Genomic DNA, 57,671 nt, shown 5'->3' with positions numbered 1-57,671 from the left:
TGACCTATGGATCGAGCAAGTGGCGGCCGTGGGTTCTCGATGAGGAAGCCAGCCGGCCATTAATCAAACAGGCCCTCGAAGCTGGAATTACGTTTTTCGATACGGCCGACATGTACTCGTTAGGCGCAAGCGAAGAAGTGCTGGGTCGCGCTCTGAAGGATTTCGGGCCGGGGCGTGATCGACTGGTGATCGCCACGAAGGTTTTTTATCCGGTCGGAGACGCCCCAAACCAGGGTGGACTTTCCCGCAAGCACATCATGCACGCCATTGATGACAGTTTGCGCCGGCTGGGAACGGATTACGTCGATCTTTATTATATCCATCGGTTCGACGAGGAGACGCCGATCGAAGAAACGCTCGAGGCATTGGACGACGTGGTGCGCGCCGGCAAAGCCCTTTATCTCGGGGCGTCCTCGATGGCCGCCTGGCAGTTCGCGAAAATGCTGCACGTGGCGGATACGCGGGGCTGGAGGCGTTTCGCGGTCATGCAGAATCATTACAATCTCATTTATCGCGAAGAAGAGCGCGAAATGATCCCGTTCTGTCTCAACGAAGGAATTGGATTGCTGCCCTGGAGTCCGCTCGCCCGCGGCCTTCTCGCGGGTCAGCGGAGACCGGCCACGGCTCGAGCCGCATCGGACACTCGTGGCAAAATGATTTACGGGGAACAAATCGCGGAAGTGGATGCCCGCGTTATCGAGCGTTTGGAATCGGTGGCGGCGAAGCGCGGTCTGGCGCCCGCCCCATTGGCGCTGGCCTGGTTGCTGCAAAAACCGGGAGTGGTCGCGCCCATCGTGGGGGTTTCGAAACCATATCAACTCGAAGAAGCTATTGCGGCTCTCGAGGTCCGGCTGAGCCAGGAAGAGATTAGTCAGCTGGAGGAGCTTTACGTTCCTCATCAGGTGGCGGGCATTCTCTAGTTTTTGCGCTCGCGAACGAGAGGTGGCGGGCGCGGATGGGGCTGTGCTGGCTGTTTTCCGGGGCATGATAGAAAAACCAACCGGGCCGCAATTGCGGTAAATACTTAGAAGAGGCATAGAAACCGCTATGTCCCTGCGGCAATGTCCTTCCACAGGCCACCCGGAATCGGCTTTGCCTGGGCGCCCATACGTGTGGCGCTGCTTTTTTGCGCCCTGATCTTTGCCCTTCCGGCCAAGGCCGGCACTACCTGGGATGGAGGCGGCGCGAACGCCAGTTGGGGCACGGCTAACAATTGGACCGGCAATGCCTTACCTGTTTTTGATGGAACCCAAACCATCACCATCGGGACGGGATTTGCCTCTGGCCTAACGATGACTTTGGATGGCACCCGCTACATCAATGACCTGGTGATTAATACCACGAGCGGTTTCACCCTCGCGGCGGGCACCGGCGGCACGCTTAATCTTCGCAGCGGTAACATCACTCGCAACGACATCGCCGGCACGGAAGCTACGCAGACCATTTCGGCCGGAATGATTTTGGGGGATCCGACTGGAGTGGCGGCTTACACAGGCATCTGGAACATAGCCGGCAGCAACAGCCTGAACATAACTGGCAACATCGCGGAAGCCGGGGGCAGCCGCAGTATTACAAAAACAGGGCTCGGCACGGTAATCTTGAGCGGAACGAACACTTTCTCCGGCGGCCTTACGCTTAATGCGGGGATCGTGTCGATTTCTTCCAACTCGAATCTCGGCGCGTCATCTGGTGGACTTATCTTCAATGGTGGCACCCTTCAGGTGACCCAAGACGTGATGGGAACGCGCAATATCACGATGACCGGCGCCGGAACCTTCGATGTGGCGATCGGCAAAACGATCGAGCAAAGCGGCTTGATCACTGGAAATGGCGCTCTCACACTGACCAGTTTCGGCACCCTCATTCTTTCCGGCTCGGGTTCGAACGGCACCGGTGCGACGAATGTTGGTGGCGTGCTTTCGATTCGGGGAACAGTGACCTTGGGCACCGGCAATTTCGCGTTCAACACCGGCATTTTGGAGTTGGGCAATGGCAATTTTACCCGTGCTCTTGGGACGGGTGCGAACCAGGTGAACATGACAAATAGTTCGGGGTTTGCGGCCTACGGAGCGGATCGGGTCGTAAACCTCGGCGGGAGCGGCGCCACGGTTACATGGGGCGCCGTAAATTTCCTGTCCGCTGCAAATGCGGTGTTTTACCTGGGCGACGCCACCGCCGATCACACCGTCGATTTTCAAAACGGGATCAATCTGAACGGGGGAACGAGGTCGTTCCAAACCCTGCGGGGCGTGGGGAGCGTGCCGGAGGCGAAGATCTCCGGGGTTATATCCGGCACTGGTGCTTCAAACTTTTCGCTGGACGGGGTAAGCACCTACGCGGCGGGCAGCCTTATCCTGAGCAACGGCAACAACTCCTACGCCGGCACCACCACGATTAATGCCGGCAATCTGCTTCTCACCGCGAACGCCACCGGCACAGCTGGCAACACCGTGCTCGGCAGCGGATCGTCCGACATTCTTCTCGGCAATACGTCCGGCGCGTTCGATGCCGGGTTATTCACGAACGCTGCCGTCACCATTTCGCGCAATATCCGGGCGCAATCGGGCAACACCGGCGTGATAACGCTCGGCGGCTATAGCGCCTCCGCCTCGACGTTCTCTGGCAACATTTTTCTTGGAACCAACAGCGGCGTCGGCAAGAGCATCACGCTCACCGCGGCGAGTGGCGGAACGACCACGTTCTCAGGCGTAATCCAGGATCCAACCGGTGTTTCCGGTGCCGGACTCCTCCGAAAGAGCGGTGTCGGGACGGTGGTTTTGAGCGGGGTGAATACTTACGCGGGGGGAACCAGTATCGACGCGGGGACGCTCTCCATTAGCCAGTCGGCGAACCTCGGAGCCAATAGCGGTGGGCTTACGCTCAATGCCGGAACGCTGGAAATTACCAGCGGCTTCTCGACGAATCGTGCTTTCACTTTGACCAATACGGCGAGCACCTTTCAGATCGACCCGTTCCAGACATTTACGATTACGAGCGCCATTACCGGAAACGGGACCCTCAACAAAACCGGCACCGGCACGATGGTCCTGGGTGGGAACAACAGTTTCACCGGGGGAACAAATGTCAGCGCGGGGATTCTCCAGCTGGCAGCGAGTGAACGTCTCCTGGACAGCGGCAACCTCACCGTGTCTGGCGGCACCTTCGATCTCCAGGCATTCAACGAGACCCTGAACATTATTACGCTGACGAGCGGATCCATTATTGGTTCGGGCACGCTCACCGGGGCCGATTACCAGTTCCAAAGCGGCACGGTCAGCGCGCGGTTGGGCGGCACCGCAGGAATTACGAAGACCACCTCGGGAACCGTGATTCTGAGCGGCGCGAACACGTTTACCGGAGCGACTACCATTAGCAGCGGCCTTTTGCAGCTGAACACCAACAATGCGCTCGGGACGGTTGCGGGCGGGACCACCGTCTCCAATGGCGCCGCCCTGAACCTCAACAACGTTAACTACTCGACGGCCGAAACGGTAACGCTCAATGGAACCGGCATCAGCAATGGCGGAGCGCTCACCAATACCGGCACCAGCACCTTTGCTGGCCTGCTCGACATCGCCACTAACGCGTCGATCAGTGCGGGGGGCGGCACGCTGAATCTCACGGGCGGTATTCTAAAAAATGGAACCACGCTGACGTTCCTTGGCGGCGGAACAGTCAATATCACGAACAACGGCATCACCGGCAGCTCGCCCAATTCCGATCTCGTGATCGACGGCACGACTGTGGTCCTCGGTGCGGTGAGCTCCTACAACGGGGCGACCACGGTGCAGAACAGCGGTACCCTGAAACTGGCCGGAAACAATCGGCTTCCGTCCGCGCCCCAAACGGCGTTAACCCTGAATACGAGCGGTGTGTTCGACATGGCCGGTTTCAGCGACGGTATCGCTTCCCTTTCCGGGGATTCGTCCGGAAAGGTAAAGAACAGCAGCGTTGGCGGAACAAGTCTCCTGACCGTCAATCCCGGCGTCGGCGTTACGAGCACTTTTGCGGGCACGATTTCAGGAACGAACGGCGGCACCCAGGGGGACGTCGCCTTGCGCAAGTCCGGGGCAGGCACGCTGATCCTGACCGGAGCAAACACATTCAGCGGAGCGACGACGGTGAACGCGGGCAGCCTGGTTGCCGCGGCGACGGTTGGAAGCGCTCTCGCCTCCACCGCCAGCATCACGATCAATAGCGGCGGCACCCTGTTCCTCGGGAAAAACGATCAGATCAACAACGCCGCCACCATGATTCTTGCGGGCGGAACCTTCGCCAAGGGCAACTTCAGCGAAGGAACTACGAGCAGTCTGGGCGTGGGAGCGTTGACCCTTGCCGCCTCCAATTCCCATCTCGACTTTGGAACCGGAACGGTTGGGGCGCTGACTTTCGCCAGCTTTACTCCCGGGGCGTACACCCTGACCATCGATAACTGGACGGGCACGGCCTTGACCCAGGGGAACAACTCGACCGATCGCCTTATCTTCGCGTCCGATCAAAGCGCCAATCTAAGCAGCTTTCTGTTCACAGGTTTCGGACCTGGAGGCATGGAGATCGATCTCGGCGGGGGGTATTATGAAGTGGTGCCAGCGCCTGAGCCGGCGACCTTTGTCTCCGGAGGGATGGTGTTCGCCCTGCTTTTCTTCCGCCATCGGAAGCAGATCCGGCGGCTTTTTCAGCGCGCCTAGGGGGCCGCTAACCGGGTTTTTTTGTGCGTCACACGGCACGGGAGTTGCATCATTTATCGAGAAAATCCGCTGTCGTACGTCCAAAGCCGGCGACCCCGGGTGATTGATTAATCCTTATGAAACCTTTCCTCGCTCTTCTTTCCAGCATTCTTCTTTGTTCCTGCGCCGACATGTATGTCACCAGAACGGAGGTTGCCGGCGGGTCCACCCGCACGGTCGCAGCGGACGCGAAAGACTCGAAGGGCATTTACATGACGACCAATAATTGCGGCGTCGGCGCCTACGAGCCCAAGGCAATTTATATTCGGCCCTTCTGCATTGATGGCGCCATTTTTACGGGAGATCAGACCAATTCGGATGGCGAAATGCCGATCCGCAAGGCGCTCACCCCGGTTGAATTTGCGGGCGACCTGAAGGAGCAACTCGAGAAGATGGCGCCGGCCCGAATCCTGAAGGACTACGAAACACCGCGGACTGGCTGGCTCGTTGAAGGGCAATTTGCGCTCGTGGATGGGGGAAGCGCCGCGGGACGCGCTCTTTTCTTCGGCCATCTTGGGGTTGGCCAATCGCACCTGGCGTTGCATGTCCGGGTTACCGATATAGACCGCGGCATCGTGGTTTATGAATTCGACATGGCGGGTGGCAGCGAACTCCAAGGCCGCGGCGGAACAGTACGCGCCAGCGGATTGGGATACGCCCGGTCGTTTGATCTCGTGAATGCGGCAGAGCGCATTTATCTGGTGCTTAGCCCCAATCCGTTCCGTTACGGCACGCGCCACGACATCGCCCTCCACTAAGCTGTAGGCGAAAGCGGATTTTGAATGCGCGGGATATTCTCGCGCTGATTCACCGGTTGCCAACCAACCAGCGGCGCTTAAGGTGCAGCGGTTTTTTGTTACCGTGATGAATTTCCGTCGTTTTTGGCTCGCTCTTTTCGCAATCGCGCTTTGTCTGCCGGCTGGACCCGCCCTTCGGGCGGCGAAGTGTTACGTCATCGTCGACGCCCAGACGGGACACGTGCTGGAGGAAAGGGAAGCAAGGGACAAACGCCAGATTGGCAGTCTCACCAAAGTCGCGACCGCCATGGTCGTCCTCGACTGGGCGGAGAAAAGAGGGGGCGACCTGAATCAGCTCGTGGCTATTCCGCCGGAGGCGTTTGCCGGCACCGGCGACAATCTTATCGGCTTTCAACCGGGCGATCGGATCACCCTGCGTGACCTTCTTTACGCTGCGCTTGTTCAATCGGACAACATCGCCGCCTATACCCTGGCCCATCAGGTTGGCATTGCGCTTCAGGCGATCGTGCCTTCGGCGGGAAACGGCTCTCCAGTCGCAATCTTTGTCGGCCAGATGAACTTCCTAGCGAAAACGCTTCGGATGGAGCGGACCCGTTTCGTAAATCCGCACGGCATCGACACCGGCGAGCGTTCGATGCCGTATTCCACTGCTTCGGATCTCGCGCGGCTTACCCGTTATGCCGTGAACAAGGCCTCTTTTCGTTTTTATGTTTCCCAAAAGGAACGGCAGATTTCCTTTAGTCGCGGCGCGGAAAAAAAAGGTTACATGCTCCGGAATACGAACGAACTGCTCGGAACGAACGGGGTTGATGGGGTGAAGACCGGCCGGACAGCGCGCGCTGGGGATTGCCTGATTCTTTCCGCGCAACGTGAATCCCAAATTCTGAAAGAAGAAAGTCGGACGGCGGTGATCCCGCGGCATTTGATTGTCGTCATGCTCGGCAGCAGCAATCGTTTTGACGAAGGAGCCCAACTCCTCACCCGCGGCTGGCAATTGCACGACCAATGGACCGCCGGTGGCCGGATGATCGACCCGAAGAAAACGCTCTAGTTTTTTGCGCCGTCGCAAATGAACAAGCCCCGTATCGGCGTTTTGACGAGCGGCGGCGATTGTCCTGGGTTGAATGCCGTCCTGCGAGGCGTTGTTCTCTCGGCCGAGAAACTGGGATGGGAAGTGATCGGATTTCTCGATGGCTTCGAGGGCCTGCTTCCACCGGGTAACTACAAACTTCTTCAGCGGCGTGACACGGCCGGCATCATGCCCCGCGGCGGAACAATCATCGGGACGACGAACCGTGGGCACTTTGTGGCAAAAATCGGAGCCGGTGAGCCGGCGGATGTTGCTGACCAGGTCATTGCCGATGCCCGCGAAGTTCTGAAATCACTGCGTGTCGATAGCCTGATCGTGGTGGGCGGAGATGGATCGATGGCGACCGCGCAGCAATTGCAGGCGGCCGGAATCAATTGCATCGGCGTTCCGAAAACCATCGACAACGATTTGGAGGCCACGGCCATGACCTTCGGTTTCGATTCCGCGGTGGACACCGTGATGGACGCGCTCGATCGCCTGCATACCACAGCGACAAGCCACAAACGCGTCATGGTCCTGGAAGTAATGGGACGCCATGCCGGCTGGATTGCTCTGCACGGCGGCATCGCCGGCGGGGCCCACATTATTTTGATTCCGGAGATTCCCTTTGCCTACGACAGAATCGCAGCCGCCCTCCAGGCTCGCGCCGATCGCGGGCAGCCTTCGGCCATTGTCGTCGTCGCGGAAGGCGCGCGCCCGCGCGATGGGCAGGTCGTGATGCGGCCAAACACAGAAGGCGAAGATCGTCTTGGCGGAGTCGGCAATGTAGTCGCGCGCGAGATCGCGGCGCATACCGGAAGAGAAACTCGTTGCACGGTCCTCGGGCACCTTCAGAGAGGCGGAGCGCCGACCACTCTGGACCGTATTCTCGGGACCCGCTTCGGCGTCAAAGCGGTAAAGCTCATTAACGAAAAGCAATTCGGCTCGATGGTCAGCTACCAAAACTACCAGGTCCGCCATGTGCCGATCGCTGACGCCGTGAATCGGCTGAAGCTCGTGCCGCCGGATGGCGAATTGGTCCAGACCGCGCGGGACGTCGATATTTCATTCGGGGATTAGATGAAAATCGTACTCGCGTATTCGGGTGGACTCGACACGTCCGTGATTCTTCGTTGGCTAAAGGAGAATTATGACGCCGAGATCATTGCGTTCTGCGCGGATATTGGACAAGAGGAAGAGCTCGCCGGCTTGGAAGGAAAGGCGCTGGCGACCGGGGCCGCGAGCTGCGTGATTGAAGATCTGCGCGAAGAATTTGCCCGGGATTTCATCTTCCCGATGATGCAGGCCGGGGCGATTTACGAGGGACAATATTTCCTCGGGACGAGCATTGCGCGTCCGTTGATCGCAAAGCGAATGGTCGAGCTCGCGCAGGCGAGGAAGGCAGATGCGATCGCCCATGGTGCCACGGGGAAGGGGAACGACCAGGTCCGCTTCGAATTGACCGCGGCTGCGCTTGGGCCGGAGCTGCGCGTTATTGCTCCCTGGCGAGAGGAGCGTTTTCGAAAGCAGTTTCCCGGGCGGGCTGAAATGATCTCTTACGCGGCGGCGCAGGGCATTCCCGTGGAAGCGAGCGCCTCGAAACCGTATTCGACCGATCGAAACCTCCTGCACATTAGTTTTGAGAGTGGAATGCTGGAAGACCCGTGGTTCGACGCCAGCTCGGCGGAAGCTCGTGGGATGTACAAGCTCAGCGTCGCGCCCGAAGACGCTCCCGACGAACCGGAATATATCGAGCTCGAATTCCGCGATGGAAATTGCTGCGCGGTGAACGGAGAGAAACTCTACCCTCTGGGCGTGATGAAGAGGTTGAATAAGATCGGCGGGAAACATGGGATTGGCCGGGTGGACATGGTGGAAAGCCGTTTCGTGGGAATGAAAAGCCGCGGGGTTTATGAGACCCCCGGGGGCGCCATTCTCCATTTCGCGCACCGGCAGATGGAATCGCTCACCATGGACCGCGAAGTGATGCAGTTGCGAGACAGCCTGATCCCGAGATATAGCGCGCTCGTTTACAATGGCTTCTGGTTCGCCCCGGAACGGGAAGCCCTCCAGTCGCTCGTGACCGAAACGCAGCGGGATGTCACTGGCAATGTCCGGCTGAAGCTTTACAAGGGCAACATTATCGCCGCCGGAAGGAAGAGCCCGAAGAGCCTTTACGATCCCGAAATCGCGACCATGGAGGGGGGCGGCGGGGACGCTTACAACCAGAGCGACGCGACCGGATTCATCCGGCTAAACGCGTTGCGCCTCAAAGTCCGAGCGGCGGTTTCCGAGAAACGAATTCCCTAGCCGCCGCCGGGTCGAGTTTGCGGCCTGGTCGCTCGGTGCATTTCGCCGGGCGAAGCAGCGACAGAAAACAGTTGGCGCTTTTGGAAGGCTTCGTAAGTTCTGGGCCGCCCAGACCGGGGCGTCTCTTCCTATGATTACCGTAATGCGCAAGCATCATAAGTGGCTCATGATCGTGATCGCGATCCTGGCCATTCCCTTCATCTTTTATTTCAACAAAACCAGTTGGGGCGTTCCACGCGTGAGCGATATCGGACGCATTTACGACCGGCCGGTGACTCAGGTGGAATTCCAGCGGAGCGCGCGTCTTCTGACCCTGGCCCAGATGCTGGGCCTGTCCCTTTGGCACGAGCTGACCGCGGGCGCGACGAACGAAGCCGATATGTATGTCAGCTTCACGTTCAATCGGCTGGTCCTCATTCACGAAGCGCAGAAACTGGGAATCCACCCCACCCAGGGAGAGATCGACAATTTCGTGCAAACGCTGCGGCCATTCCGCGGCGACACCGGGTTCGACATCAACAAATACACTGAGTTTACCCAGAAGAATCTGCCGTCCCTCGGGTTCAGAGAAGGGCAAATCGAGGAACTCATTTCCGACCAACTTTCGCTCAATCGCGTAAAAGAGCTGATTGGGACCGGTCTCCAGGTCGCTGACTCGGAAAGCATGGAATATTACCAGCAGACCCACGGCAAACTCCAGGTGGCTCTGGTTCGTTTTCGCGAAGACGATTTCCAGAAGGACGTCAAGATCTCGGATGAAGACATCGCGAAATACTTTGAGGCTCATAAGGCGGAATTTAAGAATGACGAAAAACGTCGCGTCGAATTCGTGGCCTTCACCTTCAACGAGGAGGAAAAGAAACTGACCGGAAAGGAGCGAGTGGATGCGCTTCAGAAGTTGGCGAACAAGGCAAACGACATGGTGCAGGGGTTGCTCGACAAGAGCGCCAAATTCTCCGACGTGGCCGCCAAGTTCAATGTGCCGGTAGCGAGCACGGGAGAATTTACGGCGGCGGCGCCCGATTTGCAGTTCGCCAAGGTCCCGGCGCTTACTCAATACACCTTTCAACTGACGGAGCAGGCGCCGTTCAGCGACGCGATTCAGGGCCCGGAAGGATTTTATATCATCCATTTGCTGGGGATTGTCCCGGGACGCCCGCTCACCCTGGATGAAGCCAAGCCGAAAATTACCGAAGCCCTGAAGAAGGAGAAGCTCCGTCAGCTCGTTGCGAACAAGGGTGCGGACACCGCCCGCGTGATTCGGGAAGCGCTGAAAGCGGGCACACCTCTGGATACGGCAATGAACCAGAGCGGCCTGCAAGTGGAACGAATTCCGCCCTTTTCGATTGTCGATAGCCCGACAGCGACACCCGCGCCGAGTCCGGTGCTGACGGCAGAGAAAGACAAACCGGCCAAAGTTGAGACGCCCGATCTGCCGGCCATTAAGAATGCGGTCAACGAATTGAACCCGGGTGACTCGACCGATTTTGTCCCGACAGAAAAAGGAGGCCTGGTGGCTGTGCTGGAAAAGCGCGAACCGGCCGAGCTGGGCGAGTATCCCAAGGTCAAGACGATGTTCGAGACAAGCTATCTCCAGAGCAAGCGCGCGGCCGTGTTTGACGAGTGGCTGCAGGAGCGGCGGCAGGCTGCCCAGCTCCAGCTCGCCACAAGTTAGACAGCGCGGGTCCCGGTGTCCGGATGTCGCAGCTCGACGAAATCTTCGACGACGCGAATGGCGATCTGGCAATCGGGGAGTTGGAGAGCGCCGTGGAAAAATACCGGCGTTGCGTCGAGCTGGACCCGGCCTTCTTCGATGGCTGGCACGCCCTCGGCATGGCGCTGATGAAGACCGGTCGATTTCCGGAAGCGATCGACGCCGGCAAGAAGGCGACCGAATTGCGCCCTAACGATCAGATTGCCTGGACCAGTCTATCGCTTTTCTACAATCGCAACGGCGACATCAAGGAAGCCGAAGCCGCCGGGACGAAAGCAAAGATCCTCTCGTGGGGCGGCAAGATCGCGAAGGAATAATTGTTCGTTAAGCGGACAGCTCTTTAAAAGCCGCCAGAAACCGTTCCATTTGCGGCCTGGTCCCGATCGTCACCCGCAGGTGATTCGGCAGAGGCGGAAAGAGCCGGCCGACGTGCACTTTCTTCTCTTTGAACGCGGCGATGAGCGGTTTCACTTCACGCCGCATATCGATCATCATGAAGTTCGCCTGCGACGGTATGTAGTTGAACTTCATCTTGTCCAGCTCGTCGCAAACATACTTCCGCACGTCGGTATTGTTCTTTAGTCCGTTCGTCACTTGTGCGGCGTCGTCCAGGCTCGCGCGAGCGGCGACGATCGCCATAATGCTGACGCTGTCCCACGACTGCTGCGCGCGCATCAGCTCAATCTTGTCCGGCTGGGCGACGCAATAGCCACAGCGCAATCCGGCCATCCCGTAGATCTTCGAAAACGTGCGCGCCACGATCAGGTTTGGGTAGTCCTTCACGAGCGGAATCACGCTCTCATAATCTGGGCTCTCGACGAAATGATGGTACGCTTCGTCCACGAGAACCATCGTTTCGCGCGGAACTTTCGCGAGGAAGGCGCGGAGATCGGCCTTCGGCGTGAGACTCGCGGTCGGATTGTTCGGGTTGCAGATGTAATGAAGGCCGACCCCGGGAGCCTCGAGCATCTTCGTTAAATCATGCGCGTAAGTGGCGTTCAACTTGACCTTCACAACTTCCGCGCCGCTCGCCTTGGCATGTCCAGCGCAGGCTTCAAACGTCGGGTCGCCCACTACCAGCTTCTTCGCGGAGCTTGTAAACGCTGCGACCGAAACCTTCAGGATTTCGCCTGAGCCAGCGCCCGGCAGGATCTGCTCTTTCGGAACCTGATTTAGTCTTGCCAGCGCTTCGACCAGATCTTCCTGTGTTTCGTCCGGATATTTCCAGGCCAGAGGAAAAGCGGCGGTCATTGCCTTGAGCGCGGCCGGCGAAGGACCGTACGGGTTTTCATTCGAACTGAGCCGGACGACGTCGGACGTTTTGGTTTGAGCGGCAGGAGTGGATTCCGAAAGTCCCAAGGCCGGCCGGAACGCCGCATAGGCAGCGCCAGCTCCCAGAAGTTTCGCAAATCCCCGACGCGAGAGCGCGGTAGGATTGTTCACGACATGTTTGTGCCTGACGCATGTCGCCGCGTCAAGGTGGATCGAGCCCTACGCCGCTCGACGGAGTTCGCGATCCACCTAGGTTTGCGATATGGGACAGTGGGTCGAATCGTATGTGCCGGCGCGGCTGGACCGAATGCCCTGGAGCCGCTGGCACTGGCTGATTGTCTTCGCGCTCGGCGCGACTTGGATTCTTGACGGGCTGGAGGTGACGCTGGCTGGCTCACTGGGCGGAATTCTGACTCATCGAGAGACGCTTGGCTTCACCGATGCGCAAGTTGGCGCCAGCGCGACATTCTATTTGGCTGGCGCGGTAATCGGGGCACTGCTTTTCGGATACGGAACAGATCGGCTCGGTCGGAAGAAATTGTTTTTCATCACTGTGGCGGTTTATCTCGCGGCTACGGCGCTTACGGCCTTTTCCTGGAGCTTCGCCAGTTACGCTTTCTTTCGGGCGCTCACAGGCGCAGGCATCGGCGGGGAATACGCTGCGATCAATTCAGCCATCGACGAACTGATTCCAGCACGCGTCCGCGGTCGCGTGGATTTGATGATCAACGGCTCCTACTGGGTCGGCGCAGCGATGGGGTCGGCCGCGACAGTGATCCTCCTCGATCCGCATCGGTTGCCGGTCTGGCTGGGTTGGCGTCTCGCTTTTGGAATCGGCGCGATCCTTGGGCTGGTCGTCGTCTTTTTCCGGCGTTGGATTCCGGAAAGCCCGCGCTGGCTTCTTATCCACGGGCGGGCGCAGGAGGCGGAGCGGATCGTTGAAACAGTCGAGCGCTCGATCGCGGAGGAGAGGGGGAATGGAGTAGTGGAGTATTGGAGTAATGGCAAGAGCAATGGCAACGCGAATTCCCCATCACTCCAGCACTCCATTACTCCAATCTCCATCCGCACGCGCACGCACACTCCGTTGCACGAGATTTGGCATACAATCGTGCACGAACATCGCCGCCGCTCTCTGCTCGGCTTCGTCCTTATGCTGACCCAGGCGTTCTTTTATAACGCGATCTTTTTCACTTACGGCCTGGTCCTGATGCGCTTCTACGATGTTCCGGCGCAAAACGTGGGCGGTTATCTGTTGCCGTTCGCTCTCGGAAACGTTCTCGGCCCGCTCGTGCTCGGACATCTTTTCGACACGATCGGCCGCAAGAAGATGATCGCCGCCACTTATGCGATCGCCGGCTTATTGCTCGCCGCGACAGGCTGGCTTTTCCACGCCGGGATGCTCACGGCGCAAACGCAGACTATCGCCTGGATGGTCATCTTTTTTGTCGCATCCGCGGCCGCGAGTTCAGCCTATCTAACCGTCAGCGAAATCTTTCCGCTCGAGATTCGGGCGCTGGCGATTGCGATCTTCTACGCGTTCGGAACCCTGGCCGGCGGAGTCGGAGCGCCGATCCTTTTCGGATGGATCATCGGCACCGGGTCCAGAGTCGCATTGTTCGCCGGCTATCTGGTCGGCGCAGGGCTCATGGTTATCGGAGCGCTCGTGGAAGCATGGCTCGGCGTCGACGCCGAACGCAAATCGCTTGAACACGTCGCGACGCCGTTGTCGTGCAAATTGTAGCTGGGATCCTCATTCCTGGCCGCTTTTGTTATTGCGGCAATTCGCCGCGCAACCGACTCTCGCGACGGTGAAACAAGACGTCATCGATCCGGCGCTGGCCGGGCAGCCCGCGGTCCCGGATCCCAAGGCCCCAATTCCGCGCCAAATCCGTTACATCATCGGCAACGAAGGCTGCGAGCGCTTTAGCTTTTACGGGATGCGCAACATCCTGACGATGTTTTTGGTGTCGTCGCTGCTGGTGTATTTGCCGGAGGCGGACCGGGAACACGCGGCGAAAGATGTCTTCCACACCTTCGTCATCGGAGTTTACTTTTTTCCGCTTCTCGGTGGCTGGCTGGCCGATCGTTTCTTTGGAAAGTACAACACGATCCTGTGGCTAAGCCTGGTCTACTGCGTCGGACAGGCATGTCTCGCCCTTTTTGTTTTCAATCGCACCGGCTTTTACGTCGGGCTGGGGTTGATCGCGCTTGGCTCGGGAGGGATCAAGCCGTGTGTGGCGGCATTTGTCGGCGACCAATTCGATCAAACAAACAAGCATCGAGCGAAAGTGGTCTTCGACGCGTTCTATTGGATCATCAACTTTGGTTCGTTGTTCGCATCCTTTTTGATGCCGCTTTTCCTGCGGTATCTCGGGCCGGCGTTCGCTTTCGGGATCCCGGGCGCGTTGATGTTTATCTCCGTCGTGGTCCTGTGGCTCGGAAGGAAGAGCTACGTCATGCTGGCTCCGGCTCCTTCTGACCCGAATTCGTTTCTTCGTGTCTCGAGCACCGCGATCGCTTCGGGAATGCGCGGAAAGGTTCTCGCGGGCCTTGGCGCTCTTGCCGCCATCATTTCGTTTCTTCTGATTCCGAGGCTCGGTTTCGTTATCGCGGCCTGCCTCGCCCTCGTCGCTATGATTGCCTTTGGCGGATTGGGCGTTTGGCTTCAGCTCAACGCCATTCGTGGCAAGCATCCTGACGAAGCGATTGAGGGCGTGCGGGCTGTCTTGCGTGTCCTGGTGCTGTTCGCCCTCGTCACGCCGTTCTGGTCGCTCTTCGATCAAAAAGCGTCGACCTGGGTGCTGCAGGCAAACGCGATGAGCAAACCGGCTTGGTTCCAATCTTCGCAAATGCAGGCGCTCAATCCAGCGCTGGTAATGCTGCTCATTCCCTTCAACAATCTTGTGCTTTATCCGGCCCTGCGCCGCCTCGGCTACGAAGTCACCGCGCTCCGGCGAATGACGGCTGGGATCGCGTTGTCCGGAGTGGCGTGGATCGTCGTCGGCTGCATGCAACTGGTGCTCGACCACGGCACGGTCTTCACGATCGCATGGCAGATTCTCCCCTACGCATTTCTCACCCTCGGCGAAGTGCTGGTTTCCGCGACCGGGCTCGAGTTCGCCTACAGCCAGGCACCGCTCTCAATGAAGAGCGCGATCATGGCGTTCTGGAATCTCTCGGTCACCATCGGGAATCTTTGGGTGCTGGTAGTGAACGCCGGCGTGCAAAACCAGGCCGTGATCGACTTCATCAAGTCGAGCGGTTTCGGGCTGACGGCGTTCCAGATGTTTTTCTTTGCCGTGTTCGCGTTCCTGGCGGCGCTGGCCTTTGGATTGGTCGCCCGGAGTTATCCGGTCGCCGACCACTATCGCAAGGCCTGACAGACGAGTTCCGCGGTGTAAACGGAACCGGCCGGAGTCAGTTCGCTCGAATTCAGAACGAATGATTCGACGTGGATCATGCCGGCATCGAAATCGCCGTGCGATTTTAGAAAGGGACGGATCGTCTGCGGAGAAACGTCGCGGCAACGAGCGAGGGTGACGTGCGGATGGAATGAGCGCAGGTCGGGCTCGAGACCGGTGGAGAGAAGAGCTTCCTGGACGCGTTTATGCAATTGGAACAAATGCGGGTGACCGGTCCCGACTCCAATCCAAACTATCTTCGGCCAGCCTTTCCCAGGGAAAGTTCCGAGGCCGATAAGTGGCAGGAAGAATGACTTCCACGAAATGGCCTGGAGTTTCTTCGACAGCGCTTCCTGGATTTCCCTCGATACGTCTCCGAGAAAGGCGAGAGTGAGATGCATCTGGCGCGGTTCGAGCCAGCGCACGCCGCGGAGAGACGGATCCAATTCTGCGAGCTGCTTGGTAATGGATTCGGGAAGCTCGATACTGACGAAGAGCCGCTTCGAGCTCATCGGTGTCTACACTCCGACCGCGATATCATCCGTCGTGTGATCTTGGGCAGGCTTCTTGAAAGAAAAGGCGAAGATTGCGCCGACAAGACAGAGAAATGCGCCGGCCAGGAACGGGGTGTAGCCGTAATGCCCGATCGGTTTGCGGAGATCAAAGGTCAACAGCCAGCCGCCGAGGAGCGGACCGAGCAACCGGGCCGTGCTGCCGGCGGACTGCATGACGCCGAGGGCACGCCCTTGCCAGCTCGGCTCGATCATTTGCGACGCGAGGCCGCTAAGGGGCGGACTGGCAAAACCGCTGCCAGCTGATAATCCCGCGCAGACCAGCAGCAAAAACGTCAGGTTCCCGCTCATCGGCAACAAGGCGAGCGAAAGCGTGGTTAGGATCATGCCAGCCCGCGCAAGCGCCACTTCGCCGAAGATCTTGATCAATCGGCCGATGAGACCTCCCTGCACAATCACGCTGACGATGCCGACAAAACCAAAAAGGTATCCATTCGCCTGGGCGTCGTAGTTGAAACGCTTTTCCGTAAACAAGGCGAAGAGCGTGGTCATGATCGAGAAACCGACGATCAGGAAAAAATAGGTGCCGATCACGATTGCGAACATGGCGCCGCGGCCGTGCCGGAAAACCTCCGCGATACTGGCTTCCTCATGCGGGCGAGCGCGATGTTCGCGGGGCAAACTTTCTGGCAGGATCAAATAAACGAGCGCGGCATTGACCACGGCGAGTCCGGCCGAGAAGAAAAACGGCGCGCTGTAGGAAATCCTGCTCATCAAACCCCCGATGAGGGGACCGAAGGTAAACCCGAGACCAAAGGCCGCACCGATCAGGCCCATGGCGCGCGAACGTTTTTCAGGAGCGGTAACGTCTGCGATGTAGGCCTGCGGGATCGAAATGTTTCCACCCGTGATGCCGGCGAGGATACGCGCGATGAAAAGCAACGTGAGCGAATGCGCCAACCCCATCAGGGCGAAGCCGAGCGCGGTGCCGACGATGCTGATGAACAGAACAGGCCGGCGACCAAAGCGATCCGAAAGCTTCCCCAGGATCGGGGTGAAAATGATCTGCATGCCGGAATAGATGCCGGTCAGCCAGCCGATCGTGACCGGCGAAGCGTTAAAATGCTCCGCGTAAAGCGGGAGGATCGGGATGACGATGCCGAAGCCGATCAGGTCGATGAAGACCGTGAGGAAGAGAACGAAGAGAGGTGAACGCGCCCGAGCCATGCGAACGTCTAATCTGGATGCGAAGCGCGGGGTGACAAGGAGAGTGAATGGTGAACGGGGGTAGGGAGGGCGCGCTGCGCCGTTCGCGGATTCAGCCAGCGATTTCCGGACGCCGCAGCGCGGCGTCCCTACCTACCCATGTTTCCTGTTGAAGCGCGAAACCTCACGTTGCGTCTCGCGATCGACGGCGCGCTTCTTCAAATCGGCGCGCTTATCGTGGGCGACCTTTCCCTGGGCGACGCCGATCTCGGACTTCAGCTTGCCGTTCTTCCAGTAGAGGCTGAGAACCACCAGAGCCCGGCCGGAAATCGCGCTGAGTCCATACAGTTTATCAATCTCCTGCCGGTGAAGGAGAAGTTTCCGCACCCGCTTGGCCGGCGGGATTTCGTGGCTGGCGCGTTCGTACGGCTGGATGTCGGCGTTGTAGAGGAACGCTTCGCCTTTCTCGATCCGGACGAACGCGTCGCTGATATTGGCCTTGCCGGCGCGGATCGATTTGACCTCGCTGCCTTTCAATTCAAGGCCGGCTTCGTAGCGCTCAAGGATGTGAAAATCGCGTAACGCCTTGCGATTGAGAATCGTCTCGGTCGCCATGGTCGGGCTTCCGGACGCGCCGGGAGTTTAGGCGGCGCCGTCGACGGCTGGCTTCTCGGGGGTGAGCTCGTAAGTAAGCTTGCCGGCGATGATTTCCCGGAGCGCAATATCGGTAAGGGAGGAGCGGGGAGTTGCTTCGACGAGCGGGCGATGGCCCAACCCGAGCTGACGCACGCGGCGGGAAACGACGTTGATCAACAATTGCTGATTCGGGATCACTTGAGCTGCTTCCTGCAGGAGTTGAGTGGTCATATTGCGCAAGGAACGGACGGTGCGGGTCGCTTCCGTCGGGAACTGAAGAACGGTCGGCGTGCTGCCGGAAATCACTGGTGGAATAAGGTTTGAGGCAAGCATCGTCGGGCAAAAGCGAATTGTGACTTTGCGGGCGACCCCAGTCGCTGTCAACCGATTAATTCCTGCTTTCCCAGGAACTTTTCGAGCGCCTACTTGTTGCCCTTCGGCACCGTCACGACCACGCTTTTCGTGGTTGTATTGCCGGAGGCGTCCCGAGCTTCGACCGAAATCGTGTAGATGCGTCCGTTGCCTCCGCCATTTCGGTCCGACATGAGATTGAGGGTGAGATTGCCGGTTATTTGATATTGGCCCTCGCCCGCCTCGTTGCTGGTCACGGAGATGATTCTGGATTGCGGATTCGGGTCGCAAATATCGGTGGCGCTCACTGAGATCGTGATGGGCACCATTTTGTGATTGGGCGGCGAGAGGACGCTCGGGCTCGCGGTGAGGCTGGTAATGACCGGTGGAGTCGTATCGCGGATAGTGACACTGGTGGACTGGCTGACCGGGGCCGATTGCCCATCGTTCACCACAACCATCACGGCCGTGGCGCCATCCGGATAGATGGCGGTATAGCTGGATTGCCCTCCGCTCGTAGGCTGGCCCGCCGGTATTTGATCTGTCTGTTTGATTTCATTATTGACGATCCACTGAATCACCAGGGGGTGGCCGCGGCTGTCGCTGACATGGACGGAAACGCTGGCGGGGGTCCCGTTCCAGGAGGTGCATTCCACCGTTTGGGGCGCGGTGAGAGAATCGATTGAGGGAAAATGCGGCGGCTCCGCCTCGTAAGCGCCAATATCGAGTCGGCCGTTATCGAGACGTGGGGCGCCGCGCTGGTCGCCCATCATCGGCGGGGCGAATGAGTTCGGATCGAATGCCGGATCTCCATGATCAATCGCCACGCTCCCCAGGAGGAGCGCCATGGTGGCAGTTGGCCCACCGTTGTTTTGCAGCGGACCGAGAAGAGGATCGACGTTAATCAGGTCGTTCCCAGTCGCTCCTGTATTGCCCCCGGTGTTGCCAATGAGGTTGTACCCGCGGCTGGCGAATGTGCCGAAAATGTCCGGACCGGCCGGTGCGGAATTGCGGGCGATGATGGTGTTTGCGGCGCTCAGGGAAGCGCCATCGCTGGCTTCGTTAAAAATGCCGCCTCCCAGCGAGGATGCTCCAGCCGAGTTTCCTGAGACCGTGGTGTTGTCTAAAACCAGCACACTATCGTTGTAGATGCCGGCCCCCTGGCTTTGAGCGCCGGAGATATTGTTTGCGATGGTGCTGTTTTGGATATTCAGCGTCCCGAAACTCCAGATTCCACCGCCCTGAGCTACAAATCCGCTCGTCGATCCAACCGAGTTGCCGGCGATGAGAGAGTCGCGAATGATGCCGTCGCCGATGAAGAGCGCGCCGCCTTCACCTCCGTCGCCGGTTGAGTTGCCGGAAAAAATGCATCCGGTCATGAGCGTGGGGGATTCGTTGTAAACAGCACCGGCGATCCCGTCGGTTGGGATACTGTTGTGAGTGAAATTGCAGCGCACGAGGTTCAGCTCGCCGTCCGCGAAAATGGCGCCGCCGTCATGAGCAGAGTTCTCGATGAACACACAGTCAGTCATCGTCACTGCGATCCTGCTGGGACCAAAAAATGCGCCGCCCAGGCCAAAGCCGGAAGCCGTGTTACGCAAGAATGTGCAATTGCTGAGCTCGAGGGCGGAGCCAGGAGAATTAATCGCTCCCCCCAGTCCGTTAGGCGCGGCGTTGTCGGTAAAGATGCATCCAATCGCCGTGGCCCGGGCTCGGGTGACCCGCAGGGCGCCTCCATCGCCGAGTCCGTTCTTTAGCGTGAGACCCGTGAGGGTGAGGGGAGATATTGCGGAAAAAATGCGAGTGCGGTTGCCGCCACTGATCGCAATTTGATCTGCGCCTGGCCCGTCGATCCTCAGCTCCCGGATCACGTTGAGCGGAGTCGCCAGCAAAATAACCTGACCGTTTAGAGACGGGTCGAACTGGATCACATCGCCGGCCGCCGCGGCGGCAATCATTGCTCGCAGGGAACCCGCGCCATTATCAGCCGTGCTCGTTACGGTAAGCGTGCTGGCGGACACCGAGACGCATGAAAGCGCACCTGCGAGAAGGCAGAGGAAAGCTCTCATGCGTCTATCTTGCTAACGAATGTCCTCCACGTAGCTGACGATGCGGTAGTCGACGGCGTCGCCTTCCGTATCCAGGGCGCGATCGTAATGCCAGCTGGTGTTCCCGTTTCCATAGAACGTCTTGCACACGATCGCGCCCGTGAGGTCTGGATTGCCGTTGAGCACCACGTCGGCGCTCGGTGCGTAAAAGGTGGCGGCGAAATCGCCCGGCGGTGCGATATGGATGAACTGGACGGTCGACGGATTGGTCGGGCTGATTGAGTAATACTGGAGGTTGGCGGCGAGTCCACTTTCGTTGTCGATGTCGCGGGCTTTGATGTCGACGTTCCCATCGATAAACAGTTTCACGTGGACGTTGTTCTTGACCGTTACGCGCGCGGTCAGGTCACCCGTGACATGGACAGCCACGTAGGTTTGCGCACTGCCAACGGGGTTGATGGTGAGTCTCCCGCTAAGACTGGAGAGGAGATAATAGGTTGGGGCCTGTGGCGTCCCAGCCGCAGGCGGTGTCACAGTCACATCCGTAGTAACAGTCGTGGGCGAGGACTGTGGCGGCGGCAAATCCGTCGGCATCTTGAATGGCGGAATCGTGAAGGGAACGTTGTTGTCAACCGTTCCCGTGATGTATTGGGTCGGCAAGATTGTCCCCCCATTTGTGGAGATATTTCCGTAGAGCATTCCGTTCACTGCATCAGGGGCGACCGCCCCTCCGATCGCGACCGAGCCGCTGCGGGAATCCTTGTAGCGCGGGCTCGCGGGATTGTTAGCGACGAAAACGTAGGGGCCATCCTTGGAATTGTAGCTGTCGATCTGTGCGGCCGAGCCCAGGCCATAATATGAACCAGTGGTTTTGATGGCCACTTCGAACGGCGTCACCGGAGCACTGATTTGTTCGATGCGACGGGTGATTTGCGGATTCGGCACCGGAGTAACCGTTGGGCCTACGCCATCGCCATCCTTTCCGTAGGCCGCAATGAAGTGATCGGTTCGGAAGTCGATTTTCCGGAGCAAACTATCGCCGCGCACCCCCGCGCCCATGCGATCGTCCATTCCGGTCCGCGGCAAGCCGTTCACCGGCGCAGTCCCCTTGGTGCGGGCCCGATACCACCTGTTCCCCGTGGCTGGATCGGAATAAAAGTTATCGACCACCGTACTGGTGGTGAGGTTGTTAGAGCCGAATGTTGTCACAGGGCTCGAGTATTTACTCCCGGATTTCGTCCAGCCGTTGAACGCATGGGCCGGATCCGCCACGGGTCCGTCTGGAAGTGCGTTGGGGAATCCGGTGGGGACTCCGACGGTGATGATCTTCCTGACCTCGGCATAAGCGATGTCACCCCCGGCTTCCGCTGCCATGAGCGAGTCCTTCCAGCTGCGCACCTGGCTCGACGAGACATTGAAACGAGTCGTGCAATTGCGGAGCACGTTGGCTCCAATGAGCGATAGGATCAGGATCGCGCCCAACGCGCAGATCAGGACGTTGCCTTCTTCCTCGAAGCGTTTTACGCGTTTCATATTTACTCCTTTAAGGGCGATTAACCGCGCCGTTTGTTTCTCAGGTAAGCTGTCGAATACACTGTCGTGCCCGCCCGGGCGGTATCTTGGGCGGCCTGTGTGCCACCGGACGTAAAGATGGGTTGGAAGCTGATGCTGGTCTTGGTGTACTCCGTATTTGCCAGCTCCACGTCGGTGGTCTCCGGCACCAGCCGATCTGTGCTCGACGCGACCGTCGTGACAACGCCGTTCTCGGTCCGGAGAATCGACAGTCCGCTGATGGAATAAACCACCGAGCTGGTGGTGGCGCCGTAGTTAACCTGCCATCCGCTCGGCGTGTAGGTCATGGTGGGCGTCCGCGGCGTGCCGATCAAAGCGGGATTGACCACCGCCTCGGGGTCGCCCTGCTGGATAATGTAGTTCGGAACCGTGATCGTCACCGTCTGAAGCTCCGGATGGTTTAGCGGCGCAAATGTCGTCACGATGAGGCCGCGTTTTACATCCCGGCTGAGATAATCCACAATGCGCACCTGCTGCATGTGGGTGCCAAAATATCTGTCAATGGCATTGAAGCTCTTCTGGAGCGACCCGGATGAAGTGAAGGTCGCACCCATGACGACACTGCTCGTCGCCAAGGCGAGCATCATTTCAGGTAAGGTGAAGGCGAGGTTTTTTAGTGAAGGTTTGAGTTTCATTTTTTTGATCCGTTTGACAGGATGTTGGTTGACTCTTCTGTTCGTGGACGTCCGCCGAATGTCATTGCCCAGGCGACTTTCACCTCGACTTTGACAAGCCCGGTGCCGAGATCGGTTGCGACCGAGTTGGTGGTTACGGTTCCGGAAGGTGTGCGCGTGAACTGCGTCACGCCGTTGGGGGTGGGAAAAGCGCTTATTTTTACCGTCTCCGTGGCCTTGCCTGCAAAGGGCGCCGCGTTGGGCGCTGTCGCCATTAAGTTCTGGACTGCGGTGGTGCTGACCAGGTCGGTGAACGACAAATTCCGCAACATTTCCGAGCGATCCTGCACGCTCTGAAGAGCTGCAACCGACTCTTTGGTAGCGTCAATGTAGCGAAGGCAAACCGCGTTGAGCTCGAAAATGGAGGCAAAGAAGACGGCAAGAAGAACGAGGCCGACCATAACCTCGGAGAGGGTCATGCCACGGTTTGGAGCTATTTGAGGCTCTTTCATGCCAAACGTCATAATTACCATAACTAGGCAGCACATCATGTGCCGGTTTTCTCGTTCCTGCGACAGCGTTTTCGCGGAGATGATATTTTTGGCGATTTTTATCAATATTGATAGTCGTCCTTGGTTGGGCGCCGATTTCTATCGGGCTCCCAAGCACCGCAGGTCGGATCGGGCAGGGCGCACCCCTAGCCGACGAATTCGGCCCGATGGCCTCCGGTTTAGTGGATTCGGGAAAGTGCGATTGCTGAAAGCGCCGCGGACGCGTTACCCTGTTCCCAACGGGAAGCGCCTTTATCCGCGTTTGGGTTGCACTCGTGCGCGGTATCGGCTTGCCACGGTTCGGGAATTAAGCGACATATTTGCCGTGCCGCGTCTACCAGATAGCGCGGTGCTTAGTTCGGGCTGTGGCTCAGCTTGGTAGAGCGTTCGCCTCGGGTGCGAAAGGTCGCAGGTTCGAATCCTGTCAGCCCGATTAATTCTCGCAATCCCGCTGCCGCGTGGTCAGTTTCTCCCCTCGCGGCCGGCATTCATGAATCAAACCGTTCTCACTACCATCGCCCTGACTGGTTTCAGCGTGGCATTTTTTCACGCCGCGATTCCCACGCATTGGCTGCCATTTGTCCTCACGTCTCGAGTGCAAAAATGGAATCCGGCCAAGACGATCGCGGTCACTGCGATGGCCGGAACGGGACACGTTATCGTGACTGCGGCCCTGGGGTTGGCAATTACCTTGTTTGGTTCGGCAATAAGTGACCGCATCGGCGCCTGGTTCCCGCGCATCGCGGGAGGAGCGCTCTTTGTTTTTGGACTCTATTATCTTTTCCGTCAGGTGTTGGGGAAGGGGCACGTCCATTTTCATTATCCCCACGAGCATTTGCATGAACAGGGGCACCACAACCACGAGCATGGTCACGAGCATGAGCATGGTCACGAGCATGAGCACGGTCACGAGCATAGACACGGACACTCCCATGAGCACGGACACGACGACGGTTACCAGCCACGCCGCACCTCGGATCGAGCGGCCATCCTCAGCTTGCTGGCGTTCCTGACCTTTTCTCCCTGCGAGGGATTCGTGCCGTTTTACGTCTCGGGAATTCGCTATGGCTGGGCGGGGTTTGCAGTCCTGACTGCGGTCCTCTCCCTCGCCACCGTTGCGGGCATGGTCATTTTCACTTCCCTTACCCTGGCGGGCTTAAGCAAAATCAGGCTCGGTCTTTTGGAGAAATACGAAAGCGCCTTAATGGGCGTCCTGCTTTGCGCAGTCGGCCTTTTCATCATTGTTTTCGAAACATGAACAAAAAGAGTGCAGCCCTGGAGGTCGGAAATCTGGCGCCCAAGTTTCGGACCATCGCGGTCGGCGGTGAATATGGCGCCGGTCGGGAAGTCTCTCTCTCAGAGTTCCGGGGCGCGCCGGTTGTTCTTTACTTTTATCCGAAGGACGACACCCCGGGTTGCACCGTTCAGGCCTGCGGTTTGCGCGACGCCTGGGGCGATTTATCGGTTCGAGCAAAGATTTTCGGCGTCAGCGTGGATTCCGCGGGCAGCCACGAAAAATTCATCGCGAAATATCATCTGCCGTTTCCTCTTCTTTCCGATCCGCAGAAAGAGATCGTAAACGCCTACGGCGTTTGGGTTGAGAAAAGCATGTATGGAAAGAAGTACATGGGAGCCGAGCGAAGCACTTTTATCGTCGACCGCGCCGGGCGAATTGCGGCGATATTCCGAAAAGTAAAGCCCGAGGAGCACGTTGCGATCGTGCGGGAGGCGTTGGAAAACCTCGCCTCCTGAAGAAAGAACTGTTGCGGAGGGGCGCAACCGGTGCTTGCGTTGCGCTCCGGTAAGCCGGAATGCTGATAAACCTTTATGGGCTCCCTGAAGAAACGTCGGAAAGCGAAGATCTCCAAACACAAGCGTCGCAAACGCATGAAGGAGAATCGCCATAAGAAGCGTTTGCGTTACAAGTCGTAATCGCCTCGCTCAGATTGCCCCTCGTTAGGTTTCACACGGTTTGCGCCCGGGTTGTGCTGCCCTTAGAGTCATGCAAATGATCTTCGGGAAGAACTGGAGCAGGATCACTCTCCGTTGGGTTCTTCTTTGCGGCGCCCTTTTTTTCCTGAATGAGCTCGTGGTGTCTCGCGCCTTGGCGTTGGCCACCGAGGCGGCGCCAAAAAGCCCGGCCGGAAAAAAAGCCGCCCGTCAGGACGACTCCTTCAACCCGGCGGCGCCGAAGGACCTGGCCCTCCAGCCGCCAAACGCGCGCAAGGCGGAAGCTCTCGCCGACTTTGTGGAAGGCGCCCGCCTGGAAGAAAATGCAGAGTTGGAGAACGCGCTCGCCGCCTACCTGCGCGTCCTGAATTTTGATCCGGGCCAGGCCGAACTCGCTTTGCGCGTGGCGGCGTTGCTCAGCCGCCAGGAAGATTTCCCGCGTGCGATTGACGTCTTGAAAGACGCTATCAAGGCCAAACCCAAAGAGCCGGGGCCTTATCTCCAGCTCGCTTTCATCTACGCGAAATACCTGAAGAAGACCGACCAGGCCGTGAAATACGCGAACCAGGCCATTGTCCTGGACCCGCAGAATTTCGACGCTTACCAGCGCCTTTATGAGATTGAAGCGGCGGCGGGGGAACCGCAGAAGGCGCTCGTGACCCTTGATCGTGCCGCCAACGTGAAAAGCGAGGATCCCGCTTTTTGGATCAGGCTTGGGAAACTTTTCGCCACGATCCTTTTCAAGACGGAGACGGAGCCCAAGCCGGAGACTATTAAACGGGTGAACGGTTTCTTCGAGAAAGCCGTCGCGCATGCGGGTGACGATCCGGCCGCGCTCAAAGAGGTGGCGGACTATTATGCTGCGTCGCAACAAATCCAGGAAGCGATCCCGCTCTACCTGAGGGTGCTCGAACTCCAGCCGGATGATTTGAATGCGCGTGAAAAACTGGCGACTGGCTTCGTCCTGACCAATCAACGGGACAAGGCGATCGAAATGCTTCAGGAAATCATCAAACAGCATCCGGAACGGTATCAACCTTACGATTTGCTCGCCCAGCTTTTGGATGATGCCGCGCGCGCCCTGGAACGGGACAACAAGCCCGAGCAGGCAAGAGCGGAATTTGCCAAGGCGGCGGCGAATTATGAGCAAAGTCTGCTGATCAATCCCGGCCGGGCCAACGCCTACCTGCGGCTCGCAGAACTGCTCATCGTCCCGATGAGGGAAAGCGAACGAGCGGTGAAAGTTCTCACCGAGGCGCGCCTGCGGTTTCCCACGGCGCCGGAGTTCACCTACTTCCTGGCTATCGCCCAGCGGGAGGCGAAACATCCTCAGCAGGCGGTCGTCACCTTCGAGGAAGTGCTGAATGAAGCTCAGGCCGTAAACGAGGAAGTCCTCACCGCGCGTTTCTTTTTCGATTATGGGGCCGCGGCCGACCAGGCCGGGCTCTACGATAAGGCCGCGGACCTGTTCCGGAAATCAATCTCTCTCGACCCAACGAATGCGGCCGAAGCCTACAATTATGTCGCGTTCATGTGGGCCGAGCACAACATGCATCTCGACGAGGCCGAAGACATGGTCGGACGTGCTCTTCAGTTCGATCCGAATAACGGCGCCTATCTCGACACCCTTGGCTGGGTCCATTTTCGCAAGGGAAAATTCGAGGAAGCCCTGGCCGAATTGTTGCGCGCGTCGGAGAATCTGACGAAACCGGACGCCGTCGTTTTGGAACACTTGGGCGATACCTACTCGAAACTGAACCGGGTCGCCCAAGCGCTCGATTTTTGGCAAAAGGCGATTGCTTTGGCGCCCGACAACAAGTTGCTCGCGGAGAAGATCGAGAAAACCAGGACAACGATGAGCCAGGGACCGGCCTCGAAAATTAATCGAATCGACTAGGCGATAAACGCGCCCCGGTTGCGGAACCGGCCGGCGCAACACCGCATGACAAAATATCCCACCGTATGGCAGCGAAAGACGATGTGGGCCGCGCTCACGGCGTTTTTCATTGTCGTGCTCATCACGATCGGATGCTCGGTCGTTTGGATTACCGCCAACGTGGTTGGGTTCATTCAGCCGATCCTGATCCCGGTGGCGATCGCGGTAATCCTCGCCTACCTCCTCGATCCGGTGGTCACCTGGATGTGCGAGCGGGGCCTCGGCCGCACGAAAGCGGTCGTTGCGCTTTTTGCCATTGCCTTCCTCTCGATCGGCGTCCTGGTTGCCTGGCTCGCGCCGATCGTTTCGATGCAGGCAACGAACGTGGGCCGCGAATTACCCCAGTACACCCAAAAAGCCCGCGATACAGTCGTCGATCTCATCTACAAGTACGATCACACGTTTGGAGTTCCCGGACCGAAACAAACCAAGAGCTCTTCGCCAACGTCCACCCTGTTGAACTGGCTCTTTGCCGCGCCGACACCGGCTCGCACCTCCACGCCGTCGCCGCCGACGGACAATTCCACGCCGGTTATCACCGCCCCTGCTCGGGATGAGATTGGGCCGACGCCCGAAAAAATCACCACGGCCGATCGCCAGCGCATTCAGGCCTCGGTCCAAAAGCAATTGCCGAATCTGGAGCGCCAACTGCCCTACATCGGCGAAAAGATCTGGGGCTTGTTGAAGCAAAGCATCGGCGGATTCCTCGGCGTGACCGGTTTTCTGCTTAGTCTCGTGATGGTCCCGATCTACCTCTTTTTCCTCCTGAAAGAGAGCCCGGAGATCGAGCGACGCTGGCGGGAGTATCTGCCCCTGCGCAATTCGCCGTTGAAAGACGAAGTGGCCGCGGTCCTCTCCCAGATCAACAACTACGTCATCGCGTATTTTCGCGGCCAACTTCTCGTTTGCCTTATTGACGGCACTCTCATCGGCACCGCCCTCTTTTTCTGCGGCTTGAATTTCGCGCCGCTCATCGGCGTGCTCGTTGTGATCCTGACGATGATCCCCTATATCGGCATTGTTCTTTGTTGGGTCCCTGCCGTCCTGATTGCCTTCGGCCAATGGGGGGATTGGCAGCATCCGCTGCTGGTGACTCTCGTTTTCATCCTGGTCCAAAATCTCGAGGCGCTTTTCATCGCCCCGCGCATCGTGGGAAACTCCGTCGGTTTGCATCCGATGACAGTGATTGTTTCCATTTTCGTCTGGGGCCTGCTCATCGGCGGCTTGCTCGGCCCGATCCTGGCGGTTCCCCTGACGGCGACCGTCAAAGTCCTTTTGGCCCGCTATGTCTGGGGCCGGCGCCTGCGTGAGAGAGTGGCCGACGCCGTGGAGGAAGTTCCGGTCGTGAAGCGTTCGGAACATGCGGCGCACGCGTAGCTTCGAGCGCGTCCAAAGGGGAACGTCGGCGCGCAGTTGCATTCGCGCCTGCTTGCAGGGATAGACATCCGCAATGACCGAGCATGTTCGACGCACCCGGCGAAAACGCCGGGTGAAGAGAGTCCGGAGCCAATTTACGGCGTTTACGCCGGCGCGAATCGCGATTTGCGCAGCCGCCCTTGTCGCAGGGTTTGCGGTCGGCTTTGCCATTCTTACCTACGGACCGCACGCCTATCGAAACTGGCGCGAATCAAATGCTCTGAAACGCGCTTCGGCCATGCTGGCCAAGGAAGACTTCGACGGAGCGACCCGGGCAGCTCGGGAAGCCCTGGCCCTTCATCGCGATTCAATCGCCGCCCTCTATGTTTTAGCCGAGGCGAGTGAAAAACAGAACCGCCCCGAGACGGTGGCCTGGCGGGCGCAAATCGCCCGGCTCGAACCGGACAACCTCGATAGCCAGCTCAATCTTGCTTCGGCCGCGCTCCGGTTTGGGCAGCTCGATACCGCGCGCACAGCTCTCGAGAAGGTCACTCCGGCTCAACGGGACCGCGCTTCCTATCATGTTGTCGCCGGCTGGCTGGCCCGGGCCCAGGGTAATGACGCTGACGTCGAAATGCATTTCGCCGCGGCGCTCGAGAAGGAGCCCACCAACGACCTTTATCAATTTAACCTCGCCGTTCTGCGCATTCGATCGTCCGCGCCGGAGAAAAGGGAGGAATCACGCAAGGTCCTGGAGCGCCTCAAGAAGATCGCGGCCTATCGCGCCGGTTCCTTGCGCGCTTTGCTGAGTGACGCCGTGCAGCAAAACGAACTCCAACGTGCGGACACGCTCGCGCAGGACCTGCAAATGAGTCAGCAAGTCACGTTCGCCGATGATCTCCTTTGCCTCGAATTCTATCGGAAGCTCGACGAGAAAAAATTTGCGGCGCTTCTGGAAAAGGTAAAACCGATCGCCGCTCGTAATCCGCTCGATCTCGCGTTGCTGATGGATTGGCTGCACAAGAACGGGCTCGGGGCCGAAGTCCTCAAATGGATGGAAAAACTGCCCGCCGAAATAACGACCGTTCCGCCGCCGGCCATCGCCATCGCTGACGCCTTCGTCGAAGCAAAGAACTGGTCTCGTCTGAAGCGGTGGACCCGCAGCGGCAGTTGGGACGATTCGGAATATCTCCGGCTGGCTTATCAAGCCTACGGTTCGAAGCAGTCGCGGCAGAGTTCTTCCGATGCGGAATTCTCCTCGCTCTGGCGTTCTGCCGAACGCGCCGCGAGCGACCGGACCGATCGCGAAGTCAATCTCGCCCGGCTGGCGTCGAAATGGAATTTGCCTCTCGAAGCCGAGCAGCTTTGGCTGCGGGTCTCAAAGGATGCGCCTCTCCGCCGGGAAGCACTCGATGCTCTCTTCCGGATCTATCGCGCGAACAACGACCTGACCAATCTTTATCGCATCGCCCAGCGCCTGCATGAAAGTTCGCCAAATGAAATAGGCGCGGCGGCGAATTACGCCCGCCTCGCTCTGCTGGTCGATCAGAACCCAGCCGAAGGGCATCGCGTTGCCAAAGAAACCTACGATCGCGCGCCCAACGAAGTAAATGCCGCGATGACGTACGCGTTCTCTCTCTATGGGCTCGGTCGCACTGCCGAGGGTGTGGAAATCATGAAGAAGTTGCCGCCCGAGGGAGTCCACGATCCGCATGCTGCCGTCTATGCTGCGGTGCTTCTGCTCGACGAAAACCAGGTCGCCGCGGCCCAGGAATACATCGCCGCGGCCCAGGCTGGACCGATCTTTCCGGAAGAAAAAAAACTGCTGGAAGAGGCCGTGGCGAAAGCCTCCGCAGCGACTGCAAATCCCACGGCTACGCCTTCGCCAACACCGTCTCCCTCGTCACGTTCCTGACGCTGCGGTCTGGATTGCTTTTTCGACGACCGCCGCCGCCAGGCCCTGGGTGGCGTCGTCGAGGGCGGCATTAGCAGCCTTGAGCTTTCTCGCGTCGTTGGTTTTCAAAGCCTCCCGAACACCATTAACGCAGAGGAGGATCGTTGCTCGTTCAGTCGGAGCGAGGGCGTCGCCAACCCGCTCAAAGGCAGCATCCACGGCACCGAGCATCTCTTCGGATTTCAGTTTCGCTTCCGTCCAGACTCGTTCGGTCATGTCCTCGAAAGCGTGCTCGAGCGATTCGGAGATCATCGCTTCGACCGCTTCATCCGACACATCCACGGCACTGTTGATTTCGACAATTTTTTCCAGGCCCGTTTTTGTGTCGCGGACCAGGACATGAAGAAGGCCGTTCGCATCGATCTCGAACTGGACCCCGACGCGAGCGACGCCTTTGGGCGCCGGCTCAAATTCAATCTCAAAATTGCCAAGCGGCCAGTTGTCCCGTGCCATCTCGCGTTCTCCCTGAAGCACCTTGATCGACATCCGTCGCTGTTGATGCACCGCGGTGGTGAACATTTCACCGGCCTTGATCGGGATCGTCGAATTGCGCGGAATGATCACATTCATCAGGCCGCCGAACGTTTCGATCCCCAGCGAAAGAGGAGTCACGTCCAGAAGGACCACGTCGCGGATTGCGCCTGACAGAATTCCGGCCTGAATCGCTGCCCCGGTCGCCACTGCTTCGTCCGGATTCTGGGACGTGTTTGGCGGACGCTCGAAGATTTCCGCGACAAGGTTCCGAACCAGCGGCATGCGGGTCATTCCTCCGACCAAGATCACTTCATCCAAATCGGCCGGAGCGATTTTTGCATCGGCGAGCGAGCGCCGGCAGTGAGCGCTAGTTTGGTCGACAATTGGCCGCGCTAGTCGCTCCAGTTCCTGGCGGGTCAGGGCAGAGGAAAAATTCCTTTCCCCACCCAGAAACGGGATTTCAATTGCGACGCTTTCGGCGGTGGAAAGCCGATGCTTCGCATCGATCGCCGCCTGACGGGCTCGCGCCGCGTCTTCGGGTTTATCCGCTCGAAATCCCTTCACTTGCAGGTGAGCAAGGATTGCGTTGTCGATGTCGTCGCCCCCGAGCCGCGTGTTACCGTTCGTAGCCAGAACTTCGAAGACGCCGTTATTCAATTCGAGGATCGAAATGTCGAAAGTGCCCCCGCCAAGGTCGTAAACCGCGATGCGGCGACGGCCCTCCAATTTGTCCAGTCCATAGGCCAACGCGGCCGCGGTAGGTTCGTTCACGATGCGCTCCACGGTGAAACCAGCGAGCTCACCAGCTCGTTTCGTCGCGCTTCGCTGGGCGTCGTTGAAATAGGCCGGAACCGTGATCACCGCGCGGGAAACAGAATGGCCGAGTGCGGTCTCGGCGTCGTCTTTCAGCTTTTGCAGGATCAACGCCGAAATTTCTTCGGGGGAATAACGTCGTCCGTTTGCAGCGACGCGAACCGGCTGTCCGCTCTTGCGTTCAAGCAGGTACGAGACGTCCAGATCTGCAGCGCGCAATTCGTCGCCCCGCAATCCCATGAAACGCTTAATGGAATAAACGGTTTCTTTCGGATTTAAGACTCGCATCCGGGCCGCGGCCTGGCCAACCAGAGGCGCGTCCGCCGGCGGAAAATGAACGACCGAAGGCGTCAGGCGCGCTCCATTTTTGTCCGCGATCAGAATCGGAAACCCCGAATCCATCACGCCGATGAGCGAGTTGGTGGTGCCCAGATCGATGCCGACAATCTCATTCATCTCAACGGAGCATCCATGGACCAAGAGATGGAGGCAACTGGATCGACCGCGATGGCGATCCCTCAGATTGACTTATTGCCACTCGCTAATCTTGACGGCTTAAAGCCGTCAAGATTTTGGAGGCCCAGTTCGGTTGTTTGAGATGCGATGGGGGCGGTGCTCCAATTCGTTCTCGCTGGACGTCGTCCGAACTAATCTTTGTATGGATCGACAATGTCCTTGCCGGCCATCGCGACGCCGAGCGGCTTCAGCGTATGTAAAATCCGGATCGTCCCTACATGCGCGGCGAGGACATCGGGAAGGCGGCGATAAGCTTGCGGCGCTTCATCGAGGTCGCCGCCGCGTAACACGACATTTTTATCCGCGATCCATTTCATCATCTCGTCGTGCCGGACCAGTCCTTCCTTGCGAATTCGTTTTCCATCCACCTTCACGAACTTTCCCTTCGCCGCCGTGCGGGACATGATCCGCCCGGCGCCGTGCACCGTGGAAAACAACGCCTCTCGCGAAGCTGGAGAATCGACTCCTTCGATGATGACCGCGTCGTCGCCCATGCTTCCGCCCACGAAACCTTTTTGGCCGGGAAAGGCCGGCGTGGCTCCCTTTCGCACCACCCAGTATCGCTCTCCGTCGTGTTCCTCCCGCCAGGCAAAGTTGTGATGATTGTGAACCTCCTCAATCGCCTTCGCTCCCAGGATTCCACGCACGACGTGTCGCGCCACGGCTTCGCGGCCAGCATAGGCATAACGCCCCGCCAGAGTCATCGCGGCGATATAGTTTTCTCCGAGAGCCGACGCTTCAGACACTACCGTGGGTGGAACGTCCATTCCGTCCTTGCCTCCGGCCGCCTTCAAAAAATAGGTCGCCGTTTTGTGTCCGAGCCCTCGAGAACCGAAATGGACGCCGACCCAAATACGATCGGACTCGTCCGCAAAAATATCGACGTAGTGATTGCCGCCGCCGACCGTTCCCAGCTGGCTCGCCGCGCTTTGTTTGAGCTCACGCAGCGGCGAAATCTGCCAGGCGGGATCGTCGAACAGATCATGATCGATCCGGGTCTTGCTCTTTTGCCCGATGCCGAACGACACATCGCGGACGACGTCGTTCATAATCTCTTCCATCGCCGGCCCGATCTGTGACCGGGTGGCATCGGTGAGAATGGCAAGATTCCCGCAGGCGATATCGAACCCAACTCCCGAGAGAGAGATTTTGTCCGTGTAGGCCACGACCCCGCCGATCGGCTGGGCGTAGCCTTTATGTCCATCCGCGCAGAGAACCCCGCGCTCGCCCCCGTCCGCGACGCAGCGCTCGATCTGGGCAATGGTCGCCTCGTCGTGCTCGCCGAAAATCTTTGTCTTCACCGGGCGAGCCTTTCTTCGGCGACAACCCGCCAGCTTTCGACATCCTGCCGCGATTCTATTCGCGCCGGGCTGAGAACGGCTTTCACGGTGTCGAAGGTAGCGTCGCCAAAAGGCAGAGCGATCGAGCGGGCGAGCTCGCGTTTCGTTTCCGAATCCATTGTTTTGTAGAGCAGGCTGAGGTGCGGGTTCAATTCGTAATCGCCTGGCGAACCCGATGCGCGCCGCAAATCTTCACTCAGGCGGGCCAGGTCAGGGTGCGGTGCAAAGCGAATGAAGAGCGTTTCGGTGAATTTGTCGGAGTAACCCAGCCCCAGAGCTTCGAGCCGGAATCGCCGGTGCCCGGGCAGAACTTTCGCCAGAACTTCAGCGGGATGTCCCCGTTCCGCGCTCATCACAAAAATTGTAACATGCGGTTCGAAAACCGGTGCATCGAATCGCGCTGCGAGCTCCCGGATGAGCGCCGCGCAATAACCCCGGGCCGGTTCACCCGGGCAGAGCCAATAGGTGATGATCTCTCCGCGCGTGCCCATCGTCCTGCACTGGTGGAACAAGGAGCGGCGGTTTACAAACCGCCGTCGCGTTTTTCTAAAACGCTGGCCGCGGTTTGGAAAGCGCCGCGCCTTGCGTACCGTGCCTCATGGTAACGAATGTTCTTGGCACCGAACTGCGCTGCTGTTGCCGCGATCCGCTGACGGGATTCTATCGGGATGGATATTGTCGCACGGGCCCGGAAGATCTCGGGCTTCACACCGTTTGCGTGGAAGTCACTGAGGAATTTCTCGATTTCTCCGTTCTCGATGGAAACGATCTCGTGACGCCGATGCCGGAATGGGGTTTCCCCGGACTAAAGCCCGGAGACCGCTGGTGTGTCTGCGTCACACGCTGGAAAGCCGCGCTCGATCACAACCGCGCCGCGCCGGTCGACCTTGAAGCGACCCACTCGTCTGTGCTCGAGTTTGTCGATCTGGAGGATTTGCAGGCCCATTCGATTAAACATTGAGGCCGGCTTGCGCGGCTCTCGTTCGCAAGCTACAACCTTCTGCGATTTTGAAACTGCCGTTTAGCTTCTTCCTTGCGCTGCGTTATCTGCAACCGAAGCGCACCTTTGTCTCGATCATCACCCTCATTTCGGTGCTCGGCGTGATGCTGGGAGTCATGGTGCTGATCCTGGTCATCTCCGTCATGACGGGATTCGACCGCGAATTGCGCCAGAAGGTAATCGACTTCGACGCCCATATCCTGGTCAGCACCGAGGACGTCCTGCGCGATTGGCGCGATCTGACGGTGAAAATCCGGAACACTCCAGGCGTGGTCGGGACCGCTCCCTATGTGCAGGGCCCCGTTATCGTGGAGTTTCAAACGCGCCGGCTGGCGCCGCTGATCCGCGGGATCGATCCGGTGGAAGAGGAAAAGGTGGTGCCGCTGAAAAAGTTCATCAAGAAAGGCACACTCGATCTGGAGGGAGATTCCGCGGTCATCGGAGTGGAACTCGCCCGCAAACTCCAGATCAACGTCGGGGACAAACTGACGGTGTATTCACCGGGCAATCTCGGTGAGATCCTGGACGGCATTAAAGGACTGGAGAACACGAAAGGCGACGACGAGCGCAAGGCGATCGACAAGTTGCGCGAGGTTGTTTTGCCCAAGGAACTGACGATCACTGGAATCTTTGAGACGGGACATTACTTGCACGACTCGGAGTTCCTCCTCGTGCCGATCTACGTTGGCCAGGAACTTTATGGCCTCGGGGACGCGCTCCATGGCCTCACCGTCAAAACCACCGATCCGTATGCCGCCGAGGGCGTGAAGCAGGAGATCCAGAAATACCTCACCCCGCCCGAATTTGCCCAAACCTGGATCGACATGAACAACCAGTATTTCGAAGCGGTTCGGCTCGAACGAACCGTGATGTTCTTTCTGCTGTTCTTCATCATCATTGTGGCCGCGTTCGGGATCATGAACACGCTCATCACCGTCACGGTGCAAAAGACGCGTGACATTGGAATCATGAAAGCGATCGGGGCCAATATCCGCCAGATCGTGTGGGTCTTTCTAGGTCAGGGTGTGGTGGTCGGACTTTTCGGGACGCTCACCGGGCTGGCCCTGGGCATGACCCTGATTCGGTATCGGAACGAATTCAGCCACTGGCTGGCGAATACGTTCGGAATCGAGGTGTTCCCGAAACAGGTCTATCAGTTCTCGCAAATTCCGGCGCAGGTCGTTCCGATGGATGTCGCCAAGATCTGCATTGGCGCTTTCGTGGTCTGCTGCGTTTTCGCGTTTCTTCCGGCCTATCGAGCGGCCAGGCTCGATCCCGTGAAAGCGTTGCGCTACGAGTAGTCATCCTAAGCGGAGTGCTGGGGGTCCCTCGACTTCGCTCGGGATGACAACTAGTTTTGGCGCATGAACCGATTCGTGGTTGCGCTTCTCATTTCGTTCACCGCATCGCCGCTCCTCGCCCAGATCGACCGCATTACCGGCCGGCAGTTCGCCACTCGTTCGGAAGTGCTCGCGCGGCACGGCGCGGTTTGCACCAGCGTCCCGGCCGCGACGCAGGTCGGCCTCGACATCTTGAAACGCGGCGGAAGCGCGGTCGATGCCGCCATTGCCGCCAACGCCACTCTCGGTTTGATGGAGCCGGTCTCGAATGGCGTCGGCGGCGATCTGTTCGCGATCGTTTACAGCGCCAAGGAAAACAAACTTTATGGACTGAACGGCAGTGGACGTTCGCCGCTCGGCTTGAGCTACGACCAAATGAAAGCCGAGCTCGACAAGTTGAACCGCAAAACGATTCCGCCCCGCGGCATGCTCCCCATCAGTGTGCCGGGCACGGTCGATGCCTGGAACGAGCTGCACAAGAAATTCGGCAAGCTCAAATTGAGCGACGATCTCGCGCCAGCCGCAAAATATGCCGAAGAAGGTTTTCCAGTGACCGAGCTTATCGCGTTCTACTGGCACCTTGGGCCTGAGCTTTATAAGGATTTGCCCGGCGCGTTTCTCGAAACTTACACACTCGATGGCAAAGGCCGGACGCCGGCGAAGGGCGATATTTTCAAAAACCCGGCGCTCGCTTCCACGCTGCGACTGATCGGCGAGAAAGGGCGCGACGCCTACTATCAGGGCGAGATCGCGGACAAAATCGACGCGTTTATGCGAGCGAATGGGGGTCACCTGCGCAAGATCGACTTCGAGAAACATACCTCGACCTGGGTGGATCCCGTGTCGGTGAACTATCGCGGTTACGACGTCTTCGAGTTGCCGCCGAACGGACAGGGGATCGCGACGCTCCAGATCTTGAACCTGCTCGAGGGCTTCGATCTCAAGGCCATGGGTTACAATTCGCCTGCTGCCCTTCACGCCATGATCGAAGCGAAGAAGATCGCGTGGGCTGATCGCGCAAAGTTTTATGCGGATCCTGCTTTCGCGAAAATCCCGCTGGCCGGGTTGCTTTCGAAAAACTATGCGGCCGAACGGCGCAAGCTGATCGATCCCCAACACGCCGCGAAAAAGATCGCGCCCGGAAACCCGGCCTTGAAAGATGGGGACACGATCTACCTCTGCACCGCGGACGATGAAGGCAACATGGTCAGCCTGATCCAGAGCAATTACCGGGGCATGGGGAGCGGCATCGTCGTTCCCGGCCTCGGCTTCATGTTCCAGGATCGCGGCGAATTATTCTCGATGGAGCCCGGCCACGCCAACGTCTATGCGCCAGGCAAGCGGCCTTTCCACACCATTATCCCGGGCTTTGTCATGAAGGACCAAAAGCCGTGGCTGGCGTTTGGCGTGATGGGTGGGGGGATGCAGCCGCAGGGACACGTCCAGGTCCTGACGAATCAGATCGATTTCGGGATGGGCGTTCAGGAAGCCGGCGACGCTTCCCGCTGGCAGCATGAAGGCGATAGTGAGCCGACCGGCGAAAAGCTCGACGAGCACGGCGGCTACGTAAATCTCGAAAGCGGCGTTCCGTGGGAAACCGTGCGGGAATTAAGACTGAAAGGCCACGACGTTCGCTACGACCTCGGTGGGTATGGCGGCTATCAGGCGATCAAAGTCGAAATGCACGACGGCCAGCGGGTCTATGTTGCGGCGAGCGAAAGCCGCAAGGATGGGCAGGCTGCGGGGTATTAAATCCCGCAACGTTGCAGGCTTGTAACGTCATAGGGCGTTAGATATTCATTTCGCCATGTCGCCTCGCCCTACCATCTTTATCTCCGCCGTCAGCAAGGAGTTGCGCAGTGCCCGCCAGCTCGTTTCCAATACCCTGACCTTTCTCGGCTACGAACCGATCTGGCAGGACATTTTCGGGACGGAAACGGGGGACCTGCGACAGATGTTGCGGGACAAAATCGACCAGAGCAAAGGCGTAGTGCAGCTCGTCGGTCAATGTTATGGCGCCGAGCCGACGTCACCGGATCCGGATTTCGGCCGGGTCAGCTACACCCAATACGAGGCACTCTACGCCCGGAAAAAGGGAACCAAGGTTTGGTACCTTTTCATGGACGAAGATTTCCCGATCGATCCGCACGAGCCCGAGCCCGAAGAGCAGCGCCAGCTTCAGGCGGCCTATCGAGGTGTGCTCAAGGCCGATTCCCATCTTTTCCACCCGCTCAAAACGCGGGAGGCGTTGGAGGCGGGTGTCCTCAAACTCCGCGACGATCTCACGGAATTACGGAAAGGTGCGCGGCGTTGGGCCTGGGGAATCGCGGCCCTGATCGTTTTTGTCGCGCTCCTGGCGATCTGGTTGGTGTTCGGCCAGAGCAAAATCTCCACGAAGATCGACAAGAGCCAGCAGACGCTGGAAAAGATCGCGGACCGATTTGAAGCGCTCGCGTCGAACGGCGGTGTCATCGCGAACGCGAAGACGCCTGAAGAGCATTATCACAACGCCCGGATCCACGAGCTGAGCGGGAACTTCTCTTCGGCGCGCAAGGAATACACCGATTACCTTTTCTCGAATCTCGAGGCAATCGATCCCTGGCTGAGCTACCTCGCGATGCTCAAATCCGCGGAGGGAAAAGCGGGCGCGGCCGAGGCGATGCGTTACATGGCGGACAAGCTTAAGCCGCCCACCATTTCCTACCAGACCGCGATCGCCCTACTCGAGGATGGCGACGCCCGGATCGCGAAGCTAACCGCGCTCGCTGAGAAGAATCCCGATTTTGGTCCGCTGCCGTGGTTGATCAGCCAGGAGTATTCCGAGACGCGGCGCGGCGACCAGACCCTGGCCGACAAGCGCGCGGAAAAGGAATGGCTGGAGAGATTTCGCGCCGCCCAGGCCGCCGGGAAGTTCGAGAAATTCTTCATCGACAAGAAGGAAGCACAGAAGTGGGTGGAGACCGCCGACGCCCGGTGGGCCAGCCTGACGAGCACCTCCGACAAAGTGCTCGAGAATCCGATTACGCTGACGGCGCAATATTCCAGTGGCGGCTGGGCAATTATTTTCACGCTCACCGATTTCAAGGCGAAGGAGCTCTTCTACCGGCTCGATGGAAAGGGGGACTTCGTCTCTACCGGTCATTTGCCGCAGAAGAATGCGCAAACTGGCCTGCCGATGATTCAGACTTACGTTCCGCTACCGAATCTGGCGCCCGGCGAGCACACCGTGGAAGCGAAATACCTCGACCGGAATGACAAGAGCAACGGTCCCTACACGTTGAAGTTCTCGACCCAGGGCGAAGAGCTCGCCCAAGGCAAACAGATCCTCGAGATGACCAAGGGCTCCTGGGTGTCGTTCCGCGATTACGACGGCAAAGTTCTTCTCTACTTCACCCATCTCCTTTCCTATCGCCCCGTCATCAAGGAAATCCATTATTCGCTCAACAGCGAGGCGGTTGACCAGAACTACAAGTTCAAGCCGAGCGATAAAATGTTTATCGCTGGAGATGACCTGGTTTATATCAGCGTCCCCGCCAACACCCAGTACGCCGCTGTCCAGATCACCTACAAGGACGGAACGAAGTCAGGAATCCAAAAGATAATGCGCACGGGACCGTAGCGCGCCGCTTACTTTGCTTTCGGTTTCAATTCCGCGTCGAAAAACTCCATGATTCGGGTTTGGCGGCGAAGGCGGAGCAGCGGCTCGCTTACCATGTGAGTGCCGAGAAGGGGGAGGAAATTGAACGGCTTGCCCGCTTCGAAGAGCGCCTGCGAGAGTTGGATCGAGTGCTGAGCGTAAACGTTGTCGTCGGTGAGGCCGTGAATGAGCAAGAGCGGCCGGCTCAGGTTTGAGGCGTAGGTCAGCACGCTGCTCTTCTTGTAACCCTCCGCGTTTTCCGACGGCAGGCCGAGATAACGCTCGGTGTAATGCGTGTCGTAGTTTTCCCAGGTAACGACGGGCGCACCCACGACGGCGCAGCGGAAAATATCGGGCCGCTGCATCACTGCCATCGCGGAAAAATAGCCGCCGAACGACCAGCCGACCACGCCGACGCGTTTCAAGTCCATCGCCGGCTCGTGTTTCGCCAGCGCTTGCAATCCGGCGATCTGGTCGGCCAGCGCTACGGCGATCAGGTTCCCCCGGATGGCCCGTTCCCACTCGCGGCCGTGTCCCGGTGTTCCGCGCCCGTCGAGAAGGACCACGATGTAACCGCGATCCGCCATCCATTGATCGATCATGTAACGGTCCGGCTGGGCCAGCACCTGCTTGTGTCCCGGCCCCGCATAAACGTCGAGAATGACCGGATAATGATTGCCGCTCTTGAAGTCGCGCGGCCTGACGATAGCGGCATCCATTGGCCGATCGCCCGCCGTCCGGCACAGTTCGAACTTGGGTAATATGGAAGGCCGCTCGGCGACCGAAGGAAGCGTCGCAATTTTTTTCCCGTCAGACGAACTAACCTCCCAACCGGTGGCTCCATTCGTCAGGTCAAAGCGATGAAGAAACTGATCCTTTGTTTCGCCAAAGACCGCGGTGTGACGCCCCGCATCAGGTGTTAACTGTTGCGGCTCGCTGTTTGGGTTGAGCGAGAAACGAAACAGATGCCGTTCGCGCGAATCCGCTCCGCCCGTGACAACGATGGATCGGTCCGCTTCGTTGAGGTCAATGAATTCATCGAGCTGGAAGGTCGCCGGGATGGCCGCGCGAACGAGCGTGCCATCCGCGGAATGCAGCTCCACCTGCCACGTGCCATTGCGCTCAGTCGTCCACAGAAACTGCTGACCGTCTTTCAGCCAGACCGGCATCGGATGGTGGTCGAGATTCAGCCAGGCGGCATCGTTCTCGCGCAATAGTTCGCGTGTCGCGGCGGTTTTTGCATCGACGGTCAACAGAAGTTCTTCCTGCTGCGCGCGATTCTGAATGACGACACACAGCGGGGCGGCCGCTTCTTCCCAAACAACGCGCGCCAGATACGGATATTTTTCGCGATCCCATTCCACCCAGCGGGTTTCGCCGCCTGAAACGGCGACAATTCCCAGCCTGACCTTCGCGTTCGGCGTTCCAGGACGCGGATAGAAATTCTTCGCCGGCGGCGTTTCCGGATGCAGAGGATCGGCAATGAAGCGGCTCTCGACAGCGCTGTTATCCGTTTCCTGGAAGGCGATCGATTGAGAATCGGGCGACCACCAAAAGCCGTGATGCCGGTCCATCTCCTCCTGGGCGACGAATTCCGCCGTGCCGTGCTGCAAGGTTTCGCTCGCCCCGGAGGTGAGAGCGAGGTCCGCCTGCGTTTCGAGGTCAATCACGTGCAATTCCCCGGCGGAGACCGCCGCGACCTTGCGTCCATCGGGAGAGAAGTGCGGGTCGATCCAGTTTTGCCCCGGTAATTCGGTCACCTTGCTGTCGGCCCGCGCGATGACGTAAAGCTTGCTCGAGAGCGTTACGAGGATCTTGCTGCCGTCTTTCGACAGTTGAAAGCTGGTGAACCCGCGCAGGCTTTGCCGTTCCCGCTCGCGCCGGCTTCGTTCCTCGGTCGTCAGTTTTTCCTCCGCGCCCTGGAGCAATTTCTCCGGAGCCAGGATCTCGCGGAGCTTTGCGTCCGCGATTGTAAATTCATAAAGCCTCAAGACCGGATCGCGGGCGCCTCCCCGAAGAAAAACGACCGCTTTGCCGTCGGGCGTCAATTGCGGCGAAACCGGCTGGCCGAGCGAGTAATTGCGGGTTTCGACCAGCTCCCGGAAATAGCGCAGGTCCGCCGATTCCGGTTCCGTGGCCGGGAGGCTGGCCGCGGTGAAGATGAGTATGAGAGGCCAGCCAAGAAAAGAGCTTCGCATGGCTAATTTCTAACCGACGGCACGGTCTCCAGCAATATAGGCAAATGCGGCAGGGCGCCGAAACACCCTGCCGCATTCGAAAACCAAGTTAGGCTCGTTTGAGCCTGCCTGATCCGGTTAGAAATTCAGCTCGAGACCCTTCTCACAGAAATCAAATTTGACCGGCTGTCCTTCCTTGCCGCTTTCCCACACGGCCTTGAACCATTGGTGACAGCTACTGCTATTCGTCGATTTGTCCCATACCAGGGTCATCGACTCGCCCGGCTTGATTCCGCTGCCGATGTCGAAATAACCGTACTTCTCGCCGTCCTCGGAGACGAGAATTTTTGTGATCAGCTCATCCGTGGTGTTGTGGACTTTGAAGGAGTAATCGCCTTCACCGCTCAGGGCGATGCGGGGAGCAAGGGTCATGGCCAAAACGGCGCAAGCCACGAGGGCCGCCTTTTTGAATGGAATATGAAGCTTCATAATTTTTCGTTTCTGTTGTGATTTGATCTGCCCGCCGAGCTTAGTCGGCGAAAAAGCCCGCCACAACCAAAACCGTCTCCTACTTTCGGGCGAGTTGAACTTTCAGTAAACCCGGTAATCCACCACCCGCCAGGCCCCGGATTCGTGACTGAGAATGACCCGCTCGGCGGCGACCGCCTTGTGTTCGAACGCGGTCCGAAAAAGAAGGCTCTCGTAGTTGCCGTCCGGCGAGCCGGTCAGCTTGCGCGTGAAGGCCGCGCCGATGAACGAACGCGAGAGCACCCGGCCAAACGGAGCGCGCCGGCCTTCCATGGAACGCACAAATTGCTCCTGGGTCGTGGCGGACCGAAGACGCGGAGGTTCCATTTCGTAAGCCGGGCCATAATTCGCCGCGTCGACCAGGGCGAGCCATTCCAGGGCGGCGGCGCGCGTCTCCTTCTCCCGGGCGTGTTTTTCCGTCTGCACCTTGGCCACGGAGTGATGGGCGCAGCCCTGGAACGATCCAAAGAGAAGGCAGAGAGAGAGAACAAGCCCGCGCCGCATGCCGAGGGTTTACCGAGCGGAAAGCGATATCTCAATTGAAAAACATTGCCGACACAGATCCATACGGGTTTGGTCGTTATTTGGCCGAAGCGGGGGGCCTGGGGGGAACAGCCGAGGCCAAGGGGACAGCCCGATTCCGGTACGATAGAGGCCTTCCTCGATTTACTACGGCATACCGGAAAGGAAGTTCGGAAATTTCTCCCAAAAACGGAAAAATTCTCGCGGAATTCGGGCCAGCCCCAGTGCCGCCCGTCCTGGCCGCACGTTGTTTGGTCTCCCCATGTCCCGAGGAGCACCGCGATTCCCTGGCTGCGGATCCAGGCCTCTATTTGGACTTCGTCCGAACAACGACCGCCTCGACGTCAGCCGCCTCGACCGCTGCATCGAAGAATTCCGCGCCGGTGAGCTGCGAGAGGTGCACGAGTTTATCGCCGACTTTCTCGAGCTTACCGGCAATTTTCTCGCCCGATTTCATCCGCAGCTCGACGACCTGCCCGACATTCTTCTGCAAAATCCCCAGGATCGTATCGCCGGTTTGGAGATCGACCTTGCCCTGCGCAAAAAGATTGGCGCTGGCAAATGTAAACAGAACGGCAAAAAGGAATAACAAGCGTTTCATATCACTCTGTTTTGCCGGGAAATCAGAGCGGAGGCGAGCGAATAATATCGGCATTTGGCAAGGGAAGCCGCTGCCCTACAATTGCTTGTGGAGAACGTCGCCGAAAACCTCGAGCAGGTCCGGACGCAGATCGCCGCAGCTGCGAAGAAGGCCGGCCGTGCCATGGAGGATATCGAGCTGGTCGCGATTTCGAAGACCCACGAAGCTGAAAAGGTTCGGGCTGCGTTTGATGCTGGCCAGCAATTGTTTGGCGAAAGCCGCGTCCAGGAAGCGCGAGCCAAGATTCCACTGTTGCCTTCGGCGGCGCGCTGGCATTTTGTCGGCCGATTGCAGCGAAACAAGATTCGGCACGCGCTGCCGCTCTTCGAGCTTTTTCACAGCGTCGATTCCATCGAGCTGGCGCGAGACATGAACCGTATCGGGGACGAGGAAGGATTGCAGCCGCGTGTTTTACTGGAAGTGAACGTGGCGGGCGAGGGGAGCAAGATCGGGTTCGCCCCGGAAAAGTTGCGCGCCGAAATGGAATCAATCCTCGCGTTGCCACGGCTGACCGTCGAAGGATTGATGACAATTCCGCCGCTCGCTCCCGAAGCGGAACAATCGCGTCGGCATTTCGCGGCCTTGCGCGATTTGCGCGAGCAATTCGAAACGCAATTCAGCCTTAAGGTGCCGCACCTTTCCATGGGAATGAGCGGCGATTTCCTGGTGGCAATCGAGGAAGGCGCCACCCTGGTGCGGGTCGGCACCGCGATCTTCGGTCAGCGAACGCCGATGCGGCAACGCTCGCAGGCGGCGTTCGATTCGGGCGATTGAATTGGGTCTACGGCAACTGATAAACTTCGATTAGCGCCAGCCCGGTTGCCGATCCCTTACCAGAAACGATGGCGCTGTAACTTCCGGCCGGCAACGACGTCAGGATCGCCGATTCCAAGCTAACCAGCGGCGCCAGTCCCGTCGCGGTGATGTCCGCCTCCTGGGTCGATTGCCAGTCGTCGTTCGTCGCCAAGGTGGTGCCACTGGCATCCTTCAATGTCAGCACCGGGTCCCCAAGAGGTGAGGGGACACCAAAAGCAGCGAGGCTCGGCCCGATCGCCCGCACCACCACGCGGCCGCCGCCACGACTTATAAAGCCGCCAATAAGAACGTCATCGCCAGTGCCAACTTTTCCGCGCGTCGAAATGTTGAGTAATCGCGTGGCGGTCGGCACGGCAATGTCCACCACGGTTTCGCCGGCAAGACTGGTCGCGTTGCCAATTATGCCGACCAACGTCGCTGCACCCGAAGCAAGATTGATCGTGTAAAGTCCCGTCGTCGTCCCGACAGTCAGAGAGGCGTAAGCGGTGCCGGTTCCCTGCGAAATATCGAAGCCGACCTGATCCGTAGTGCCGACGCCGAGGCTTCCAACGGTGTGGAGTTGGCCCGTGTTCGCCGGATCCTGATAGACGAGGATGTCCAGCGCCGAATCAATGTTGTAAAGGATCGTCGTCACCGCGCCGGCGAAGTTGTTCGTGTAGGCGGAACCCACGACGTTCGGATTCGCGCCGGCATGCGCATCACCCGCAGCGTAAGCGAGCGGCGTATCCGTGGCGGTGAGCGAACCATTGTTCGGATTCAACCGGATATCCTGCTCGGAATCACTCGTGACTCGGATGAGATCCACGGTGGGAATGAAATCGAACCCGAAGCGGGTTCCGCTCAAGGGAATGGGAGTGGCCGGTGGGGTGAAAGTCGCGCCGGTAGTCAGATTGAGCGCGTAGAGACGTCCGCTGGTGCCGATGAGAGAGAGCTCTCCCGTTGCGGGCCGAAAGTCCATTCCGACCAGATTTTCCCCGCCGACGGAGGAAACGGCGATGGTCTTCGTCACCGTCCCCGGGGTCGCACTATCGAAAAACAAAAGGCGGTTTCCGGAAGTAAGCGCAACAACGGTTTCGGCATTACTGGTTGCGATTAGGACCAGGCCAAGAAAGGTCGAAAGGAAAATGATTTTTTTCATGCGATGCCTCCGGCTAATTTTCGTCCCAAGCCAATCGGATTGGCAACCGCATTTCTGTCATCCTAGACTGGTTCGGCATGACGCTTGAGTTGAAAGATGCGCAACTGATCGGCGACGAGTTTGCCATCAGATGGAACGATGGGGTGGAATCGTATTTGCCGCTCGAGCGTTTCCGGCGCGCCTGCCCATGCGCCAGTTGCGGCGGCGAGCCCGATGTTCTTGGAAATATCTCGCGGCCCGATGTGGCATACACGCCTTCGAGTTTCGAGTTGCTCGGCTGGCAGATGATCGGCGGATACGCCCTTCAACCAAAATGGGCCGATGGCCATAGTACCGGACTGTATTCGTTTCAATATCTCCGGCGGCTAACCGTCTGATCGAAAACGTCCGGCGATCTTTTCAGCCGATAGCGTGACAAAGCTTGATGGCTTGAAAAAAATTGCTCACGATCCATTTCGGCTCGGCGTCCGGGCCGGCCAGGTCCCCTTGAACGCAACCGCAAATTCCAACGGAGAAATATCATGAATTCCAATCGGCGTAAGTTTATCAAAGCGACCGGCCTCGGCGTTACTGGTCTGTACCTAGGATCGTCGTTCAGCTGGTTGCACGCGGCCAGCGCCGGCGACGCGGTGCACGGCACCCTGGCAGAGCAGATCACTGTTGTTTGCCGGCGGCTGGCGGGGCACGGCTGGCGCGCTCTCATGCTCAAGGTGACCGGCGGCCAACTCGATCTGACCTCGCCCTCCCTGGCAAAAGACCTGGAAAAGGAGCTGACGAAAATCGATCGCACGGTGCCGGGTTTCGAGGACTTCGCAGCCGAGGGAACGCGCGCCATTCAACCCGGGATTCCTGGACGCAGTTTGCTCTTTCACGCGCTCGCTTCGGCCAATGTTGTGCAGGATGGATCGGGCAACGCCCTCGGTGCGTTTCCGACGGCCGCCGAGATAGAGACGGTGGAAAATGGCGTGTACGGTTTGCGTCCGCCGACGCTCGACGAGTTGCGGGCGCGCGCCGGCGACGCTCCGCTCGCCATCGTCGTTTTTTCCACGGAATACCGCAGCGCTCGGAACACCGTGCATCGCAAGCACGCCGATGTTTGTTTTTCGCGGACCGCTACCGCGCGCACCGGCAACGCTCCAGCTCTTTACGATGGTCGGCGCCGGGATTTCGCCCCGCTCGACGAGCAGAACAAGTTTCTGTTCCGCGTTCTCCCCACGCGCTTCTCCGCCTACGTGGCAATGCAGAAGCGGGGTGATCAAGATTCGTTCGGACCGATGCGCTTCCAGGAGGGAGACGAGGCGCGCGAATTCTGGGTTCCGCTGCACAAGCTTTTCACCGGCCCGGAATGCATCAAGGGGCTCGCGCTCGACCTGAATTTCGAGGCGCATTTCGTCAACGAGAAGCTCCGCCGGCTCCATGCCTTTATGGAGCAAAGTGGTTTCGGGGCGAATTCGGCCCCAGCTGACCGCGACCAGTTTCCGTTTGTAATCCGCGACGCCAAAATTGCGGGGTTCACGCCGCCTGCCGATTACGGAAACGGTGTTATCGCGCCGAAGCCCAATCCGCTCTTCGAGAAAGCAATGTTTAACGGCAAACCACTCGGCTTTAAGGTCGCGCACGACTTTTCCAGCGTTGAGGGAAACACCTGGTTCTCGAGCCTGCAAATTGTCCCCGACGCGCGAGATTCGGTCTTCAATGACACGATCGCCTACATGGATGGGCTCAATCAAACTCTTGGGCGTCCTGCGCCGGAATACATTAACGGACGCCACAAACAGCTCCCCGATGGAAGCGAAGAAAATCTCAATGACAGCCCGGACTTGATGAAGATTCTCCTCGAAGGAGGCTATCAAGCGCAGCATTTTATCGACTTTACCGGCGACGGCTGGGTCGATGTCCGGTGCCCGCAACTCGCTAAGGCCTTCACGACGATCATGCCCGGCTACGTCGGCATCGCGCCCCCGGATTTTTTTCCCGCCATCTCACAGGGCGAACTCACGGATTGGTGGGAGAGGGACGCACCCGAGCCGATCCGAAGAGGGGTATGGTGCATCGCCCCGTTCGCCCTGTCCGACAAACGCATGGCTCCCAACATCACCTTGACGAACCGCTTCAAGATTACCGACGATACCGTCACAGCGATCGTCTCTCTGCCCGTCACCGGTGAGATCGCGCAACGGCCCTTTCCGGCCAACGCTGGCGAAATGACCGCTCGTCTGCCCGACGGTTCCAACGGTGTTTTCGATCCCGGTTGGGATTTCGCGCAGGACAGCGTGCAGACAATCTTGGGGAGTAAGCTCTTCCTCGCCAACTATGGCCTTGGCACGCCGTTTATCGAAGATGCGAAACTCTGTGCGGCACTCGGCAGCTTTTGGCCGGCGGTCGCGCCTGACGCCACTCGCGTCTATCAGCCGGCGAAAAAACCCCAGGGCGGGTTCTGGCCGTGGCCGGCCATCGTGCCGCTGACCGACGAGGAAATTGGCAGCGCCGAATACGAGCCAGGAAAATTCCTTCCGTGGGACGGCGTCCCGGGCCCGACGCGGGTGGGCGCTGACGAGATAACGAAGTACGGGCTTTCCGGGGGAAATTGGATGCGCTACGCCGATATCGCACATGTCGATTACATTGATCTCAGTGGAAAGTTAACCGCTTATCTCACCGCGAAAATCGACCTGAAGGAATACGAGGCCCGCATTCTTGCGACCGATTCCGCGTATTGGGCTCTCGGGATAACGGATAAAAAATTCTTCGACCCCGACAACTGGAAGGTCGGCCCCGACCACGCCGAGACCTTTACGGACGATGATCTCCGTAGTATGGCGAGGAACCGTCTCCAGCTCGAAAAGGCCAGGTGGGCGGTGGCGTCCTTCCGCAAGGTTTCCGATAAAGATGCGGAACTAGCCGCCGCGCGCGAAAAAACGCAGTCCCCCGAGACTGGTTCCGATTGGTATCGCCTGGTGATTTACCGTTACGACGAAAAGGAAATCGTCGACCCGACCAATTTTCGTTTCCTCCTCATCGAGATGCACGACACCGTCCTCTTCTACGTGAACCGGAAGACGGTGCTCTTCCAGCCCGAGGGGAAAGGATGGACAAAGCAGGCGCCATTCGAGATGTCATAGTGCTGGGCGGCGGCCCCGCCGGCTGCGCGGCTGCGATCCAGTGTGCCCAGCGCGGCTTGAAGGTCGCGCTGCTCGAAGCGAAAGCATTTCCGCGCCATTGCCCGGGCGAAACCCTGCATCCCGGCGTGGAACCGGTGCTCCGCCAGCTGGGTCTCTTCGAACGGGTGCTCACTGCAAATTTCCCGCGGCACGAAGGCAACTGGATCGAGTGGGGGAAGCAGCCGCTGCGCTTCGAACCGTTCGGGAGCGACGCAGAGGGACCGTGGCGCGGCTTTCAAGCCTGGCGCGCCACGTTCGACGCGCTGTTGCTCGATCGCGCGCGCGAGGTTGGGGTAGAGATTCATCAACCCTGCGCAACCCGCGAGATAATTCGTGAGGATGGGCGCGTCGCCGGCGTAATGACCTCCGCGGGCCCGCTCGCCGCGAAGTGGACCCTGGACGCCGCCGGAAGTCGCCACTGGCTTGCGCGCCAGCTCGCCCTGCGCGTGAAGAAGTTTTCGCCGCGGCTCACGGCGCGTTACGGTTACGCCCGGGGGCGTTGTCCGGCGCGCGATGACGCGCCGCTCATCTCCGCTGATGCGACTGGCTGGACCTGGACGGCGCGTATCCAGCCGGAACTTTATCAGTGGACCCGGCTCGATTTTGCGCGGACCGCGCGCCCAGCCGGTTGGCTTCCCGCTGAGTTGCAAGGCCTCGTGCCGGAAGGCCCAACGCGCGCGGCCGACGTCACCTGGCGGAAAGTCGAGCCCGTGGTCGGCCCTGGCTTTTTTCTAGTCGGTGATGCTGCCGCCACGCTCGATCCGGCCTCCTCGCACGGTGTCTTGAAAGGACTCATGTCCGGAATGATGGCGGCCCATTTTGTCGAGTCCGCAGGGGGCGGCGGACAGCCCGAGGCGCGTGCCATGCTTGCCTATCAGGAATGGCTTACCGGATGGTTCGATGCCGACGTGGCGAAACTTCGCGCCCTCTATTCACTCCTCTCGCCTGCCAGGTTCGAGGGAGCTTGACGCGCCTGATAAGGTTTACTTCCCCATGACGCGAACGATCAAAGCCGCGCTCTTGTTCTTCTTCCTTTCGCTTTGCGCGTCGGCGGTCGTAGTCACGCATCGGGTTCGCCTGCACGTTCCGGCGCCGGCTCCCCACGAGCTTTTTTCGATCGTCGAGCAGCAGCTGGCCGCGTTTCGGGTGGCTGATTACCGGAGCGCGTATCGCCACGCCGCCAGTGGAGTGCAACAGAAGTTCACCGTCCCGCAATTCGAATCGATGATCCGGCGGGATTACGGCGATATCACCAATGCGCAGCACATCGAATTTGGTCTCGTCGAGGTAAATGGGTCCGTGGCGGTGGTGCAGGTTTATCTGCACGGGGCCAACGGCTCGGTCCGCTCGTTTCTCTACAGCCTGATCGCGGAAGGCGATTCGTGGAAAATCAACGGCGTCCAGCCCGTTCAGTCCATGCCCCGCGGCCAACGGCTAACGGGATTGCACATCTAAAATCTCAACGTGGGATCGTCACCCGCAGCAAGGAGACATTTTCGCCTTTCGGCCTGAGCAAACGATCCTTTAGCTGCGCCGGAACAAGAAAAAATTGCCCCGGCTTTAGGTCGCGTCCCGCGCAGGACAATTCGCCCGTCAGGCACACCCCGATCGCAACGCTGCCACGCTCCGCGATTTCGCGCTCCGCTCCCAGAAGCCACTTCTCCACCTCGAAGGTCGCATGCCGGATGAGTGACTCGCCTTCCGGCCGTAGCAGACCCGGCTCGTAATCGGCGAAATCAATGCACCGCATCGCCTCGTCGAGATGCATTTTCCGGCGCTCGCGCCCTTTCTTCATCCGGTTCCAATCGTAAACGCGATAGGTGGTGTCGCTGTTTTCCTGGATCTCCACCAACAGGCTTCCGCCTCCGAGCGCATGCAGTCGGCCGCTCGGCAGCCAAATGGCGTCGCCGGCCACGATGTCGATCGAATGCAGCTGCTCCTCGACTTTGCCTCGTTCGAGCGCGGCGGCGAAACCGGCTCGGGTGCAGCCTTTCTTCAAACCCGCATAAAGCCGCGCTTTTGGAGCGGCATCGGCGACATACCACAGTTCTGATTTCGCTTCTCCACCGAGTTCTTTCGCCAGGTGGGGCGGGGGATGCACCTGCAGTGAAAGGTTCTCCTGCGCATCGAGCAATTTCGCCAGGATCGGAAAACGTGGTGTGTCGGGAACCTGCCCAAAAATCGTTTCCCGATGTTTGCTCCAGAGTTGATGGAGCGTCCGGCCGCGCAGCGGGCCTTCGTGCACGACGCTTTGCACCTCGGGCCGGTCGACGATCTCCCACGATTCGCCGATGAGCGCCGCGGACGGTAATCGCTTCCCGTAAACCGATTCCAGCCGGCGTCCGCCCCAAACGCGCTCCATGAAAAGCGGTTCGAAGACGAGTGGCTGAGTCAGGTCGACTTTAGGCATTGTAGGGCGTTTCTGTGAACCCGAACGGTTTCGCGGGCTCACAACGATGCCCTATAATTCGCGCTCCGCGCCATTAGCACAAGCATCCGCGTTGTGGTTTCGTTTTCGGTGCGCGCATTCCTCAAGTTCTGGCTACCTCCGCTCGCCTGGATGATTTTCATTTTCCTGGGCTCCACCGATTTGCTCTCGGCGGAGCATACCTCGCGCTTTATCGGACCATTCCTTCGCTGGCTTGATCCCAATATCTCGGACACCACGATCGGCTCGATTCAGCTCATCGTTCGCAAATGCGGGCATCTCCTCGAATACGCGATCCTGGCAGCATTGCTGTATCGCGCCCTGGCAACCCATCGTGACCGCCCCTTCGTGCTCGCCTTCATCCTCGCCGCGACTTACGCCGCCCTCGATGAATTCCACCAATCATTCGTTGCCTCCCGGACCGGCTCACCCTGGGACGTAGTCGTTGATTGTGCCGGAGCGTTCGTAGGCCTCCTGTTCTGTTCTCTTCTCCGCAATCGCCGTAACGCAGCTCGCAAAGCGAGCGAGGCCGGGCTTTCCAAATCGAAATTCGAGATTCGAAAATAGCGATATCTCCCGATATCGCTTGCCTCCCCTGATCGGCCCACTCAAAATGCCGGACGTCGTTATGAAAAAAACCAACATCCTCAAACTGATCATTGCCGTCGTGGTGGCCGGAACTTCGCCACTTTTCGCAAACACCTTGTCCGTCCCGAGCGATCAGCCTGCTTTTACTGTCGACATCCCGGCGGATTGGAAGCCCAAAGCGGATAAAGAGGGCGTCGAGGCCACTCAGCCCGACAACCACGTTTACATGGCCGGTTGGGTCGTGACCAAGGGCGACATTGGAGACCTGAGCTCGGATTTGGATGAGCTGCTAAAGGATTCGATGAAGAGCATCGATGAAAAAACGAATGAAGAAATGATCGAGAACAACGGAATCAAATTCCACGTCTGGAACGGCAGCGGGATCGACAAGCGGGAAGGCGGGAAAGTGAAATTTTTCGTGGCGGTGTTTTCCGCCGGCGCGGGCAAGTCCGGGATTTACTACGCCGATTACGATGCGGACGCGCCTGCCGACGTGATGAAAACGATCACCACCATCATGAATTCGATCAAACTGAAGAAATAGAGATTGATCGGGCGGCCTCCCATTTTTTGACCCATTTCAGGTTCTTTCGTGAGCTGCCAAGGCAGCGATGAGCGTGGCACTTTTAGCGACGCCTTTCGTTGTTCGTATTCATTTTCATGCCGATCTCTCTCGTTCTTTCTGCCGCGTCATGGGAGTGGAGATACGATCGCGAAAACTCTGCGTGAAAAACTTCGGTCAAGGACGCGATCGAATCGCGCGGCATTGCAGGCCGCCTGAAGCAAACCGGAGTCGATCTGTCTTGCTACGGCTATGCAAAACATTTGGCCTAAATTGAAGAATTCCGTTTCCGGGGCATTCCGACGCTTCTGGCCGGAAATCACCATTTGCATGGTGCTCGCGACTCTGCTGGCGGCGTGGTCCTTTCACTTTTCCGGGCTGAGTTCGACCGCCTATCTCGATGGCATCTGGTTCCAAGCGGATGCCGGCAGGGTTTTTGGGGACATGACCGACCGTCTCGGCAATCACTACCGGATAAAAGTTCATCCGCTGTTTACTTTGCTCACTCATCCACCCATCACGCTCCTTCGGGTTCTGACAGGTGCTTCCGCCCTGACTGCCGCCAGGCTCTTCATGGCATTCCTCGCCGGGATTTGGATCACTTTGGTTTTCACCTTGTTTCGAGTGCTTGGCTGTCGTCGGATGGATGCCACGATTCTTGCGATTCTAGGTGGCGTGAGTGGGGCCGCCCTCTTTTGGACGGGAGTGATCGAGACCTATCTGCTCAGCTCCATTAGCATCCTGGTGGGAGTTCTTGCGGTCAATCTGCCCACGCATCGCAAGAGCCTTTGGATCACGATTGTTAGCGCGTTTACCCTGAGCGTTACGGTCACAAATTGGATGACAGGATTGCTGGCCACCGCTGTCTCTTTTCCCTGGAAACGTGCCTGTCAATTGGCCGCAAACGCTTTTTGCATTGTCGTGATCCTGTGGGGCGTGGAAAAGTTCGTTTACCCACAATGCGAATTCTTTTTGGGCGATGGAGAGGAGGCGCGCTACATCAACCATCCGAGTTTGGGTGGACCCCTCGTGGCGCTCAGAGCTCTCGTTTTCCACACGATGGTGGTGCCGCGCATTCGCCCCTTCGAAGATATGAAGGGGGACTGGCGCCGAGTTGGCTATATCAGGACTCAACTCGACAGGCCGGGGGCCGGTTCTCGCCTCGGAACAGTCGCGGCTGCCTTGTGGGCGTTCCTTTTGGCCATTGGGGTGAGGGGATTGTTTGTGATCAAGGGATACGGGAAACTCCGGCTCGTGCTGGGAGGGACGCTTCTCGGACAGATGGCGCTCCACTCAATTTATGGAGAAGAAACGTTTATTTTTTCTCTCAACGTCGCCCCTATACTCCTCGGAATTGCGGCGATGGGATTGCACACCCGTCTCCGGCGTGTCGTCCTGGGCGCCGCGATTTGCCTGATAGTCACCGGGGGCATCAACAATTTTTCTCAGCTCTCGAAGGCGATCTATCTGGACCATCGCATTTACGACAGCGTTCACCCACCGGTCGCGGCCGAACCTGGTCGGCAACCGTAACCACGGTCGTCGTTACACCCTCGCGCGACGAGCGAGGTCCGTTTTTACAATCGAGAATCGAAAATCCGAACTGGGCCTGGCTGGGCTCGAACCAGCGACCCTGCGCTTATCAAGCGCATGCTCTAACCAACTGAGCTACAGGCCCTCGTCGGCGCGCGGGCGCCGCGGAAATGAATTGTGATTGGTGATCGGTGATTGGTCAACTGCCCGCCGCGCATTTCATTAGCGCGAGAACAGAACTCCGCTACGGTATCGGACTTTCGTGAAACGCTTTCTCGCTACCGCCGCTGTCAGCCTCCTCTTCTCGTCCCTTTGCGCAGCCGATGAAACGATCCTTCCCCCCAAAGCAAGGATGGTCCCACCGCTGAACTTCCAGCATTTCACACTCCCTAACGGCTTGCAGGTTTATACCGTCGAAGATCACGCCACGCCCATCGTAGCCGTCCAGGTCTGGTACCACGTCGGCTCGAAAGACGATCCGCCGGGGCGCAGCGGCTTTGCCCATCTTTTCGAGCACATGATGTTCAAGGGCAACGAGCATCTGACCCCGGATGCGTTCGACAATCTCACCGAGAATATTGGTGGCGTAAACAATGCCTACACCGCGGACGACGAGACCGTTTATCACGAGACCGTTCCGTCGAATTATCTCAATCCAATTCTCTGGGCGGAAGCGGAACGAATGTCCGCGCTCGCGCTCAACGACAAGAACTTCAAATCGGAACGCGACGTCGTGAAGGAAGAATACCGGCAACGCGTCCGGGCCAATCCCTACGGGGAATTCTATCTCGACATCGAAAAGAAATCTTTCGCTGTTCATCCCTACAAGCGTCCCGGCATTGGCAACATCGCGGAACTGGATGCGTCGAAGCTCCCGGAGGTCCGCGCCTTTCATGCCACTTTTTATCGCCCGGACAACGCGACCCTCATCGTCGTCGGCGATTTCAAACCGGAGGAGCTCGACGGCTGGGTGAAGAAATATTTCGGCGCGGTCCCGAAGCCATCGACGAAAATTCCGCGGGTCACGGTCAAGGAGCCGCCGCGGAAATCCGATAAGCGCGAAAGCACTTACAGCGAGCGCGCGCCGCTTCCGGCGTTCGCGGTGACTTATCTTGGCCCCTCTGTGCGCAGCGATGACGGCCCGGCCCTGTCCCTAATTGGAGAAATTCTTTCCGGCGGCGAATCCTCCCGGATGTATCAGTCGATGGTTTACGAACAGCAGGTCGTGCAAAGCGTTTTCTGCGACACGGATCTGCGGGAAGATCTCGGGCTGATTGCTTTCCGCCTGGTCCTGGCGAGCGGCAAAACCATTGCCGACGCGGAAAAGTCACTCAACGCCGAAATTGAAAAAGTCCTGAAGGATGGTGTTACCGAGGCCGAACTCGACAAGGCGAAGAACCGTTTTGTCACTGGAAAGTTGCTCGAGCGCGAGACCTTTAATGGCAAAGCCAGCGCGCTTGGCCAGGCCGTGGTTGTTTACGAAGACCCCGACCGCGTGAATACCGAGTTGGAAAAGCTCCAGGCCGTGACGGCTGCCGAGATCAAGGAAGTCATGAACCGCTACATCAGCGGCAAGAAAAAGGTCGTTCTCGAATGCTTGCCGGAATCGATGAAGCCCGGCGCTGCTTCCGCAAGACCCCCGGGTTCGTCAGCTTCCCCCGTGGGCAAGAACGAGAAAAAGTCCTGATGAACACACGCATTATTTCCGCTGCCGGACTCCTGTTTTTCGCAACCCTGCGGCCGGCGCTTCCGATTGGCGGCGTCGATACTCCGCCGGCGGCCTCAGCCCCGCACGCCTCGACTTTCGCGCAGCCGAAGGAAACAAAATTGGCGAACGGCTTGCGGGTGGTGGTAGTCGAGCGGCCGGATCTGCCTCTCCTCGCGGCGGAGGTGTTGATTCGGAACGGCGCGGAGCTCGACCCGCAGGATCTTGCCGGCACCGCCAGTATGACCGGCGCTCTCCTGACCAAGGGGACCGAAACCATGTCCGCACCCGAAATCGCGAGCACCATTGAAACGCTGGGCGGCAACATCGATTCCGGCGCGCACTGGGACGCCGCCCGCGCCACCGTCGTTGTCATGTCCGACAAAGCGGAACCGGCTTTGCGCATTCTGGCGGATGTCGTCCTTCATCCCACCTTCAAGCAGGAGGAGATCGATCGGTTGAAAAACCAGACGCTCGATGGTTTGCGCGTGGCTCTCCGGCAACCGGGCGCGCTCGCTCAATTCGTGACGGCTCGAGTCATTTTCGGTTCCGCTCCCTACGGGCATTCCCACATCGGCACGATGGAAAGCGTTCCGGCGATCAAGCGGGAAGATATCGTGAAGCTTTACCAATCCTGCTACGTCCCGGAAAACGCCGCCCTCATTTTTTCCGGCAACCTGACCCTGGAGCAGGGGAGGAAGTACGCCGAGGAGTTCTTTGGTGAATGGAAAGGCGGCCCGCCGCCCCAGCGCGACTCAGCGTTGTACGATGTCTCGGCCTGGAAACCGTCGAACACCGTTGTCGACTTGTCTGAGGCCGGCCAGGCCGCAGTCGTTGTGGCGCGCCCCTCTCTCAAGCGGAGCTCGCCGGACTATTATCCGGGCCTTGTTGCCAACGCCGCACTCGGCACTGGCTTCGTCTCGCGTCTCAACCGTGAGATCCGCATCAAACGCGGGCTCAGCTACGGCGCCCACAGCTCGATCGAGGCTCGCCGAGAAGTCGGGCCGTTCTCCGCCATGGCGCAGACGAAAAACGAATCCGCCGCGGAGGTGGCCAAGCTGATGCAGAGCGAATTGAAGCGCGTTCACTCCGAGCCGGTCAAGGGGGACGAGCTCAAATCAAGACAGGCGGTCCTGACTGGCGGATACGCCCGGAACCTGGAAACGAATAACGGTTACGTCGGAAAGATCTCGGTGATGATTGCCAACGATCTTCCGTTGGACACCCTGAACAAATTCATTCCCGCGATAAACGCCGTCACGACCGAAGACGTCAGCGCCTTCGCCACGAAATATTTCGACAGCCCGCCGAGCCTGATCATTGTGGGCAAAGCGCCCGCGTTCCTCGAGCCGTTGAAGAAGGATTTCCCGGAAGTGCGAGTGATTCCGACTCCCGAGCTCGATCTGAATCGCGCCGAGCTGACGAAGTCGAAATAAGTAAACCGCCGCGCTGTTCGCCTTTTGCGGTTGCAATCGCAAATCGGCAATCGACATTCGGCAATTCTTCCTCCGGGGGCATAGCTCAGTTGGTAGAGCGCCAGCTTTGCAAGCTGGATGTCAGGGGTTCGAATCCCCTTGCCTCCAAATCCCTGACAGGGAGGCCGCGGTGCGGCGTCCGTAAAGCGTGATTGGAGGAGGTTAGGCAACCTGCCTGACTCGGCCGGTAGGCAACTTGCCTGCCGCAAGGCGACGACAGGCTGGCAGCCCGTCGGCCGAGACAGCCAGGATGGCCATCCTCCAAAGAAAAATGCCGGACAGCGTGGAAGCCGTCCGGCATTTTTTGTCGATCTGCAGCAAAGACTGAATTGTGCGTTACCGTTTTGAATTCTTCAAGCCTTGGTTTCTTTCGATTCCAAGGGCTTACGGCATATCGTGAATTCCGAGGAACTCACGGGTTAGCCGTCGACCTAGTGATGGTTTTCAAATCTTCAATCTGAGATTTTCGATCTGAAATCCATCGCTTTCTCCTTAGAAAGGAGGTGATCCAGCCGCAGGTTCCCCTACGGCTACCTTGTTACGACTTCATCCCAGTTACCGCTCATAGCGTAGGCGGCTGCCTCCCATTGCTGGGTTAGCACGCCGACTTCGGCTACAAGTGACTTCCATGATGTGACGGGCGGTGTGTACAAGGCCCGGGAACGTATTCACGGCGCCGTAGCTGATGCGCCATTACTAGCGATTCCGGCTTCATGGAGTCGAGTTGCAGACTCCAATCCGAACTGGGCCCAGTTTTACTAGATTTCCTCCACCTCGCGGTCTCGGATCGTTCTGTACTGGGCATTGTAGTACGTGTGCAGCCCAGGCCGTAAGGGCCATACTGACTTGACGTCGTCCCCACCTTCCTCCCCGTTTCACAGGGCAGTCTGAACAGAGTGCTCGGCCTCACGGCCGGTGGCAACAGTTCACAGGGGTTGCGCTCGTTGCGGGACTTAACCCAACATCTCACGACACGAGCTGACGACAGCCATGCAGCACCTGTGCAAGTTGTCCCTTTCGGGACTCACGGGCTTTCACCCGCTTAGAAATGCATGTCAAGGCCTGGTAAGGTTCTTCGCGTTGCATCGAATTAAGCCACATACTCCACCGCTTGTGCGGGCCCCCGTCAATTTCTTTGAGTTTTAATCTTGCGACCGTACTCCCCAGGCGGCACGTTTAACGCGTTAGCTCCGGCGCGGAAGGGGTCGAATCCTCCCACACCAAACGTGCACCGTTTACTGCCAGGACTACCGGGGTATCTAATCCCGTTTGCTCCCCTGGCCTTCGTGCCTCAGTGTCAGGAACTGTCCAGAGACCCGCCTTCGCCACTGGTCTTCC

Annotated in this window: 47 protein-coding genes, 3 tRNA genes and 1 rRNA gene (1 of these 51 running past the window's edge); 31 read left to right on the top strand and 20 right to left on the bottom strand. The window is 58.7% G+C overall.

What is annotated here, in order from left to right; translation table 11 throughout:
- From VJU77_00255 to VJU77_00220, 8 genes are all read left to right on the top strand, one after another.
- Window positions 1–920: the 3' portion of an aldo/keto reductase gene (locus VJU77_00255; protein HKP01765.1), read on the top strand. It extends 61 nt beyond the left edge of the window; 920 of the gene's 981 nt are visible here — the last part of the coding sequence; its start codon lies beyond the left edge, outside the window; it ends in the stop codon at window positions 918–920.
- A 141-nt stretch (window positions 921–1,061) separates the two neighbouring features.
- Window positions 1,062–4,688, top strand: coding sequence for an autotransporter-associated beta strand repeat-containing protein (locus VJU77_00250; GenBank protein HKP01764.1), 3,627 nt, complete (start codon window positions 1,062–1,064; stop codon window positions 4,686–4,688).
- Window positions 4,689–4,804: 116 nt separating this feature from the next.
- The gene (locus VJU77_00245; protein ID HKP01763.1) at window positions 4,805–5,485 is read left to right on the top strand and encodes a DUF4410 domain-containing protein; all 681 of its coding nucleotides are present in this window, start codon (window positions 4,805–4,807) and stop codon (window positions 5,483–5,485) included.
- A gap of 106 nt (window positions 5,486–5,591) precedes the next feature.
- On the top strand, window positions 5,592–6,536 hold the full coding sequence (locus VJU77_00240; GenBank protein ID HKP01762.1) for a serine hydrolase: 945 nt from the start codon (window positions 5,592–5,594) through the stop codon (window positions 6,534–6,536).
- A gap of 18 nt (window positions 6,537–6,554) precedes the next feature.
- Window positions 6,555–7,634: an ATP-dependent 6-phosphofructokinase gene (locus VJU77_00235; GenBank protein HKP01761.1), complete on the top strand. Its 1,080-nt coding sequence runs from the start codon at window positions 6,555–6,557 to the stop codon at window positions 7,632–7,634.
- The gene (locus tag VJU77_00230; GenBank protein ID HKP01760.1) at window positions 7,635–8,864 is read left to right on the top strand and encodes an argininosuccinate synthase; all 1,230 of its coding nucleotides are present in this window, start codon (window positions 7,635–7,637) and stop codon (window positions 8,862–8,864) included.
- 142 nt (window positions 8,865–9,006) lie between these two features.
- Window positions 9,007–10,539, top strand: coding sequence for a peptidylprolyl isomerase (locus tag VJU77_00225; GenBank protein ID HKP01759.1), 1,533 nt, complete (start codon window positions 9,007–9,009; stop codon window positions 10,537–10,539).
- A 23-nt stretch (window positions 10,540–10,562) separates the two neighbouring features.
- Window positions 10,563–10,895, top strand: coding sequence for a tetratricopeptide repeat protein (locus tag VJU77_00220; GenBank protein ID HKP01758.1), 333 nt, complete (start codon window positions 10,563–10,565; stop codon window positions 10,893–10,895).
- Between the two features lie 7 nt (window positions 10,896–10,902).
- On the opposite strand, the gene hisC is transcribed toward VJU77_00220, so the two are convergent.
- Window positions 10,903–12,021, bottom strand: a complete 1,119-nt coding sequence (gene hisC / locus VJU77_00215; GenBank protein ID HKP01757.1) for a histidinol-phosphate transaminase — start codon at window positions 12,019–12,021, stop codon at window positions 10,903–10,905.
- Between the two features lie 91 nt (window positions 12,022–12,112).
- On the opposite strand from hisC, the gene VJU77_00210 reads away from it, so the two are divergent.
- Window positions 12,113–13,594 (top strand): MFS transporter, encoded by a 1,482-nt coding sequence (locus tag VJU77_00210; GenBank protein ID HKP01756.1) that lies wholly within the window; start codon window positions 12,113–12,115, stop codon window positions 13,592–13,594.
- A 67-nt stretch (window positions 13,595–13,661) separates the two neighbouring features.
- On the top strand, window positions 13,662–15,233 hold the full coding sequence (locus tag VJU77_00205) for an oligopeptide:H+ symporter (GenBank protein HKP01755.1): 1,572 nt from the start codon (window positions 13,662–13,664) through the stop codon (window positions 15,231–15,233).
- Here VJU77_00205 and thpR read toward each other — a convergent pair.
- The 8 genes from thpR to VJU77_00165 form a co-directional block, all read right to left on the bottom strand.
- Window positions 15,218–15,766, bottom strand: a complete 549-nt coding sequence (gene thpR / locus VJU77_00200) for an RNA 2',3'-cyclic phosphodiesterase (protein HKP01754.1) — start codon at window positions 15,764–15,766, stop codon at window positions 15,218–15,220. The two genes, VJU77_00205 and thpR, sit on opposite strands and share 16 nt — an antisense overlap.
- A 6-nt stretch (window positions 15,767–15,772) precedes the next feature.
- The gene (locus VJU77_00195) at window positions 15,773–16,993 is read right to left on the bottom strand and encodes an MFS transporter (protein HKP01753.1); all 1,221 of its coding nucleotides are present in this window, start codon (window positions 16,991–16,993) and stop codon (window positions 15,773–15,775) included.
- A 132-nt stretch (window positions 16,994–17,125) separates the two neighbouring features.
- Window positions 17,126–17,587, bottom strand: a complete 462-nt coding sequence (gene smpB / locus VJU77_00190; GenBank protein ID HKP01752.1) for an SsrA-binding protein SmpB — start codon at window positions 17,585–17,587, stop codon at window positions 17,126–17,128.
- Window positions 17,588–17,614: 27 nt separating this feature from the next.
- Window positions 17,615–17,941, bottom strand: coding sequence for a DNA-directed RNA polymerase subunit omega (locus tag VJU77_00185; protein HKP01751.1), 327 nt, complete (start codon window positions 17,939–17,941; stop codon window positions 17,615–17,617).
- An 89-nt stretch (window positions 17,942–18,030) separates the two neighbouring features.
- On the bottom strand, window positions 18,031–20,028 hold the full coding sequence (locus VJU77_00180) for a choice-of-anchor Q domain-containing protein (protein ID HKP01750.1): 1,998 nt from the start codon (window positions 20,026–20,028) through the stop codon (window positions 18,031–18,033).
- A gap of 12 nt (window positions 20,029–20,040) precedes the next feature.
- A complete protein-coding gene (locus VJU77_00175; GenBank protein HKP01749.1) occupies window positions 20,041–21,540 on the bottom strand; it encodes a hypothetical protein in 1,500 nt (499 codons plus the stop codon).
- Window positions 21,541–21,560: 20 nt separating this feature from the next.
- On the bottom strand, window positions 21,561–22,214 hold the full coding sequence (locus VJU77_00170) for a hypothetical protein (GenBank protein ID HKP01748.1): 654 nt from the start codon (window positions 22,212–22,214) through the stop codon (window positions 21,561–21,563).
- On the bottom strand, window positions 22,211–22,810 hold the full coding sequence (locus tag VJU77_00165; GenBank protein ID HKP01747.1) for a prepilin-type N-terminal cleavage/methylation domain-containing protein: 600 nt from the start codon (window positions 22,808–22,810) through the stop codon (window positions 22,211–22,213). Before VJU77_00165 ends, VJU77_00170 begins: the two co-directional genes overlap by 4 nt.
- A gap of 293 nt (window positions 22,811–23,103) precedes the next feature.
- On the opposite strand from VJU77_00165, the gene VJU77_00160 reads away from it, so the two are divergent.
- The 6 genes from VJU77_00160 to VJU77_00135 all read left to right on the top strand — a co-directional run bounded on the left by VJU77_00160 (window position 23,104) and on the right by VJU77_00135 (window position 29,901).
- A tRNA-Pro gene (locus VJU77_00160) sits at window positions 23,104–23,177 on the top strand.
- A gap of 57 nt (window positions 23,178–23,234) precedes the next feature.
- Window positions 23,235–24,002, top strand: a complete 768-nt coding sequence (locus VJU77_00155) for a hypothetical protein (protein HKP01746.1) — start codon at window positions 23,235–23,237, stop codon at window positions 24,000–24,002.
- The gene (locus VJU77_00150) at window positions 23,999–24,496 is read left to right on the top strand and encodes a peroxiredoxin (GenBank protein ID HKP01745.1); all 498 of its coding nucleotides are present in this window, start codon (window positions 23,999–24,001) and stop codon (window positions 24,494–24,496) included. Before VJU77_00155 ends, VJU77_00150 begins: the two co-directional genes overlap by 4 nt.
- A 250-nt stretch (window positions 24,497–24,746) precedes the next feature.
- Window positions 24,747–26,591 (top strand): tetratricopeptide repeat protein, encoded by a 1,845-nt coding sequence (locus VJU77_00145; GenBank protein HKP01744.1) that lies wholly within the window; start codon window positions 24,747–24,749, stop codon window positions 26,589–26,591.
- Window positions 26,592–26,636: 45 nt separating this feature from the next.
- Entirely contained in the window at window positions 26,637–28,007 is a 1,371-nt protein-coding gene (locus VJU77_00140; protein HKP01743.1) for an AI-2E family transporter, read from the top strand.
- Window positions 28,008–28,080: 73 nt separating this feature from the next.
- Window positions 28,081–29,901 carry a tetratricopeptide repeat protein gene (locus tag VJU77_00135; protein HKP01742.1) on the top strand — a complete coding sequence of 607 codons (1,821 nt, stop codon included), beginning with the start codon at window positions 28,081–28,083 and terminating at the stop codon, window positions 29,899–29,901.
- On the opposite strand, the gene dnaK is transcribed toward VJU77_00135, so the two are convergent.
- The 3 genes from dnaK to VJU77_00120 all read right to left on the bottom strand — a co-directional run bounded on the left by dnaK (window position 29,890) and on the right by VJU77_00120 (window position 33,574).
- Window positions 29,890–31,683, bottom strand: coding sequence for a molecular chaperone DnaK (gene dnaK / locus VJU77_00130; protein ID HKP01741.1), 1,794 nt, complete (start codon window positions 31,681–31,683; stop codon window positions 29,890–29,892). The two genes, VJU77_00135 and dnaK, sit on opposite strands and share 12 nt — an antisense overlap.
- A 191-nt stretch (window positions 31,684–31,874) precedes the next feature.
- Window positions 31,875–33,044: an RtcB family protein gene (locus tag VJU77_00125; protein ID HKP01740.1), complete on the bottom strand. Its 1,170-nt coding sequence runs from the start codon at window positions 33,042–33,044 to the stop codon at window positions 31,875–31,877.
- Window positions 33,041–33,574 (bottom strand): 2'-5' RNA ligase family protein, encoded by a 534-nt coding sequence (locus VJU77_00120; GenBank protein HKP01739.1) that lies wholly within the window; start codon window positions 33,572–33,574, stop codon window positions 33,041–33,043. The genes VJU77_00125 and VJU77_00120 overlap by 4 nt, the downstream gene beginning before the upstream one ends.
- Before the next feature lie 107 nt (window positions 33,575–33,681).
- Between VJU77_00120 and VJU77_00115 the strand changes: the two genes are divergently transcribed.
- The 4 genes from VJU77_00115 (at window position 33,682) to VJU77_00100 (ending at window position 39,042) form a co-directional block, all read left to right on the top strand.
- Entirely contained in the window at window positions 33,682–34,044 is a 363-nt protein-coding gene (locus VJU77_00115) for a DUF2237 domain-containing protein (protein ID HKP01738.1), read from the top strand.
- A gap of 47 nt (window positions 34,045–34,091) precedes the next feature.
- Window positions 34,092–35,384 carry an ABC transporter permease gene (locus VJU77_00110; protein ID HKP01737.1) on the top strand — a complete coding sequence of 431 codons (1,293 nt, stop codon included), beginning with the start codon at window positions 34,092–34,094 and terminating at the stop codon, window positions 35,382–35,384.
- 63 nt (window positions 35,385–35,447) lie between these two features.
- Window positions 35,448–37,175, top strand: a complete 1,728-nt coding sequence (gene ggt / locus VJU77_00105; GenBank protein ID HKP01736.1) for a gamma-glutamyltransferase — start codon at window positions 35,448–35,450, stop codon at window positions 37,173–37,175.
- 55 nt (window positions 37,176–37,230) lie between these two features.
- Entirely contained in the window at window positions 37,231–39,042 is a 1,812-nt protein-coding gene (locus VJU77_00100; GenBank protein ID HKP01735.1) for a DUF4062 domain-containing protein, read from the top strand.
- Window positions 39,043–39,050: 8 nt separating this feature from the next.
- Here the strand turns inward: VJU77_00100 and VJU77_00095 are convergent, their stop codons facing one another.
- The 4 genes from VJU77_00095 to VJU77_00080 all read right to left on the bottom strand — a co-directional run bounded on the left by VJU77_00095 (window position 39,051) and on the right by VJU77_00080 (window position 42,888).
- Window positions 39,051–41,258 (bottom strand): DPP IV N-terminal domain-containing protein, encoded by a 2,208-nt coding sequence (locus tag VJU77_00095; GenBank protein HKP01734.1) that lies wholly within the window; start codon window positions 41,256–41,258, stop codon window positions 39,051–39,053.
- A gap of 117 nt (window positions 41,259–41,375) precedes the next feature.
- Entirely contained in the window at window positions 41,376–41,726 is a 351-nt protein-coding gene (locus tag VJU77_00090; GenBank protein HKP01733.1) for a hypothetical protein, read from the bottom strand.
- A 102-nt stretch (window positions 41,727–41,828) separates the two neighbouring features.
- Window positions 41,829–42,269: a DUF4019 domain-containing protein gene (locus VJU77_00085; GenBank protein ID HKP01732.1), complete on the bottom strand. Its 441-nt coding sequence runs from the start codon at window positions 42,267–42,269 to the stop codon at window positions 41,829–41,831.
- A gap of 325 nt (window positions 42,270–42,594) precedes the next feature.
- Entirely contained in the window at window positions 42,595–42,888 is a 294-nt protein-coding gene (locus VJU77_00080; protein HKP01731.1) for a hypothetical protein, read from the bottom strand.
- A gap of 87 nt (window positions 42,889–42,975) precedes the next feature.
- On the opposite strand from VJU77_00080, the gene VJU77_00075 reads away from it, so the two are divergent.
- The gene (locus VJU77_00075) at window positions 42,976–43,701 is read left to right on the top strand and encodes a YggS family pyridoxal phosphate-dependent enzyme (protein HKP01730.1); all 726 of its coding nucleotides are present in this window, start codon (window positions 42,976–42,978) and stop codon (window positions 43,699–43,701) included.
- A gap of 7 nt (window positions 43,702–43,708) precedes the next feature.
- Here the strand turns inward: VJU77_00075 and VJU77_00070 are convergent, their stop codons facing one another.
- The gene (locus tag VJU77_00070; protein ID HKP01729.1) at window positions 43,709–44,881 is read right to left on the bottom strand and encodes a DUF4394 domain-containing protein; all 1,173 of its coding nucleotides are present in this window, start codon (window positions 44,879–44,881) and stop codon (window positions 43,709–43,711) included.
- A gap of 77 nt (window positions 44,882–44,958) precedes the next feature.
- Between VJU77_00070 and VJU77_00065 the strand changes: the two genes are divergently transcribed.
- From VJU77_00065 to VJU77_00050, 4 genes are all read left to right on the top strand, one after another.
- Window positions 44,959–45,258: a DUF971 domain-containing protein gene (locus tag VJU77_00065; GenBank protein HKP01728.1), complete on the top strand. Its 300-nt coding sequence runs from the start codon at window positions 44,959–44,961 to the stop codon at window positions 45,256–45,258.
- A 144-nt stretch (window positions 45,259–45,402) separates the two neighbouring features.
- Window positions 45,403–48,003 (top strand): hypothetical protein, encoded by a 2,601-nt coding sequence (locus VJU77_00060; protein ID HKP01727.1) that lies wholly within the window; start codon window positions 45,403–45,405, stop codon window positions 48,001–48,003.
- Complete coding sequence (locus tag VJU77_00055; GenBank protein HKP01726.1) at window positions 47,970–49,010, top strand: FAD-dependent oxidoreductase; 1,041 nt, start codon at window positions 47,970–47,972, stop codon at window positions 49,008–49,010. Before VJU77_00060 ends, VJU77_00055 begins: the two co-directional genes overlap by 34 nt.
- Window positions 49,011–49,035: 25 nt before the next feature.
- The gene (locus VJU77_00050) at window positions 49,036–49,497 is read left to right on the top strand and encodes a DUF4864 domain-containing protein (protein HKP01725.1); all 462 of its coding nucleotides are present in this window, start codon (window positions 49,036–49,038) and stop codon (window positions 49,495–49,497) included.
- Window positions 49,498–49,501: 4 nt separating this feature from the next.
- On the opposite strand, the gene VJU77_00045 is transcribed toward VJU77_00050, so the two are convergent.
- Window positions 49,502–50,452, bottom strand: a complete 951-nt coding sequence (locus VJU77_00045; protein ID HKP01724.1) for a type I phosphomannose isomerase catalytic subunit — start codon at window positions 50,450–50,452, stop codon at window positions 49,502–49,504.
- Between the two features lie 108 nt (window positions 50,453–50,560).
- Between VJU77_00045 and VJU77_00040 the strand changes: the two genes are divergently transcribed.
- From VJU77_00040 to VJU77_00030, 3 genes are all read left to right on the top strand, one after another.
- Window positions 50,561–51,037: a VanZ family protein gene (locus VJU77_00040; protein HKP01723.1), complete on the top strand. Its 477-nt coding sequence runs from the start codon at window positions 50,561–50,563 to the stop codon at window positions 51,035–51,037.
- Between the two features lie 61 nt (window positions 51,038–51,098).
- Window positions 51,099–51,602 (top strand): hypothetical protein, encoded by a 504-nt coding sequence (locus VJU77_00035; protein ID HKP01722.1) that lies wholly within the window; start codon window positions 51,099–51,101, stop codon window positions 51,600–51,602.
- 291 nt (window positions 51,603–51,893) lie between these two features.
- Window positions 51,894–53,153 (top strand): hypothetical protein, encoded by a 1,260-nt coding sequence (locus VJU77_00030; protein HKP01721.1) that lies wholly within the window; start codon window positions 51,894–51,896, stop codon window positions 53,151–53,153.
- A gap of 71 nt (window positions 53,154–53,224) precedes the next feature.
- Here the strand turns inward: VJU77_00030 and VJU77_00025 are convergent.
- Window positions 53,225–53,298: transfer RNA gene (locus VJU77_00025), tRNA-Ile, on the bottom strand.
- A 117-nt stretch (window positions 53,299–53,415) separates the two neighbouring features.
- Between VJU77_00025 and VJU77_00020 the strand changes: the two genes are divergently transcribed.
- The 3 genes from VJU77_00020 to VJU77_00010 all read left to right on the top strand — a co-directional run bounded on the left by VJU77_00020 (window position 53,416) and on the right by VJU77_00010 (window position 56,441).
- Entirely contained in the window at window positions 53,416–54,840 is a 1,425-nt protein-coding gene (locus tag VJU77_00020; protein ID HKP01720.1) for a pitrilysin family protein, read from the top strand.
- On the top strand, window positions 54,840–56,294 hold the full coding sequence (locus VJU77_00015) for a pitrilysin family protein (GenBank protein HKP01719.1): 1,455 nt from the start codon (window positions 54,840–54,842) through the stop codon (window positions 56,292–56,294). The genes VJU77_00020 and VJU77_00015 overlap by 1 nt, the downstream gene beginning before the upstream one ends.
- 74 nt (window positions 56,295–56,368) lie before the next feature.
- A tRNA-Ala gene (locus VJU77_00010) sits at window positions 56,369–56,441 on the top strand.
- Window positions 56,442–56,829: 388 nt separating this feature from the next.
- Here the strand turns inward: VJU77_00010 and VJU77_00005 are convergent.
- Window positions 56,830–57,671, bottom strand: a 16S ribosomal RNA gene (locus VJU77_00005); the annotation flags it as partial.

The organism is Chthoniobacterales bacterium (assembly GCA_035274845.1).
Classification (GTDB): Bacteria; Verrucomicrobiota; Verrucomicrobiia; order Chthoniobacterales; family UBA10450; genus AV80.
Note: the sequence above shows the minus strand (reverse complement) of the source record. Positions and strands in the feature narration are given on the sequence as shown.

Bases quoted from the DNA above. Each gene is read 5' to 3' on its own strand.
- VJU77_00210 (HKP01756.1), top strand. From the start codon at position 12,113: ATGGGACAGTGGGTCGAATCGTATGTGCCGGCGCGGCTGGACCGAATG.
- VJU77_00100 (HKP01735.1), top strand. From the start codon at position 37,231: ATGTCGCCTCGCCCTACCATCTTTATCTCCGCCGTCAGCAAGGAGTTG.
- thpR (HKP01754.1), bottom strand. From the start codon at position 15,766: ATGAGCTCGAAGCGGCTCTTCGTCAGTATCGAGCTTCCCGAATCCATT.
- VJU77_00085 (HKP01732.1), bottom strand. From the start codon at position 42,269: ATGCGGCGCGGGCTTGTTCTCTCTCTCTGCCTTCTCTTTGGATCGTTC.
- VJU77_00095 (HKP01734.1), bottom strand. From the start codon at position 41,258: ATGCGAAGCTCTTTTCTTGGCTGGCCTCTCATACTCATCTTCACCGCG.
- VJU77_00065 (HKP01728.1), top strand. From the start codon at position 44,959: ATGACGCTTGAGTTGAAAGATGCGCAACTGATCGGCGACGAGTTTGCC.
- VJU77_00180 (HKP01750.1), bottom strand. From the start codon at position 20,028: ATGAGAGCTTTCCTCTGCCTTCTCGCAGGTGCGCTTTCATGCGTCTCG.
- VJU77_00155 (HKP01746.1), top strand. From the start codon at position 23,235: ATGAATCAAACCGTTCTCACTACCATCGCCCTGACTGGTTTCAGCGTG.
- VJU77_00225 (HKP01759.1), top strand. From the start codon at position 9,007: ATGCGCAAGCATCATAAGTGGCTCATGATCGTGATCGCGATCCTGGCC.
- VJU77_00135 (HKP01742.1), top strand. From the start codon at position 28,081: ATGACCGAGCATGTTCGACGCACCCGGCGAAAACGCCGGGTGAAGAGA.
- VJU77_00195 (HKP01753.1), bottom strand. From the start codon at position 16,993: ATGGCTCGGGCGCGTTCACCTCTCTTCGTTCTCTTCCTCACGGTCTTC.
- VJU77_00150 (HKP01745.1), top strand. From the start codon at position 23,999: ATGAACAAAAAGAGTGCAGCCCTGGAGGTCGGAAATCTGGCGCCCAAG.
- VJU77_00080 (HKP01731.1), bottom strand. From the start codon at position 42,888: ATGAAACGCTTGTTATTCCTTTTTGCCGTTCTGTTTACATTTGCCAGC.
- VJU77_00145 (HKP01744.1), top strand. From the start codon at position 24,747: ATGCAAATGATCTTCGGGAAGAACTGGAGCAGGATCACTCTCCGTTGG.
- VJU77_00140 (HKP01743.1), top strand. From the start codon at position 26,637: ATGACAAAATATCCCACCGTATGGCAGCGAAAGACGATGTGGGCCGCG.
- VJU77_00240 (HKP01762.1), top strand. From the start codon at position 5,592: ATGAATTTCCGTCGTTTTTGGCTCGCTCTTTTCGCAATCGCGCTTTGT.
- VJU77_00035 (HKP01722.1), top strand. From the start codon at position 51,099: ATGAAAAAAACCAACATCCTCAAACTGATCATTGCCGTCGTGGTGGCC.
- VJU77_00045 (HKP01724.1), bottom strand. From the start codon at position 50,452: ATGCCTAAAGTCGACCTGACTCAGCCACTCGTCTTCGAACCGCTTTTC.
- VJU77_00015 (HKP01719.1), top strand. From the start codon at position 54,840: ATGAACACACGCATTATTTCCGCTGCCGGACTCCTGTTTTTCGCAACC.
- VJU77_00235 (HKP01761.1), top strand. From the start codon at position 6,555: ATGAACAAGCCCCGTATCGGCGTTTTGACGAGCGGCGGCGATTGTCCT.
- VJU77_00090 (HKP01733.1), bottom strand. From the start codon at position 41,726: ATGAAGCTTCATATTCCATTCAAAAAGGCGGCCCTCGTGGCTTGCGCC.
- VJU77_00115 (HKP01738.1), top strand. From the start codon at position 33,682: ATGGTAACGAATGTTCTTGGCACCGAACTGCGCTGCTGTTGCCGCGAT.
- VJU77_00170 (HKP01748.1), bottom strand. From the start codon at position 22,214: ATGAAACTCAAACCTTCACTAAAAAACCTCGCCTTCACCTTACCTGAA.
- VJU77_00175 (HKP01749.1), bottom strand. From the start codon at position 21,540: ATGAAACGCGTAAAACGCTTCGAGGAAGAAGGCAACGTCCTGATCTGC.
- VJU77_00070 (HKP01729.1), bottom strand. From the start codon at position 44,881: ATGAAAAAAATCATTTTCCTTTCGACCTTTCTTGGCCTGGTCCTAATC.
- ggt (HKP01736.1), top strand. From the start codon at position 35,448: ATGAACCGATTCGTGGTTGCGCTTCTCATTTCGTTCACCGCATCGCCG.
- VJU77_00050 (HKP01725.1), top strand. From the start codon at position 49,036: ATGACGCGAACGATCAAAGCCGCGCTCTTGTTCTTCTTCCTTTCGCTT.
- dnaK (HKP01741.1), bottom strand. From the start codon at position 31,683: ATGAATGAGATTGTCGGCATCGATCTGGGCACCACCAACTCGCTCATC.
- VJU77_00220 (HKP01758.1), top strand. From the start codon at position 10,563: ATGTCGCAGCTCGACGAAATCTTCGACGACGCGAATGGCGATCTGGCA.
- VJU77_00060 (HKP01727.1), top strand. From the start codon at position 45,403: ATGAATTCCAATCGGCGTAAGTTTATCAAAGCGACCGGCCTCGGCGTT.
- VJU77_00230 (HKP01760.1), top strand. From the start codon at position 7,635: ATGAAAATCGTACTCGCGTATTCGGGTGGACTCGACACGTCCGTGATT.
- smpB (HKP01752.1), bottom strand. From the start codon at position 17,587: ATGGCGACCGAGACGATTCTCAATCGCAAGGCGTTACGCGATTTTCAC.
- VJU77_00245 (HKP01763.1), top strand. From the start codon at position 4,805: ATGAAACCTTTCCTCGCTCTTCTTTCCAGCATTCTTCTTTGTTCCTGC.
- VJU77_00120 (HKP01739.1), bottom strand. From the start codon at position 33,574: ATGGGCACGCGCGGAGAGATCATCACCTATTGGCTCTGCCCGGGTGAA.
- VJU77_00055 (HKP01726.1), top strand. From the start codon at position 47,970: ATGGACAAAGCAGGCGCCATTCGAGATGTCATAGTGCTGGGCGGCGGC.
- VJU77_00185 (HKP01751.1), bottom strand. From the start codon at position 17,941: ATGCTTGCCTCAAACCTTATTCCACCAGTGATTTCCGGCAGCACGCCG.
- VJU77_00250 (HKP01764.1), top strand. From the start codon at position 1,062: ATGTCCTTCCACAGGCCACCCGGAATCGGCTTTGCCTGGGCGCCCATA.